Raw genomic sequence first — 57671 nt, forward strand, 5'->3', positions numbered from 1 at the left:
AATAGCTGTTTATTTGCGCCCGGGGCCTTCAGGAAAACACGCCAGTTCGCTGCTCGGCTCGAACCAGCAGGCGCGGTAGTCGAAGAATATATTGCGACGCGGCCGGACTCCCGGATCATCATCCAGCGAGCCTGCCGGAATGGCAATATTGTTGGCACCTTTAACCTCCCAGGGCAGCGATGAACCACAGCGGCTACAGAAGCATGATGCATAAAACTGAGCGTCAGGGACTTCATAGCGGGTCACCAGCTCCGCTCCGCTAAGCCAGCTGAACTGCTCTGGTGCGACAAACATGAAGGCACCGTGAGCACTGCCAGATGCTTTCTGGCAGCGGGAGCAGTGGCAGTATTGAAAGCCCCGGGGGGCGCCGCTGAACTGGTAACTCACGGCACCGCACAGGCAACTGCCGTGGATGGTCGGCTCGGTTGTGTCTGTCATACTCATAGCTGTTCCATTCTGTGATTGTGTTAATTGTTATTATGCTGCAGAGGGGTGTTTATACTTAGAATAATTTGGGTTCTTCCTCAGGCCGGGGTGTTTTCAGCGTCACCTCCCGTTGTGGGAATGGAATCTCCACTCCGGCCTCTCTGAATGCCTGGTAGACTGCGCCGTTGATCTGAAACTGTAACTCGAACTGCTGTTTGGTTGGCACCCAGTAGCGATAGGCAATATTCACGGATGAGTCACCGAAGCTGGCGATACCCACCTGAGGAGCCGGGTCTTTGACGATTGAGGGATGGTTAAGCAGTTGCTGACGGGTCAGTTCGATCGCTCGGTCGGGGCTGGCGGAGTAACTGATCCCTATGGCACCTTCCACAAGGGTGTTTTCGAATGAGTTGATCAGTACTTCGCCGACTATGTGCTTGTTGGGGATAGTGATAATTTCACCATCCTCAGTTGACAGCTGGGTATAGGCCAGGCGGATCTCTTCAACAACACCGCAGACATCGTTACAGCGGATCGTGTTGCCCACAACAAACGGGCGGGTGAGGATAATGGTAAAACCTGCTCCATAGTTGGAGAAAACCCCCTGTAGCGCCAGACCAATACTGAGGGAGACCGCGCCGATAGCGGCGATAAAGGGGGCGACACTGATGCCAAACTTGCCCAGACAGATCACGGCAACCATCGCGATCAGCAGCAGTTTAACGGTACTGCTGATGAAATTACTGAGGGTGACGTCAACATTGTGACGCAGGCAAACCCTGAGCGTCAGTTTGCCAACCCAGCGGGCGATGATCAGGCCTATGATCAGAATGATAATCGCCCCGATCACCTGAAAGCTGTAGTTAACGAAGAAATCGATAATCAGGGTATAAAATTGTGTCAGAGTAGCCAGCTCGTCCTTGATCATGGACGGGTCTCCTATATTGGTAGCCTCTGCTTCAGAGGCAACTAGCTGGCGCGGCGTTGGGTATCGGGCTCGCAGCCATCCAGCAACTCAATAAATTCGATCAACTGATCGAGCTGTCTCTCATTGTAGACCGGAAATCCGTTTCGCATAAGTTCATCAGCCGTTGCGCCGGAACCTGCTTTCAGCGTGCCGGTGAAGTTGCCATCGTAAACTTCGAGATTACCGCATGAAGGGCTGCGGGATTTAAGCAAAGCGCAGCAGCAGCCTTCCCGCTGAGCTATCTCCAGCGTTTTTTCAGCGCCTGAGAGAAACTGTGGAGTGACATCTTCACCATCAGTACTGGTAATTCGCAGGGGAAATTTATCCTGAATTTCTGCGGCAGCACGTGGGGTTGGAAGTCCGCCTTCCTGTTCCGGGCAGACCGGTATAAGACGTCCTTGCTGCTGTAAGTGGCGGATGAAATCGTTATCTATCAGGTTGTCTCTGCCGTCGTAACGGACCTTGCAACCTAACAGACACGCACTGATTAGTATTTTATTTTTCTTATTCATCATTCAGATTGCGCATTGCTTATGTGTGACAGTGTATGACGGAGCGGATTCTAACAGTTAAAACGCTTATGACAATTAAACTAACGCTTAAAGGTGACAATTGTATGATCTGAGGCAGTCTCACCGGTTCAATTCAGAGATTTAAAGCGGATTTTTTTTCAATTTACTGTTTACGAATTGGATGTGTTTAGGGTATATACTTAGGGGAAATCCCTTATTTGAGCCCTGTTGTGAATATTCAGGGCGGGGCACTGATAGTTAAAACCAGGAATACCCGATGGATCTGAATCTTACCGAAGAGCAGCAGATGATTCAGGATGCCGCGCGCCGCTTTGCGGAAAGTGAGCTGGCACCTGTTGCTGAGCAGCTGGATCAAACCAAAGATCGAAATATTCTCACCGCTCACTGTAAACAACTGGCTGAACTTGGCTTTATGGGGCTGAATATCGATGCTCAATTTGGAGGCACTGACGCGGGAGCGGTGGCTTTCAGTATTGCCGTAACTGAGATCGCCAGGGCCTGCGCATCAACGGCGGTAACCATGTCGGTAACCAATATGGTTGCTGAGGTGATACAGGTGGTCGGTAGTGAAGAGCAGAAACAGCATTATCTGCCGAAAATATGCAGTGGCGAATATCTGAGCGGTAGCTTTTGTCTTACTGAAGCCGGGGCTGGATCGGATCCAGCTGCGATGCGCACCAAAGCGGTGAAAACCGAGAATGGCTGGGCAATCAGCGGTACTAAACAGTGGATCACCAGTGCTGAATTTGCCGGCGTATATGTGGTCTGGGCAGTGACCGATCCTGATGCCCGGAAGGGTAAGGGGATTACCTGCTTTCTGGTGCCTGCCGATGCCGCCGGTATCACTGTCGGTCCGGCAGAGAAAAAGATGGGACAGCACGGTTCAGCGACCAATGAAGTGCATTTTGATCAGTGCGAAGTACCGGATAGTGCCATTCTGGGCAAACTCAATGATGGCTTTCGCATCGCCGTGGCTGAACTGGCCGGAGGACGTATTGGTATCGGTTCTCTGGCACTGGGTGTGGGGCTGGCGGCGATGGAGTACGCAATAGCCTATACCAGAGAGCGGCAGCAGTTTGGTAAGCCGATCGCTGACTTTCAGGGGCTGCAATGGATGATTGCTGACCGGATGACCGAACTTGAAGCCGCCCGGTTACTGCTGATGAGTGCCGCCGACCGTAAACAGCGGGGCATGAGTTTTGCCAAAGAGGCCTCCATGGCAAAACTGTTTGCCAGTGAAAAAGCGAATCAGGCCTGTTACACAGCCCTGCAGCTGTTGGGCGGGTATGGTTACATGCAGGAGTACCCACTGGAGCGAATGAGCCGGGATGTCCGGATCACCTCAATTTATGAGGGCACCAGTGAGATTCAGCGTGTCATTATCGCCCGTGAAATTCTTCAGGCTGCAGGTTGAGATCGGTTTGAAAACGCCATTGAAAGGTCTGAAGGTGCTTGACCTGTCAACGCTGTTGCCGGGGCCCTATGCCAGTATGTTACTGGCGGATCTGGGCGCTGATATTCTGCGGGTTGAGTCAGCATCGCGACATGATCTGGTGCGCGGTATGCCGCCACAGATTGATGGTCAGTCAGCAGCCTTCGGTTATCTTAACCGGGGTAAACAGTCGCTGGCGCTGAACCTTAAACACCCCGAAGCTGTGAAAGTAATAAGTGAGTTGGTGGGCGAATACGATATTCTCATCGAACAGTTTCGCCCTGGGGTGATGGCGCGGCTGGGGCTGGATTATGAAACCCTCAGACAGGTCAATCCGCAACTGATCTATTGCTCCATTACCGGCTATGGTCAGACGGGACCTTATCGCGACCGGGCAGGTCACGATATTAACTATCTGGCGTTGTCAGGGGCTGCCAGCCATATGGGACGCAAATCTCAGGGGCCCGCTCCGATGGGGTTGCAGGTGGCAGATGTCGCTGCCGGCTCACACCCCGCGGTGATTTCGATACTGGCCGCGGTGATCGGTCGTCAGAGCAGTGGAGAGGGATGTTATCTGGATATCTCTATGGCTGACAATACCCTGGCGTTACAGGCGCTGATGGTGCCCGCTGCGCTGAATGGCGGTAAAGACCCGGAACCGGAAGGTAACTTTCTCAACGGTGCTGGCGTCTATGACTACTATCGCACCGCCGATGATCGCTACATATCGGTCGGCAGTCTCGAACCTCAGTTTCGTCAGCGGCTGGCACAGGCGATGAATATCCAGGATAACCCACCTTTGGAAGAGCGCCAGTTCAAGACGCTGTTGCAACAGAAATTTATTCATCGTGATCTCAACAGCTGGTGCGAGCAACTGGCGGCACTGGATATCTGCGTGGAGCCGGTGTTAACCGTTTCTGAAGCGGCACAGCACCCCCAGTTTATTGCCCGGCAGATGATTGTCACCCGAGATAATGGCGAGCGGCAGCTCGGCTCGGCTTTAGGGTTTGAGCGTCAACCGATCAGATCGGCGCCCCGGTGTGGTGAACAGGCAGAACAGATAATGATACAGCTGGGATATAGCCCGGGCGAAATTGAAACCCTCAGAGAGAGCGGTTTGTTTGATTAGACAGAAATGATTTCAGAGTGCAAATAAAGGGAAGAACCTGCGACATGAGGTCGGTTGTACTACACCTCCGCAGGGCCTTAATAAACATAATAACGAGGCAGATAATGACTATTGCTAACTATCAGGAATTCTACGATTCCTTTACTCCGTCCATGATTGAAGCACAGCTGATCGGTGATCTGAAACAGGGATTTAATGTCTGTGAAGAGATCTGTGATCGCTGGGCAGAAGACCCGTCCCGGGTGGCGCTAAACTACGAAGGGGCCAGTCGGCCCGCCTCCAGTCATACCTTCGCTGAGCTTCAGCGAAGGGCTGCACAGTTTGCTAATCTGCTGGCGTCCAGAGGGATAGGCAAGGGTGATCGGGTAGCCTGCCTTATGCCAAGAACACCTGAACTACTGGTCGTTGTATTAGGCGTCCTGCGGGCCGGAGCCGTTTATCAGCCGCTGTTTACCGCCTTTGGCAGTGGCGCGATAGAGTACCGTGTCAGCCAGGCAGACACCAAGCTGTTAGTGACTGATCCCGATAATATTGGCAAGCTTGATGCGGTTAATGGCTGTCCACCGATTCTGCTGTTCAATCGTGATGGCGCAGAGGCAAAGTATGCTGAACTTGCCGACTTTGAAACTGAGCTTAACGAGCAGGAATCTGTTTTTGAACCTGTGCGAATTGGCGCTGATGATCCATTTTTGCAGATGTTTACCTCGGGTACTGTGGGCAAAGCCAAAGGGGTGGCCGTGCCTGCCCGGGCGCTGTTGTCGTTTTATGTCTATATGCGTTATGCCATCGGCCTGCATCCTGAAGACCGTTACTGGAATGTAGCCGATCCGGGTTGGGCCTACGGCTTGTACTATGCGGTCGTCGGTCCTTTATTGCTGGGCAACACCACCCACTTCAATGAAAACGCCTTCACGCCGGAAACCACTTACGCCATGCTGCGTAAATACAGAATAACCAATCTTGCGGCGGCACCAACGGCGTACCGTCTGTTGATGGCAAACGATAGTCTGCTGACCGCCGATGACCGTTTTGAGCTGCGCCTGGCCAGCAGTGCCGGCGAACCGCTTAACCCGGAAGTTATCGGCTGGGTGGAGCGGCGTCTGGGTTGTCCGGTGATGGATCATTATGGTCAGACTGAAACCGGCATGACCGCCTGCAACCACCATGATCTTGAACAGCGGATTGTGAGAGTGGGCTCAATGGGCTTCTCTATGCCGGGGCATCGGGTGGTTGCGCTGGATAATGATCTGAATGAGCTGGGCGAGGGGCAGATCGGTGAGCTGGCGGTGGATATGGAGAAGTCTCCGCTGTTCTTCTTTCCGGGATACACCTGGGGAGAGAAAAATCCATTCCGGGGCAAATACTATCTCACCGGTGATGTTGTCATCAGCCACGGCGATGGCAGTTACTCTTTCAATGGCCGGGATGACGATATCATCACTACGGCGGGCTACCGTGTCGGGCCTTCGGATGTCGAGAGCACCCTGCTGGAGCATGAGGCTGTTGCTGAAAGTGGCGTGATCGGTAAACCGGATCAGGAGCGGGGCGCGATTATCAAAGCCTATGTGGTGCTCAAATCACAGTATGATCCCAGTGATGAGCTGGCCACAGAGTTAAAGAACCATGTTCGCAGTCGCTTATCGACCCACGCGTTCCCGCGGGAGATCGAATTTATGGCGGAACTGCCAAAAACGCCAAGCGGCAAGATTCAGCGGTTTATTCTGCGCAACCGGGCCAAAGATGAAGCGGATGGTTTATAACAATGACGGTTGAGCGTCACGCTCTGCCGACGGAGTACCGGGTAAGAAACCCGGGCTTTGCGGCGGAGGTAGAGCGGGTCTTTTACCAGGCGCCCTTTGTCAGGGAACTCGGCTTTAAACTGGTGAGTTTTGAAGCGGGGCGCTGTGAAACTGAACTGCTACTGCAGGAAAAACATCTGCAGCAGGACGGCTATGTACATGCCGGGGTGCAAGCAACTCTGGCGGATCACTCCGCCGGTACAGCCGGGGCAACGTTACTGGCGGCGGGCCAGATTGTGCTGACCGCTGAGTTTAAAATAAACCTGTTACGGGCCGCCAGGGGAGAACGATTAAGCTGCCGCGCCTGGGTATTGAAGCCCGGGGGCAGTCTGATCATCGCAGAATCTGAAATATACTCTCACGCGGGCGAACGGGCAGAGCTGGTATCAAAAGCCACTGTGACGCTGGCGGTAGTGGAGACTGCGAAACAAACATAAAACAATAATAACAAGGGGATTTTTTCTATGCCGGTAATGACCATTGAGCAGATGAACCGCTTTCTGGCTGAGCACTTTCCTCAGGGTGAAAAGTTTGGTGTGCTAACCGGGTTGGGGGATAGCTGGGCGGAGATGAAACTGCCGGTGGCTGATGATCATCTGCGTCCCGGTGGCACGGTGTCCGGCCCCTCGATGATGGCGCTGGCAGATGTCTGTATGTATGCCGCACTGCTGGGGCAGATCGGTCCTGTGGCACTGGCAGTCACCACCAATCTGAATATCAATTTCATGAGCAAACCTGAGGCCGGTCGCGATCTTCTGGCCCGTTGTAGCCTGATGAAGGTCGGTAAACGACTGGCGGTAGGTGAGGTGTGGATTCGCTCTGAAGGTTGCGACGAGTTAGTCGCCCATACCACGCTGACCTACTCCATACCTGCGGAGCGTTGATCATGGATGAGATCCGATGGCAGGAACGGCTGCTGACCCTCAATGATGGAACCGAGATCTTTGCCCTGCATGGCCAGCATCACCATAACGAAGGCTGGGACAGGCCTACACTGGTGCTGTTGCATGAGGCGCTGGGCCATATCGATATGTGGAAGGATTTTCCGCAGCAGCTGGCCGATGAAACCGGTCTCGATATTTTTGTTTATGAACGTCGGGGTTATGGTCGTTCATCACCGATTACGCTCCCCCGGCCAGATGACTATCTTGAGCAGGAGGGGCGGGATTGGCTTAAACCGGTGCTGGATGCTGCCGGACTGGATCAGGTGGTGCTGGTGGGACACAGTGACGGCGGATCCATTGCACTGATAGGTGCGGCTTGTCTGCAGGACAGGGTGGTCGCCATTATCACTGAAGCGGCCCATATCCGTATCGACCCGCTCACGACGGCGGGCATCCATGAAGCCGTTGAACTGTACAACAGTACCGATCTGCCGACGCGGTTAGCCCGTTATCATGGTGATCGCACCGATCTGCTGTTTCGCGCCTGGCATGAAACCTGGCTACGGCCGCGGTTCAAGCCACTGGATCTGACCGGCTGGCTGAAAGAGATTCACTGCCCGGCGCTGATTATGCAGGGAGAGGATGATCAATACGGCGAACGGTCGCAAGTGGAAGATATTGTCAGTGGTATAGGGGAGAGCGCCGAAGCGCTGTTTCTGCCGAACTGCGGCCATGTGCCCCATCTGCAGGCACAACAAGCTACATTGAAATCGATGCAGCGGTTTATTGAAGCGCTGAAGATATAGGCCAGATCGAGATCGTTGAAGCGCTAAAGCCTATTAATCCTCTAAAGCTTACTAACACTGTAAAGCTTACTAAGACTGTAAAGCTTACTAAGACTGTAAAGCTGCGCCCGCTGCTGGGGCGCTTCACGACATATGTGACCTCCCACTGTTTTTTACAAACCCTATTCCATAACGTTATTTTCTGTGTGAGTATTGGGGTATAAGGAATTAAGCAAAACAGAACCAGGGATTAAGAACAAGAATGAATCTTATTAACGGTCACTCTGTCGTCTTTCTGCACATATACGACAAACTGTCGTGTTTTTACAAAGTAGAACCTTTATTGAATTCAATAGCATTCAGAGGGTTATCTGGTTTTTCTAATCTGATTCGCAACGGTCATATACGACAACTTGTCGTATTTCCCCGAACGCACTGTCGTATATTTAGCTGTTAGCTTCATAAGAGATAAAAATGACGAATCAATTACTGCCCCCACAGGATTGGGATGAATTTGAACAGCTTTGTCATGGGTTATGGATAGAGCTGTTGTCAGATCCAGAAGCAAAAATGCATGGTCGTAGAGGTCAATCTCAAAACGGTGTTGATGTCTATGGCTATGATCATAGAAATGGAAGTCGAGAATTGGTAGGGATTCAATGCAAAGGAAAAGATAATTACCTTGAGAGAAATGTCTCGGAGGCTGAGCTGAGAGAAGAAATTGCGAAAGCCATTTCATTTAAGCCAGCCATCAGTAAATTTATTTTGGCTACAACAGGAAATAGAGACGCAAATATACAAGCATTTACTCGAGCTATTAATGCTGAAAACGTTAACGCAGGTGGGTTTACTGTTTCGACTTGGAGCTGGCCTGACATATCTGAAAAAGTTCAAGATTATCCTGCTTTACTCAGGAAATTTTATCCTGAAATTTTTGTTAGCCCAAACTTATATAGAACACACGATTCGCTCAACTTTACCATTCCATTAAGTAATGATCACGAACAAAAGATCGCGGCACTGTTTGAAGTTGATGATATGCGTGGGGAAATGTTACCTGAATTCAGGCATGAGGTTCGGGATTTTGTATTGGAGGTTGCTTCAAATTCCTTTAGGCATGGTCAAGCAAGGAAGCTTGAGATTAAAATATTCTCAAAATCTATTCAAATAAAAGAAAATGGAGAAAAGTTTAATCCTATTGCTGAGTCAGGAAATATAAATACGGGAATTGATATGCAAGGTTTGAAGTACATAAGCTACTTCATAAACCAATATAAAGATGAATTAGATGCATCTTATGAATTTAATGTTGTTCATTCAAACAATGTGATTTCATTAAATTTCAATAATCCAATTATTCGAGTTAAGCCTGATCCCTGTCTGATTTCTTTTTCGGATTTTCAGTTCATAGGAAGAGCAGAAGCTGAAACAGCGGGAGAATCGCAGCAGTTTCACAGCGAATGTAAAGTCTATACACTTCATATATCTCGGAAGGATTTCATGATGAGCTCTTTATATATGTATCTCAGTAAAGTGGTTTCTAGGTTACCTCATGGGAAGAAGCTAAGATTGATTCTTCCTAATAAACATCACAAAGAGATGGTCGAAAGCTGGTTTGACCCACAAATTGTCGTGGTGGTTGCGAGTTAAAGAGCTAACAATCCAATGCACGCGGAGCCAGCTACGTTGCGCTATTTTTGTGGTGTCGCTACGCTCCCTTGTACCACAAAAATAACTCCACTCCGCTGGCCCGGTGATTGGGGCGTTATACGTAAACAAGAGTTAAGGTTATGGAGTCAATTTTAGAGTTAATGAAATCAATACCAGCAACTGCGTGGAGTGCTTTAGCTACTGCTATAGTTACTTCTGGAATTGCATATATTGGCGTTTCGTATACAAATAGAGAAAACATGAGACGTCTGACTGCACAACATGAACATGACCGTAGGTTACGCCAAGATGAAATTGAACGTGAAAGAGCAGAAGAACTTTATGTAAGCATCAAGAAGTTTTGTAGTCGAATGATTTCAGATCACTTTCCATATCTTAGGGTCATGAAAGGACAGTTCGAGTACGAGAAGGCTTTGGATATGACTTTAGAATCCAGCGAAAAGAGGGATTACGACCCGGAAAGAATTCATATGATTGCAGATATGTATTTTCCTGAACTTTCAGTACACATTAAAGACATTGTTGAAGAGAATGGAAAAGTTCTGGACGTTAGAGAGGTATTCAAACACAAATACCAATCAGGTATTACTCAAGATGAAGAAATGGCTTCTTTGTATCTGGAGAAAATAGAAAATCTAATTATCTCAGCTAGAGATCTTGAGAAAAAAGTTATTAGCGTGGTTAAAAACGTATAACAATGGCGTTAAACGTAAAAAGCTAAAGGGGTTAAAGCACTTTAATTACTCTGATCAGAACGAGGGGAGATGCGAGACAGGGAAATTGGGGTAGGCCTTGCATTTTGCAGGTTAAGAAAATTGGATTAACTCTCGTGCAAAACTTAAGACCCGCCCCCGGGATTTTTGATTGTCAGCGGTGATATACGACAACTTGTCGTATTTCCCCGAACGCACTGTCGTATATTTGGTGTTATACATAAATTGAACAAAACCTATGAAACTACTAACTGAAGTTATAGATGTGAATGAACTTCATTCACTGAGAATATTACTTGAATCCAATGGAATTGCGTTCCACGTGGGTAACGAAGATTCAGCTAGAAACTTCGGTTTTATCTATCCTGCTAGAAAATACAATATATTTATATTGTATGAGAAACAATATGACGAAGCGATGAAACTGTTAGAAAATGAAGATCACGTTGTGACCGCTTCAATAAATCTAGATCAACACCGAAGATTTATGGTAGAAGAAAAAACTAGATCAATGAACCAAATATACAAAGTTGTAATGTATTCATTCGTTGTGATCGTCATAATTTTTGCCTGTTTCGTTTGGTACATGGAGGCAACCCATTAATGAAAGCTAAACGGGTCAAAGCCTGTGGTATCCCCACGAATAACGTCTAACGGCGCCCAGAGAGAACCAAACAATCGCCCAGCGTTACAGCTGAGCTGACTGATTTACCAGTTCCGGCAGGCTTTCTGCCCGCATTTTACTCATCACCCGGGAGCGGTGCACTTCAACGGTTTTTGGACTGATGCCCAGCTCTTCGGCGATCTCGCGGTTGGCTTTGCCGCTGACAACCAGCGCCATCACCTCCCGTTCACGGCGGCTCAGGCTGTCATAAAGTTTTCGAACCTGCTCCTGCTGCTGCCGGTCGGCGAACATCTCATCGGCTTTTTTCAGCGCATTCTGCACCAGTGGGATCAGCACTTCATCGTCGAACGGTTTTTCCAGGAAATCGATGGCACCGTTTTTCATCGCGGTGACCGCCATCGGAATATCACCATGGCCGCTGAGTACGACGATAGGCAGGCGGATATCCCGTTCCAGCATGATCTGCTGGAGTGCCAGACCATTGATTTCAGGCATACGGACATCCAATAGCATGCAGCCCTTATCGCCTTTGTAATTGCTGAGAAAGTCCCGGGCTGAGGAGAAGCTCTGAACCGGCAGATCGTCACTTTCCAATAACCATTGCATCGAATCGCGAAAGTCATCATCGTCATCAACAATAAAAACGGTACCGTTGTGTCTGCTCATGTTTACCCACTAGCCCTTCGCTGGAAGTTTAATATAGAACTGAGTGCCTGTCTGACCGTCACTTTCTGCCCACAGCTGACCGCCGTGTGCCTCGATGATCGTTCTCGAAATCGATAGTCCCATGCCAAGTCCGGTCGATTTTGAGGTGAAGAACGGTTCAAACAGTTTGCTTAATATCTCTGCGCTAATGCCATTGGCATGATCTGCAACTGAAATATAGATGTAATCTTTTGCCTTACGGGTGCTTATGATAACGGGCCGATGAGTTTTTTCACAGTCGTTATACGCTTCGATTGCGTTGCGAATCAGATTGACCAGAACCTGTTCGATCTGAATTTTATCCGCCAGAATCGGCAGCTCTCCATGTTCCAGTTCAAATTGAAACGTTGTGTTGTGGTCCAGCGCTTCCTGTTTGAGGAATTCGGCGATCTCCTGGCAGCTTTCATTGAGCGAGAACTCCATTCGCTGGTATTCGGTTTTTTTAACAAAACTGCGCATCCGCTTAACGATCTCTGCTGCCCGTTTGGCCTGTCGGGTGATCAGTTCCATCGATTTGCCAATCTCTTCGACGGTGGTGATTCGCCCCTCATCAATACGGCGCATCGAGCCCCGGCAATAATTGAGGATAGCGGCCAGCGGCTGGTTGATCTCATGGGCCAGTCCTGACGCCATCTCACCCACGGAGAGCAGGCGGGCGATATGAGCCATCTCCAGCTGATTGCGTTTCATCTCCTCTTCGGCTTTGCGGCGCAGGGTGATATCCCGACCTATGATCGAGTAATACTCCACCTGCATATCATCGTTAAGATTGCGGTGGGCGATAACCTCGCGGATCTCTGCGGTGCGGTCCCGTCCGGACGGCAGTTGCATTTTGATACTGCCATACCAGGTGCCATGAGCCGCAGCATGACTCAGGGCGTCCTGCACCAGCGTGGCAAAGATCCTCGGTTCAAACATCTGCTCCAGATAGAACACCATCGGGTTCTCTTTTTCGGTACCGAGGGTGATGTAGGTGGCCTCGTTCATGTAGGTCAGTTGCATGGTTTTATGGTTGCAGAACATGATCATATCGGAGGACGCTTCTACCACCCGTGCCAGCCGGCGGGTCGCTTGCTGCGCTAGCGTCTGTTCTGTGACATCACGGGAGACACAAACCACTTCGATCGGTTTGCCATCAGCGTCACGCAGGGTGCGGCTGGTGGTTTCCAGCCAGATATAGTGACCATTCTTATGTTTATAACGGAACACATTGGTATACATCCCTTTACGGTAACGTACTGAGTCTGAGCGTTTGATCAGGTTATCAGCATCTTCCGGGTGAAACAGATCATAGCCTGCGGTGCCGATCATCTCTTCGACGGTGTAGCCGAGCATTCGCTCAACCGCCGGGCTGACATCGAGAAATGTCCATTCCGGTGTTGGCGTGTGGCGGGAGATCATATCGGTGGACTGCTCTACCAGAAAGCGGGAGCGCTCTCCCTCATCCATTTCACTGATCGCTTTCAGTTCTTGTTCTATACTCATTGTTGCTCGCTGATAAGGGATAAACCCCTAAAAAAATATTATCCGCTGTTGAGTCTGCTCTGCTTTTGACTTAAGACTAACTTGTTTAGTCAGGGTAATTACGTATTATATCCGATGCAATCAGGGTAAACCCTAGGCTGTGAGTATTTCGTAGCGGTTTTAAAAAATTATAATACTGCGCCTGCTGGCTGAACGTGACGCGGTATTCTTCAGGGCTAATGACTATGTCGACACATTCTAATCCGTATCAGTTCGGGCTGGACAAAAACAGCGCCAATTTCTCAGCGATGAGTCCGTTAAGTTTTCTTGAACGCTCCGCCTGGGTCTATCCAAATCACCTGGCGGTGGTGCATCAGCAAACCCGCCGCACCTGGGCAGAAACCTATAGCCGTTGCCGTCAGCTTGCCAGTGCGCTGAGTCAGAAGGGGATAGGTGAGGGGGATACCGTGGCGGTAATGGCGCCCAATCTGCCGGAACTGTTCGAAGCCCATTTCGGGGTGCCGATGTGTGGCGCAGTGCTGAATGCACTGAATGTACGTTTAGATGCTGAAGCGCTCGCTTTTATCCTGCAACACGGTGAAGCTAAGGTCGTGATGGTTGATCGTGAGTTCTCTGAGGTCATCAGTAAAGCTCTGAAAATGATCCCCCATAAACCATTAGTGATCGATATCGATGATCCCTATTATGAGGGTGGAACGCTGATCGGTAGTTGTGACTATGAAGCCTTTATCGCGACCGGGGACCCTGCATTTGACTGGCAGATGCCGGATGATGAATGGAACGCCATTAGTCTGAACTACACCTCTGGAACCACCGGCAATCCGAAAGGGGTGGTTTACCATCATCGTGGTGCCTATCTTAATGCGATGAGTAATATTGTCTGCTGGGATATGGGGCATCATCCGGTTTACCTCTGGACCCTGCCGATGTTCCATTGTAATGGCTGGTGTTTTCCCTGGAGCCTGGCGGCATCTGCCGGAGTCAGTGTCTGCCTGCGACATGTGCGCGCCGATGACATCTACGCCGCGATCAAACAGGAGAAGGTGAATCATTTCTGTGGTGCACCGATTGTGCTGAATATGCTGAATAACGCGCCGGATGAGATGAAAGCGGGAATCAGTCACGCGGTTAAAGTGATGACGGCGGGGGCAGCACCGCCGGCTGCGGTGATACAGGGGATGGAGAAGATGGGCTTTACGGTTACCCATGTCTATGGGCTGACAGAGACCTATGGCCCGTCGGTGGTGTGTGAATGGCATCAGGAGTGGAATGATCGTACCGATGATGAGATCGCCCGTTTGAAATCCCGACAGGGGGTTCGTGCCCCGATGCTGGATGGTCTGATGGTTGCCGATCCGGTGACGCTGGAGCCGGTGCCTCAGGATGGTCTGACCATGGGCGAGATCTTTATGCGCGGGAATCTGGTGATGAAAGGTTATCTGAAAAATCCCTCCACTACGGAAGAGAGCTTTGCCGGCGGCTGGTTCCATTCCGGCGACCTGGCGGTGTGGCATCCCGATGGGTATATCGAGATTAAAGACCGTTCCAAGGATATTATTATTTCCGGTGGCGAGAATATCTCCTCCATTGAGGTGGAGGATGTTCTGTACCGTAACAGCAGTGTGATGGAAGCGGCGGTCGTTGCCCGTGACGATGAAAAGTGGGGGGAGGTGCCCTGTGCCTTTGTCAGTCTGAAGGAGGGGGCTGAAGTGTCAGAACAGGAGATTATCGATTTCTGTCGTGAAAATATGGCCAATTTCAAAGCACCGAAAAAAGTTGTTTTTGGTCCGCTCCCTAAAACCTCAACCGGTAAAATTCAGAAGTTTGTCTTGCGTGATAAAGCCAACTCTGATGAGTAGTAATATCACCGTTGCTGTTGCATAAAGCTAATAACGTTTAAAGAGACCTTCGGGTCTCTATTTCATTTCTGCGCCAACAGGGTGATCAACTCCAGACACTTAGCGGAGGGTCATTCGCGACCGCTGAAACGATGCTCCTGGCGGTGACAATGCCAATGGTTGTGCCATAGTTGTCGACTACCGGAAGTGTTTCAAGATCATAATGATCCATCACCTGGGCCGCCCGGCGGATACTGGTGACAGGCTCTGCCGTGATCACATCGCCAGAGAGATAGTCTCTGACAGTGGAAATTTTCAGTAATCCCAGTGCTTCGCCCGTCTCGATCAGATGACCGATGATTGAGTCGTAGGAGATCATCCCGATAATACAGTTCTGAGCATTGACTACGGGTAACTCATTAAAAGGACTTTGCTGTATCGCCAGAAGTGCCTGATAGGCGGGTTGCTCTGCAGGCAGGTTTGTAAATGCATCGCTCATCACCTCATAGAGGTGGTGCAGTTCATCTTTCGGTTGAGCATGGATCAGTTGCCGATAAGCATCCAGAGCTTTAGGTGTGATCCTGTGAGCAGTGTCGCTTTGCCGCTTGAGTTGTTCATCTGTACTGCGGTTCTGCGTTCCGGATCTGGCCCGGTACAGCGCTTCCAGCGTATCGTGGAAGGCCCGCCCGTTGGGGCTGTATACTGAGAACATAGGATTCCTCTACCACCAACTCTGATTATCTAACCGGGTTTACGGGGTGCAACCTGGTTCAGATCAGTCAGTGCAGGTTCACAGCGAGTTTTTAATCTGATCCCTTATCGCTTCAGCTTCTTTTTTACGCTGTTCAAGCCGGGCGATATCACTGCTGGTCAGTTCTTTCTCCCGCAGGGCAAAGTCTATCTGCCGTAGCGCTTTATCGGTTGCGCCGGTGAGCAGAAAATATTCTATACGGGCTTCGTGCACTCCCAGAGTATAGCCGGCCAGTCCCTGAGTCTCAGCCAGTTCATACCAGATATAGCTGTTGGTGGGGTATTTCTGGCTCAGGTCAGTGAGAATCCGGGCTGATTTTTTAAACTGATTATTGGCCCTGAGTGCTTTGGCGTACAGCTGACGAACCGGATAGCTGTCGGGGTAGAGTTTGTTTAATAGCTCCAGTCGTTGTAAAGCTTTCTCGTGCTCCCCTGCTGCCAGTTCCAGTTCCGCATAACTCAGACGGATATAAAGGTGTTGTCCTATAGAGTCCGGGAGGCCGTCGAGGGCTTGTTGCGCCTGTTTATAGTCCCTGTTCTTTAACAGTGCCAGTGCCAGACCGTATCGGCTCATTGGGTTACTGCTGGCACTCTCCTGATAGGTCTTGATCAGTTGCCGGAGGTCGCTGGCATAATGCACCTCAACACGTTTTTTGATCAGTTGAAAATCGTAGCGCTGAGGCTTGAAAGCTGGGCTTGGAAGCTGGCTGGCTCGGTTTTCGGCATCCGCTATACGTGATTCTGTGACCGGATGGGTGAGCAGAAACTCCGGGGGTTTCTGGCCCAGGAAGCGGCTTGAGCGCTGAATCCGGGAAAACATACGCGGCATCGCGTGGGGATCATAACCTGCGTTAACCAGGTTGAGCATGCCGATACGGTCAGCTTCCTGCTCGTTGCGGCGGGTAAAGTTTATACCGGCCTGCTGGCCTGCGGCCATCGATGAGGTGATGCCCGCCATACCTGCCTGCGGGTCAGCCGAGGCAACCAGAATACTGGCCAGAATACCTGCCAGCATCAAGGGCGTATTACGCCGGCTCTCCTCAAGCTGCTGGGCATAGTGCCGCTGTGACAGGTGAGCCAGCTCATGCGCAATAACCGATGCCAGCTCCTCCTCATCTTTTGCTCCAAGGAGTAACCCTGCATTGATACCGACGACGCCCCCGGGTACCGCAAAGGCGTTGAGAACCGGACTATCCAGGACGATCAGTTCGAGCCGGTGATCCTGTAGCTGACTGTTGGCTGCAATCTGCCACAACAGGCTGTCAATATAGTTTACGATCAGCGGGTCGCCATATTCCGGAGCCCTGCCGCGCAGTAGGCGTGCCCAGGTACGGCCCAGCTGGAACTCCTGCTCGAGGGATATGGTGCCGGAGCTGCTGGCGATAACGGGCAGGTCATCGGCCTGCACGGGGGTGACCGGATTGAGTGCCAGGATACCTGCCAGCAGATAACATGAAAGTCCAGTTCGCAAATCGTTGATCCTTATACTAAGTTTCCACTGCAGCAAAAGCAGTTAAACGTAATTGTGGATTATAATAACCCGTTTTTTGGTATATATTGCAGGCCTCTTATCTGTATCAGGAATAATTCCATGACTGAGACCCATTGGGATGAGCAACTCGATGCCCGCGGCCTGAATTGCCCGCTACCGCTGTTAAAAGCGAAGCAGGCGTTACATAAGCTGGAGCCGGGTAAAGTCCTCAAAGTGGTCGCGACCGATGCCGGATCTCAGCGGGATTTCAAGGCGTTTGTCGATCAGTCAGACCACCGGATGCTGGAATCGTTCAGCAATGACGGTCAGTATACCTATATTATTCAGCGCGGCTAACAGGGAGCAGAGTGTGAGAAAAATTTTCAGCAAATGGATCGACAATTACTTCTCTAATGAGGAGGTAATGCTGTTGTTGGTGCTGCTGGCAGGAGCACTGGGAATCATTCTCTATCTGGGGCAGGCACTGACACCGGTGTTTACCAGTATTATCCTGGCTTTTCTGATGCAGGGGATGATTGTCTGGTTGAAAGAGCATAATGTTCCCCATCTGGCATCGGTGCTGCTGGTGTTCACTCTGTTTATCAGTGTGCTGCTGTCGTTGCTGCTGTTTATTATGCCGCTGGCCTGGAAACAGTCGGTAAACCTGTTCAATGAACTGCCGGGGATGGTAACGCAGGCTAAGAAGGTGTTGTTACTGTTACCACAGCAATATCCGGATGTTTTTTCAGAACAGCAAATTACCCAGATTATCGATCTGGCAACCACCGAGCTGAGAAAAGTGGGCCAGATGGTGGTGACTTACTCGCTTAACTCCATTACCGGATTGATTGCGCTGCTGATCTATGTCGTTCTGGTGCCGATACTGGTGTTTTTCTTTCTTAAAGATGGCAGCAGCCTGGTGCGCTGGTGGGTCTCTTTTCTGCCACAGAAGAAAGAGATGCTGACTCAGGTATGGACGGAAATGGATCAACAGATCGCCAACTATGTCCGGGGTAAAGTGATTGAAATCGTGATTGTCGGCTCGGTGACCTATGTGGCGTTTGCCTTTCTGGGAATCAACTATGCGGCTTTGCTGGGAATTATGGTCGGTCTGTCGGTGCTGATCCCCTATATCGGTGCGGCACTGGTGACGCTGCCGGTGGCGCTGATCGGTTTTTTTCAGTGGGGCTGGACCAATGAGTTCTGGTACCTGATGCTGGCCTACGGCATTATTCAGGCCCTCGATGGCAACGTATTAGTGCCACTGCTGTTCTCTGAAGCGGTGAACCTACACCCTGTTTCGATTATTATCGCGGTGCTGGTGTTTGGCAGTATCTGGGGGTTCTGGGGGGTGTTTTTTGCCATCCCGCTGGCTACCCTGATCAAAGCTATCCTCAATGCCTGGCCTAATAGCCACTCTTTTATTCAGGATGCCGGACGGGATTCGTAATATAACAAAGCCGGCTGCAGGCCGGCTTATTTAATTGAACAGGAGGCGGAGCAGGGTCAGAGTGCTTTAGCTGCTTCCAGTACCTCTGCGACATGCCCCTTCACCTTAACTTTACGCCACTCGTTTCGCAGTACTCCGTCAGCATCGATGAGGAAAGTGCTGCGTTCGATACCCATATGCTCCTTGCCATACAGTTTTTTCAGTTTGATCACATCAAACAGTTTGCAGAGCGTTTCATCGGGGTCACTGATCAGTTCAAAGGGAAACGATTGTTTGGCTTTGAAATTTTCATGGGCGCGCAGACTATCGCGGGAAACACCGAAAATTCGGGTGTTAGCCGCCTCAAACTGATTGTACAGATCACGGAAATCCTGGCCTTCGGTGGTGCAGCCAGGGGTGCTGTCCTTCGGATAGAAGTAGATGACCACGTTGGAACCTTTCAGTTCAGACAGCGTCACAGAGGTGTCGCTGGTGGCTGTCGCGGTGAAGTCGGTTACGGGTTGATCAATCGTTGGCTGGCTCATACTTTTTCCTTAAAAAACTGTCTTAAAAACTACGCTTATCTGACCGAGATCAGTTAGAATAATACGCTTTTTATACGATAACAGATTACACAGTTTTGGCAGCCCCTGAAAACATCGTTTTTCGAATATTCAGATTACGCTAACGTATTGAGCTTAAATGGGTTGAGCCGCTAATCTCAGGCAAGTACCATAGGCCATTCTGTATACCTCTTGATGGAGACCATGATGATTACTGGCAGCATTGTTGCTCTTGTTACCCCGATGAACTCTAACGGTGATGTCGACTGGGGCGCACTGGATAAACTGGTCGATTTTCATCTGGAAAAGGGTACTGATTCGATAGTCGCTGTCGGTACCAGCGGCGAATCTGCCACACTCAGTTGTGATGAGCACTGTCAGGTTATCAAACGGGTGGTTGAGCGTGTTGGCGGGGCTATACCTGTTATCGCCGGTACGGGTGCAAACTCCACCCGCGAAGCGATTGAGCTGACCGAAGCGGCTAAAGGGGTTGGCGCGGATGCTTGTCTGCTGGTGACTCCATATTACAATAAACCCACTCAGGAAGGCCTGTATCAGCATTACAAAACTATTGCTGAAGCGGTTGATATTCCACAGATTCTTTATAACGTACCGGGGCGTACCGCCTGTGACATGCTGCCCGAAACGGTTCTGCGTCTGGCGGAAATACCCAACATTATTGGTATAAAGGAAGCAACGGGGAATCTTGAGCGTGCCAAAGCGCTGATAGACGCCGCGCCAAAAGAGTTTGCGATCTATTCCGGTGATGATGAAACGGCGGTTGAACTGATGTTGCTGGGCGGGGATGGCAATATCTCCGTAACGGCCAATGTTGCACCTGCCCAGATGGGAGAGCTATGTCGACTGGCGATAGCCGGTGAGGCTGAGGCTGCACGCGCCATTCAGGCTTCGCTGATGCCGCTGCATAAGGCGATGTTTGTTGAAGCTAACCCGATTCCGGTGAAATGGGCTGTCGCTGAGATGGGGCTGATGGGGTTGGGGATTCGCTTACCACTGACTGTTCTGTCTGATCACTATCACAATCAGGTGCGTGATGCCCTGAAAGCCTGCGAAATTATCTGAAACTAACGGACGAGCATAATGAGAATAATTGCCTTGTTGCCTCTGGCGGCAGCTGTGTTAAGTGTTGCTGGATGTGGTTCATACTCAAATCCAATATATGGCGAGCATGGGCTCATCAACGATCGCAGCCAGAACTACGAAGAGGCTAAGGCAACCCAGCGGCTGGAACTGCCTCCGGCGATCCAGAGCCGCTCCAAAGCGATGCAGGATGTTCTGGAAATTCCGAGTGCTGGCCAGACGGCTTCCCAGCGAACGACAGATTTTGTTGTGCCCCGTCCTGAGTTTTTCTATGCAGATGCCGGCAATGGCACCGTTAACCTTAAGCGTCAGGGGGATGAAAAAGTTCTGATTGTGGATGAGCCTGTTGGCGATGTCTGGATTCAGTTACAGGACTTCTGGCGTTTCAACAATGTCGCTCTGGCAAAATCTGCGCCTCGGGAAGGTGTCATGGAGACCGACTGGATCGATACTGCAGGTGAGGAGTTAAGCTTCGTCGACAGTATGATCAAACATCTGACGTTCCAGGATATCGAGGGGCCTGTCAGTGACAAGCTGCGGGTATCAGTGCGTCCGGTGGCTGACAATTTTGACCGGACGACTATTTCGATGCAACATATACGGGTTGCTCAGGAACAGAAAGACCAGCCGGTTAACTGGACAGAAGATGCCACCGACGTTGGCTATAAAACCGATATGATGTTTGAAATGCTGCGTTACCTGAGCAAATCAACCAGTAATGCCGGAAACAGTCTCAGCTTGCTTGAAATGAAACGGCAGCGTAACGATCTGCCGCAGATGGGACGCGACTCCAAGGGGTTCCCGGCACTGAAAATTACTGTGCCGGTTGATCAGGCCTGGGCGCAGATCAACAGGGCGATCGATAAAACCACTCTGGATGTGGGTACCCGGGATCAGCAGACCGGTGTGATCTACCTGACCTACACCACCTCGACGCCGTTTGAAGATACCGAAAAGATGGGCTTCTTTGAGTGGTTGCACTCTGATCGTAAAGCGATCACCTTTGATACTGGTAGCGTTGGCGAGGTGTTTGGCATTGGAAGCAGTAAAAATACTGATGTCCCTTCATACAGTTCAAAACAGTACAGTAAAGATGAAACTACCGATGTTGGTCAGCAATATAATATTGATGATACAACGGACTTGGCGAGCCGTAAGGGATTCAAAATATGGTTTGCTGGTAAGGTGATCTATATCTTCGGTGATGATCAGGATGGCGTCTATAATAATGAATCAGGGAAGTATGAACATGTTGGTCAGTATCAGCTGCATATGAACCGGACCTCTAACGGTGTGTTCCTGACCGTTAAAACGCCGGATGGTTACTCAGCGCCTGCGGTGATTGCTGATGAGATACTCTGGGAGATCAAAGAACAGATCTGAAAAATAAAGCCAGGTGATGAGCCTGGCTTTCAGAGCGACATAACAGGGGCCTTCTGAATAGCAGGCCCCTTTTTTATTTAATTTTTTGTGTTATTGAGAGTTTTAGTGTTGTTAATCAGCATTTTTCTCGAAACGATATAGGTGAATAGCTATGAAGGCAGTATTTCTTGATCTGCAAAGCCTGGATTGCGATGACCTGGATCTGGCCGCGCTGAAAGCGGAGTTCAGCCATTTTCATCCCTATCCGGCAACGGCACCGCAGCAGATTGCCAAACGGGTTGCCGGTGCTGATGTAGTGATTGTGAATAAAGTTGTTCTGGACAGGGAGACACTATCTGCTGCCACTCAGCTTAAGCATATCTGTATCGCCGCCACTGGCACGAATAATGTTGATCTTCAGGCGGCATCAGAGCTGGGAATCACAGTGTCCAACTGCCAGGCGTATGGTACTGCTTCGGTGTCACAGCATGTTATGGCGTTGATGCTAGCGTTACACACTAATCTGATAGCCTATAATCAGGCTGCCCGTGATGGTCGATGGGGCCGGGCGGAACAGTTTTGTTTGCTGGATTACCCGATACAGGAACTCAGCGGTAAAACACTGGGCATCGTGGGATATGGCAATCTGGGTGCCGGGGTAGCGCAACTGGCGGGCGCATTTGGTATGAATGTCGTGGTCGCCCAGCGTATCGGAGGTGATACGGTCGGTGGTCGTTTGGCGATGGAAGAGTTGCTGCCTCAGGTTGATGTCCTGAGTTTACACTGCCCGCTGACCGAGCAGACCCGCGACCTGATCGATGCTGATGCGATCGAACAGATGAAAACCGGCGCTTTTCTGATCAACGCGTCCCGTGGCGGCATTGTGAATGAAACCGATCTGGCTGATGCTTTGCGTCGCGGTAAGCTTGCCGGGGCGGCAACCGATGTACTGAGTGAGGAGCCGCCGGTGAATGGTAACCCCTTACTGGCCGATGATATCCCCAATCTGATTATTACCCCTCACAGTGCCTGGGGCAGTATCCAGGCTCGCCAGCGGATAGTCGATCAGATGACCGAAACCATTGTGGGCCTGAAAGCCGGAGAACCGATCCGGGTGGTTAATTAGCCGGGGACGCTCAGAAGGGCATTGGCGAGCTGAATGACAGCGGCTCACCGCTCACCGGATGGCTGAAGCTGAGTGAGTGTGCATGTAGCAACAGCCGTTCTGATCGCTCAATCTGCCGGGGCGTGGCATAGAAGCGATCTCCCAGAATCGGGTGCCCGAGAAACTGCATATGCACCCGCAGCTGGTGCGAACGACCGGTAATCGGTGTCAGCTCGACCCGGCTGGCATCGTCCAGCTGTTCGATTAAACGCCAATGGGTTTGTGCGGATTTACCCTGCTGGTGATCGATGATCTGCAGGGGGCGGTTTTCCCAGTCGCAACGTAACGGTTGATTAACGGTGCCGCTGTTTTTAGCTAACCGTCCCGCCACTATTGCCTGATAGGACTTGTCGGTTTTGCGCTCCTGAAACTGAATACTCAGATGTCGATGGCTGGTCGCGCTGAGAGCTAACACCATCACACCTGACGTTGCATAATCCAGTCGGTGGACGATTCGGGCAGTAGGGTAGTGTTGCTGAACCCTGCGCCACAGGCAGTCCTGTTTATCCGCTCCGCGTCCCGGCACCGATAACAGGTCGGCCGCCTTATTAACAACGACGATCTCATCATCGGCGAAGAGAATATCGTGCTCTGCCATTAATGCTGACATCTCAGCGGCTGATCCCTTTGCCGGCAAACAGTTTCTTTTTCCGGGTTTTCTTTTTGCCCCGCACGAACAGTGCCATCGATTCGATATGATGGGTTTGTGGGAACATATCCATTACCAGGCAGTGCTTCATCTGATATCCCTCCTGGCCCAGCAATTCACTGTCACGCGCCAGCGCGCCAGGGTTGCAGGAGATATAGAGAATTAACTCCGGTCTGAGACTACAGACCTGCGGTATCAGCGAAGCCGCTCCGGTGCGGGGTGGGTCAAGAATGACCTTGTTATAGCTCTGCCTGAACCACTGCAACCCCTTCAGATCATCGGCCAGGTTGGCGCAGAAGAACTGGCAGTTCTGCAACTGATTATGCAGTGCATTGCGCTGCGCCTGCTCTACCATTGTCAGGCTGCCCTCAACTCCTGTCACTGAGGCTCCTGCGGCGGCTACCGGCAGGGAGAAGTTGCCCAGACCACAAAACAGATCGAGTACCTTATCGTCGGGCTTCAGTTGCAGTAGCTGGCAGGCTTTATTAACCATCTGCTGATTGATTTCGGCGTTCACCTGAATAAAATCACCGGGGCGGAACGTCAGCTCCAATTGATCCAGTGCGTAACCGGTTAAGCAGGTGTCGTCCACTTGCGGATCTGAGCCGATAACTTGCAGCTGCAGGCTCAGTTCATAATGTTCTGCTAGCGCAGTGAAAATCTGCAGATGCTGATCATTCAGTGGTTTTTTCAGTCTTAAGGACAGATAGCCACCCTGATCCCCCAGGTCAACATCAATCTGGGTTATATGTTTGATATCCCCCGTGTCTCTGAGCGCCTCTCTGACCCGGCTAAAAAGATCGCTTACCCGTTTATCCAGCACCATGCAGCTATCGATCTGAGTCAGCAGATGACTGCTTTTGCGGCGAAAACCGACGATGGGCTCACCGTCAAAGAGCTGATTGATGCCGATGCGGGCGCTGCGACGATAATGCCAGTGGTTAGCCGTTAGTGGCGGATCGATATGCTCAGGCTTAGTGCTGCCTATACGTTCCAGTTGTTCCAGCACCTGAGTCTGCTTCAGGGCAAGCTGTTCGCTGTTTTCCAGGTGTTGCAGATCGCAACCACCGCACTGATCATAATGAGGGCAGGCAGGTTCTGTTCGATGGCTGGAAGCGGTGATAATCGAGTCGGTATGGCCCGTATAAAACTTAGCTTTCTCTTCAGTGAGTCGCGCCAGAACCTGTTCTCCAGGCAGAGCGTTGGCAATAAAGGCCGTTTTACCCTGATAACGCCCAATCCCCTGGCCATCATGGCTCAGAGCGTTAATGGTCAGCTCTACCGGTTCTGAGGGTAGCGGCTGTGATGGCTTACGAGCCGGGGGCTGTTTTATGGTGCGGGAACTGTTCAGTTTCATGTGCTTCTCCTGACGAAGCGCGGATTCTACCAGTGCAGGGGGATTAAAGCATCCTGACCAGGGAAAGGAGTCGACTCTTTACTGCGGTTTGGCTGCAGGTCGCCTCAGGGAAAAATAGTTTTTCGGAGTAATTGCTTCATCCGATGGCTGTTCAGGGTATAAAATTATTTAACTTCTATCTATTGGTCAGAGCAGTTTTATGTCACAGGAACATCCGTTTGCCCCCTTTGTACGTATTTTGGGAAAAGGAAAGCAGGGCTCCCGCTCGCTGAGTCAGATCGAGGCCCGGGAAGCGATGGAGATGATTTTAGACGGTCAGGTTGAGCCCGAACAACTGGGTGCCTTTCTGATGTTATTGCGGGTGAAAGAGGAATCCCCTGAAGAGTTGGCGGGATTTATCGAGGCGGTGAGGGGGCGATCTGGCGCTCCGCAACAGCTAACAGTCGATCTGGACTGGTCAACCTATGCGGGTAAAAAACGTCAACTGCCCTGGTTTATTCTGGTGGCGCTGATATTAGCGGAAAATGGTACCCGGATTTTTATGCATGGTGCCCGTGGCCACACACCTGACCGCATCTACACCGAAGACTGCCTGCAGCTGTTTGGTATAACGGCCTGTCGCGACTGGAACGAAGTGACCGAATCGCTAAATGCTTCACGGTTTGCTTTTATGTCGATCAATACGCTGAGCCCCGAGATGGGCAGAATCATCAATCTGCGTCCGGTGCTGGGACTCAGATCACCGGTACACACGCTGTGTCGACTGATCAATCCGCTGCATGCCCTGCACACAGTGGACGGTGTTTTTCACCCGGCTTACGGTCCGATGCATCAGAAAACCGCGCAGCTTTTGGGGGTTGCCAATGGTCTGACCATCAAGGGTGATGGCGGTGAAGCAGAAGTGAAGCCTGACACAGAGTGTGACCTGCAATGGACCCGTGGCGGTGACTATAGTACCTCCCAGTGGTCCCGTTACTATCCGCGCCGGCTGGTTAAGCAAGAGCTGGATACTGCTGACCTGTTATCAGTGTGGCGGGGTGAGATAACAGATGAATACGGTGAAGGAGCGGTGCTTTCTACACTGGCGCTGATTCTGAAACTGCTCAATAAAGCGGCAGATGATGCTGGTTGTTTCACACTGGCTGAACAGATGTGGCAGGGAAGGGATAGGGAACGCTTCTGAGATCGGAAAGCCAGCTTTCCTGGCCAGACGTCACTGTGTGACTTGTTAGTTGCCAGACGCGGCAGAGCCGCTTGCTAGAAGAAACAAAATCTAATTGTCTTCTTGCTTTTTCTCGCAACCAGCAGGAGCCGCAGGCGCCGTTCTAGATAAGCAACGGAGTTGCGTCTTGCGGCTGGTTTTGCCGCCTCAATCCCTTCTGAGCTTATCCGATACCGCGATGGGGCTTGGGAAGTTGAATATCACTATGTAGGTTGATAGCAGGAAGGTCAGGATGGCGGTTGCCTGTATAACGTGGGAGGCTTCCTGTCCAATCATCGCCGCGCTGGTGGCCATGTAAGCGATCAGCAGTGAGAATTCACTGATCTGGCCCAGACGGAAGCCCACTTCCCAGGCAAGCTTGTTACTTTCGCTGATGCTTTGCAGCAGAAAGCGAAACACGATGGGTTTGATGGCCAGCACCAGCGCCGCGAGAATCAGTGCGGGGATAATTATCTGTCCAAGCAGTCCCAGATTAAAGCTGGCACCGATAGAAAAGAAGAACAGTATCAGGAAAAAATCACGCAACGGACGTAAACTGGTGGCGATGTACTGAGAGATTGGGCTGGTTGCAAGGCTGACTCCCGCTATAAACGCGCCGATTTCTGCTGACAGGCCTACCGCGTGGGCCAGCTCGGCAAGGCCCAGGCACCAGCCGATGGCTACCAGAAAGATATATTCATGAAAACGGTCAAACTTCTGAATCAGCGGCAAAAGTATGTAGCGCACAAACAGCAGTGCTGCACCGATAATCAGCGGTAACGCCACCGCTGTTTTCAGGAAGGTTGTCACTTGGCTGGTGCCGCCATCTCCGCTGTTAAGGAACAGTAGCACCAGAATCGCGATGACATCCTGAAGCAGCAGAAGGCCCACCACCAGCTCCCCGGTATGCTTGTGATGTAGCACTGTGGTTGGCAGTAGTTTGATACCGATGATGGTGCTGGAAAACATCAGCGCCACACCGATAATAATCGCTTCTGTCCGGGTAAAGCCGAACGCGACCCCCACGCCATAGCCGATGGCCATAAATATCACCGCGCTGAAAATCGCCACCAGAGTTGCTTTTCTAAGCATATGTACCAGGTGACTGGGTTGCATATCGAGCCCGAGGAGGAACAGCAGAAATATGATGCCGACATGGGATATGTCCGATAACAGGGCGGTATCCTGGATGAAGCTGTAACCATAGGGTCCCAGCGCTGCTCCCAGCACTATGTATGCAACCAGCAGGGGCTGTCGGGTATAGAGCGCGATAGACGCCAGTATCGCAGCCCCGGTGAAGATAAGAAAAAAAGAGAAAACCAGGCTTTGTTGCAACATAAATAAGCAGATATCCTGTAAATTCAGGCTGGGTTGGTGGTCCGATCCGATCCGGATTACCTGTTCAGTCTACCCAATCTATATGCGGATATGAACCCAGTTGCGGCGCTTCCAGATATAAATAAAGATCAGCGAAGAACCTGCCCGGTGAAATGTCTGTAATAACCAGATACCGGTTAGTCCGTAACCCAGGCAGGGGCCGATCAGCCAGGCTAGTGGCAGATAAAAAAACCATTGCCCCAGGCTGCTGATCAGCATCACTACCCGGTTTGCTCCAGCCCCCAGCAGCGCCTGGGTTAAAACGATAGCCGCGGCATCCAGGCAGATCGCCAACCCGGTTAACATCAGCGGGGTATGGGCTTTATTGATCGCTTCAGCGGTGGCCAGAAAGAGCCCTAGCAGCGAATCGGGGTATAGCCACATCGGCAAACTGAGCAGCAGCATGATCAGTATAGCCGTGAGAATAACATCCCAGCCCCAGCGACTGGCCATGTTGGGATCATTTTGTCCCAGTGCATGACTGACCAGTGTTGTGCACGCAACACCCAACCCTACGCCTGGCAGAATCAGCAGCAGAGCCAGATTTATCAGCACATGTCCGATCGCCTGTTCGGTGGTGCCCAATAGCCCGATTATCCAGAACAGGACCAGCATGGACGCGGCAAAGAGAAACTGTTGAATAGAGTGGGGAACCGCGAGGCGCAGTAGCGACTTCAGTTGATTCAGATTGCTGCGTTGCAGGTTGAGCATCCCTTTGTTGATCGCAGTTGGCAATGTCACCAGTGCTAGCAATACTGCACCCAGATAGAGCGAGATAGTTGTTCCCAGCCCCGCACCGGCTGCGCCCATGGCGGGAAGACCAAAATAACCAAAGATCAGGGTGTAGCTGATCAACACATTGAGAAACTGTACCATCAGCAGGATTCGCAGATAAACGACCGGCCTGTTGGTGCCGTTCCAGTAACCACGAAAACTGAGATTCAGACCGACCGCCAGCAGAGCCAGCACACGATAACTAAAATAGTTGGCTGCGATCTCTTCTACCTGAATATCATCACTCAGCAGCGTTATCAGCCACTCGGCGTTAATCAAAAACAGGAGAGTCAGGGGCAGGGCGATGGCAAAGGCAACGATAATGCCCCAGCCCAACGGAGTTGCTGTTTCTGCGTCAAGGCTCTGCCCTCTGCGACGCGCCACCAGTGCCTGAACGCCAGACGAAAGCCCCAGTATCAGACTGACCGCGAGGAAGTTTATATAGCCTCCGACGCCGATGCCTGCCAGTGCTGTTTCGCCCAGACGACCTACCATGGCGGCATCCACCAGATTCAGAACACTTTGTGATAACATGCCGCCAACAATGGGCAATCCCAGCGTGAGAATAGTTTTAATGCGTTGCAGGCGTTTCAAAAATCCGGTTTCCCTATTGCCGAAATGGGCGGGTGATGGCCCGTGAGAATATTGTGAAGTCTGCCACAAAGGTGTAAAACGGGGCAGTTTAACAGAATAGTATTAACGATGTTCTGGTTAATAACTGAGCAATTTACTCGGGTTTAGAAAACGTGTATCCTGTCAACCATATGAGACAGTGATTTAACAGGAATTTTAATGAATATTACAGTGACCGAATCAGCGGAAACCTACCTTGCTGAGCTGCTAGAAAAACAGAATGTTGAAGGTATTGCTGTACGGATGTTTGTGACTCAGCCGGGAACACCTTACGCTGAGACCTGCCTGGCTTACTGCCGTCCAGATGAGGTTGTCGAAGATGATGAAGTTATGGAGATGGAAAAGGTCAGGTTCTATTTTGAAAAAAATAGTCTGCCCTACCTGGAGGAAGCCACGGTTGATTTCGCCACTGACAGAATGGGTGGCCAGTTAACCATTAAGGCTCCAAACGCCAAAGTACCCAAAGTCTCTGATGACAGCCCAATGGAAGAGCAGATTAACTACATTCTCTACTCTGATATTAACCCCGGTCTCTCTTCCCATGGTGGTGAAGTTAAACTGATTGAGCTGGTAGAGGAAGAGATCGGTCACATTGCTATTCTGCAGTTTGGTGGTGGTTGCCAGGGGTGTAGTGCTGTAGATATGACCCTTAAGGATGGTGTTGAGAAAACACTGGTAGAACGCATAAGTGGGCTTGCAGGTGTCCGGGATGTAACTGACCATTCTGTGACGGATAACGCTTACTATAAGTAAGACATATTCTGCCCTGAAGCCCGGCTTGTCCGGGCTTTTTTGATGTTAAAACCTCTGCCAGCCCTCCTACCTACCATTTTGGTACGTTGTTCGCTTTCGGGTGAACTGATATAACGCTGATATTGATTATTGCTTTTTTATGTAAGTTTTACTGGGATATGGTTGTTTTTTGCCGTCCAAGCCCCATTAACCAGTAAGAACGATATGTCATACAGTCCGTAACTGCTGTCTTCCCGCAGTTTCTTTCGAAAAAGGAGTAAGGTCCATTATGGCACCACTCGAGAATGATAAAGAGATCACTACCACCACGTTGCCGGTTTTACCGCTGCGTGATGTTGTTATATATCCTCATATGGTGATCCCCCTGTTTGTTGGCCGGGAAAAATCAATTCAGGCCCTTGAAGCTGCGATGCTGCAGGACAAAGAGATCCTGCTGATAGCTCAGAAAAATGCCTCAGACGATGAGCCTGTCGGTGGCGATCTGTTTTCAATCGGTACAGTAGCAAGCGTGCTACAGATGCTGAAGCTGCCCGATGGTACCGTTAAAGTGCTGGTGGAAGGTGATTATCGAGCGCGTATAGAAACCCTGCATACCAGCGATAGCCATTTCACTGCCGATGTTACGGTTCTGCCGGTCAGCGAGGTTAGCGACAGCGAAGCAGAGATCTATAAACGTACCGCTCTGGATCAGTTTGAACGTTTTGTGCAGGTGAATAAAAAGATCCCGGCTGAAGTGCTTACTTCGCTGGGGTCGATCGATGAGATCGGCCGTTTGGCGGATACCATTGCCGCACATATGTCCCTCAAGCTGGATGAAAAACAGAAAATTTTAGAAATTCTGGACGATAAACTGCGTCTGGAACATCTGATGGCGTTGATGGAGTCTGAGATCGACCTGGTTGAGGTTGAGAAACGGATTCGTGGGCGCGTTAAAAAACAGATGGAGAAAAGCCAGCGAGAGTACTATCTGAATGAGCAGATGAAAGCGATTCAGAAAGAGATGGGCGACCTGGATGAAAACGGCAATACCGATATCGAAGAGTTGAAAAAACGGATCGATGAGGCCGGTATGCCGAAGGAAGCGCTGGATAAAACGCTGAACGAATACAACAAGCTGAAGATGATGTCTCCAATGTCTGCTGAAGCCACTGTTGTTCGGGGTTATATCGACTGGATGCTTCAGATCCCCTGGTCGAAACGCTCTAAATTGCGCCATGATATGAAGCGGGCAGAGGTGATTCTCAACGAAGATCACTACGGCCTTGAAGAGGTTAAAGACCGCATTCTTGAATATCTGGCAGTGCAGCGACGTGTGCGTAAGCTGAAAGGGCCTATTCTCTGTCTGGTAGGGCCTCCGGGTGTGGGTAAAACCTCTCTGGGACAGTCCATTGCACGGGCTACCAACCGTGAATATGTTCGGATGGCACTGGGTGGCGTTCGCGATGAAGCGGAGATTCGGGGACACCGGCGTACCTACATTGGTTCGATGCCGGGTAAGCTGATACAGAAGATGTCTAAGGTTGGGGTGAAAAACCCACTGTTTCTGCTTGATGAGATCGACAAAATGGGTATGGATCAGCGCGGCGATCCCGCTTCAGCGCTGCTGGAAGTGCTTGATCCGGAGCAGAACAGTACCTTCAACGACCACTACCTCGAAGTCGATTACGATCTCTCCGATGTGATGTTTGTCTGTACCTCTAACTCGATGAATATCCCCGGCCCATTGCTGGACCGTATGGAGATTATTCGCATTCCGGGTTATACCGAAGATGAGAAATTAAATATCGCTCGTAAGTATCTGATACCTAAGCAGACTAAAATGAATGGTCTGAAGAAGGGTGAGCTGATCATTGAGGATGAGGCGGTTACTGATCTGATCCGTTACTACACCCGTGAAGCGGGTGTACGGGGTCTTGAGAGAGAGATTGCCAAGATCTGCCGTAAGGTGATTAAAGAGATTGCGCTGGGTGACGATAAGAACGCTTCGGTGGTCGCAAACAGCGAAAACCTGGAGCACTATTCCGGTGTGCGTAAGTGCAATTTCGGTGTTGCTGAAGAGCAGGACCGTATCGGCCATGTAACCGGTCTGGCATGGACCTCTGTCGGCGGGGATATCCTGACGATTGAATCCGCAGTTGTGCCGGGTAAAGGGCGTCAGATTCGTACCGGTTCCCTCGGTGAGGTGATGCAGGAGTCGATTCAGGCGGCGATGACCGTAGTGCGTAGCCGGGCAGAATCGCTGGGTATAAATCCGGATTTCCATGAGGAAAACGATATTCATATCCATGTACCGGAAGGTGCGACACCAAAAGATGGTCCAAGTGCTGGTATCGGGATGTGTACTGCATTAGTATCTGTCCTGACAAATATTCCGGTTCGCTCCGATGTAGCGATGACCGGTGAGATCACCTTGCGTGGGCAGGTATTGCCTATCGGTGGCTTGAAAGAGAAGTTGCTGGCAGCGCATCGCGGTGGTATCAAAACAGTTATTATTCCGGATGAGAACAAGCGTGATCTGAAGGAAATTCCTGAAAACATCAAAGCAGACCTTGAAATCTGTCCGGTAAAATGGATAGACGAGGTATTGCAAATTGCTCTGAAGTTCAGTCCTGAACCGCTGACGGAGGAGCAAAAAGCAAGCTTTTCTGAAAAGAAAAAGCAAGCAAAAAATGAGCAGGGACAAATAAAACCGCATTAACACAAAATAGTGGCAAAACAGGCTGCAACCCGCTTGACACCTGATTTGCAGGCTTGGTATAAATTGTCCGTCAACTTGCTGGGCATGGGCTACAGAATATAAAAACGATTCATATAAGGGGAACAATGTGAATAAATCTGAACTAATCGACGCAATCGCAGCTTCTGCGGATATTCCAAAAGCTGCTGCTGGCCGCGCACTGGATGCTACACTGGAATCAATTTCCGGCGCTCTGCAAAAGGGTGATTCTGTTGCACTGGTAGGCTTCGGTACTTTCGGTGTGAAGGAGCGTGCTGCACGTACTGGTCGTAACCCTCAGACTGGTCAGCCAATTCAGATCGCTGCGGCGACTCTGCCTACTTTCAAGCCTGGTAAGGCTCTGAAAGACGCTGTCAATAAGTAAGAATAGCTAGCGCCTGATCCGAAAGGATCGCTGGCATCCGGAGCGGTAGTTCAGTTGGTTAGAATACCTGCCTGTCACGCAGGTGGTCGCGGGTTCGAGTCCCGTCCGTTCCGCCAAATGTGAGATCGCTGATTATACTGTCAGTGTTTCTCTGGGTAGCGGAAACCATTAAAACCGGTTCCGTACTGCCAAACATATCAAAGGCGCATCCTGTCAGGATGCGCCTTTTTTTCTATTTGTACACTACCTTAGAGGCCAAGAGGCATCATGCTTCAGAATATCCGAGATAACTCCCAGGGAATCGTCGCCAAGATCATTGTTGGTCTGATCGTCGTTACCTTTGCACTATTCGGGGTGGAGTCCCTGGTCAGTCTGACCTCAGGTTCAAACGCCCCCGCGACCGTCAACGGTGTCGACATTAGTGAGCGGGATGTGTTGCAGGGTGCTGACCTGCAACGTCGTCAGCTATTGGCGCAGATGGGTGAGAATGCTGATCCAACCCTGCTGGATGATAATCTTATCCGTAAGGCGACCCTGGATAACCTGATTCAACAGGAGATCCTGGTTCAGTCTGCGACGAATCAGGATATGGCCATCTCTGATCAGGTGCTGGATCAGATGATTGTTAATACCCAGGATTTCAAAGTCGATGGTGTTTTTAACCCTGACCGTTATCAGGCGGTACTGCGCAATGCAGGGCTGACACCGATGATGTATAAGAATCTGCTGCGTAAAGAGAGCCTGATTGGCTATGAACGTTCGGGTTATATGGGCTCTGCATTTGTCCTGAACAGCGAAGCTGACAAGATTATTACTCTGGACCGGCAAACCCGTGATCTGGCGTATCTTAAGGTAGGGCTGCAGGATTACATGAAAGATGTGTCTCTGACGCAAGATGACCTGACCGTTTACTACGATGCGCATCAGCAGGACTTTATGACCGATGAGCAGGTGGCCATTCAATATCTGCTGATCAATAAAGCGGACCTTCTGAAAGAAGTTAAGGTTGATGATGCTGAGCTGCAAGGGCAGTTTGAGCAACTGAAAGCGGCGTTTAAATCTGAAGAGCAGCGCACCGTTTCTCATATCATGATCGAAGTGTCAGACAGTGTTGATGATGCTGCTGCACTGGCCAAGGCTCAGGATCTCGAGAAAAAACTCGCTGCAGGTGAAGATTTTGCCGAGCTGGCAAAAACTGAGTCTGATGACCCTGGCTCTGCCTCTGATGGTGGTAATCTGGGTGTCTATCAGAAAGGGATGCTGGATGGACCGTTCGAGCAGGCGGTTTATTCACTGAAAGCCGGTGAGGTGTCTGAACCTGTACGCACGGCATTTGGTTATCACATCATTAAACTTACCGATCTGTCTGAGAGTAAGGCTCCGGTATTTGAAGAGGTTAAAGATCAACTGATCGCTGAGCAGCTGGACAACAAGGTTGAGCAGATCTACGTTGAGCGGGTTGGGCAACTGACCGATCTGGCATTCTCATCCGGTGATCTGCAGGAGCCGGCAGCGGAGCTCAACCTAAAGATAGTTGAAGCGGCTCCTTTCAGTCGTAAAGGCGGCAATGATGATGTCACCTCGAATCAGCGGGTTGTTCGCGCAGCGTTCAACGAAGAGCTGATTCGTGATGGCTTCAACAGTGATCCGATCGAACTGGACTCAGGACGCACTCTGGTACTGCGGGTTAAGGAGCATATCCGTCCGCGTCAGCTGAGTGAAGAGGAGGTCAGGCCACAGATCACTGAAATTCTGACTCTGCAGAAGGCAGGCGAAGCGTTGCAGGCCTCTCTGGAAGGGGAGCTTGAAAAACTGCAACAGGGGGCTGAGCGCAAACCGGTTAATGGTGCTGAGTGGCAGGTTGCGGATGCGGTGGGACGTGCTGATCGGAAACAGCCCGCTGAGGTTATGGCCGCTGCATTTAAGCTGCCTAAGCCAGAACAGGGTGCTTCTTACTCTCTGATTACACTCAAGGATGGAGCCCAGGCAATTGTTGCCGTCACGGCGCTACATGAGCCGGATCTGTCAGCGGTCTCTGCCGATGAGAAAAAAGCGATGCGAAATATTCTCAGCCAGCGTTCTGGTCAGTTTGATTATCAGGCGGTGATGGAAGCACGTAAAAACGCAGCTGAAATCGAAAGGCTCTGAAATCGCCGGACTCAATGAAACCTGAAAAAGGCTGCTGATGCAGCCTTTTTTATTGCCTGTTATCGGGCGGTTGAATCCTGGCGTTACAACCCAGACTTAATTGTGTAATATTCAGTCTGTGCCAGGGAGATCAGATGGCAACCACAGGCTATGGAAGGTGTTTTTAAGTCCTGTAGTATTTAATCATTTAGCTCGACCCAGAGGAGCTCGGTTGTGGTCACCGGTGCGGGTGATTCTGTGCTAGCCGTCACTGGCTTATTGAAGCCGGCTGTATGCGCACAGATAAGATCTCATTCTGGTCTGGAGATTACCGTCATAAACCGCTTTTATACAGGGAGTATTTCAAGCAAATGGACACCATTAACGGCATTCCATCGGATACAAGCACAGCGCTGAACAGTGTGGCAAGTCGCACTGCACTGGTATTAGAAACCAATAACCTGCGCGGTGGTGCAGATATTGAACGAGTTCTCTCCAGCCTTAAACGGGTTGTCGGGTTGCTGGCAAATCAGAGCCTGCCACTAACCTCGTTGGCACAGATAGTCATAACACACGACGGACTGGATGAATCCTCTTTTAAGGAGGTGGAGGATATCGCCGGGCATCCTGTTGATTTTGTAAAGATTGATCCCTCTACGGGCTACTACCACGCAAAGAATGCGGGATTTGCCGCAACAGATCCTGAGCGCTGCCGATGGGTTGTTTTTGCCGACGCAGATTGCGTGCCAGCAGCAGACTGGTTAGCTCAGCTACTGTATCCATTTATCCGGGATGACACACTTGCCGCAGTGGCGGGACGCACCAGTTATGCACCTGACCTGGCGGGAACAGCGCTGACAACCCTCGATTTCATGTACTTTCCCGGGGTTCTGGCAGACGGAGCAACGCGTAACTTTTATGCCAATAACGTTGTTTTTCGTCGGGATGTTTTCGCTGAATATCATTACCAGGACCTGGAGAGTGTCTATCGAGCCCACTGTCAGGTGCTCGGTTTACAACTGCAATCGCAGGGGATTCCTCTGCATTATGCTGCCAGAGCGCACACCGTTCATCGCTTTCCTGATAGTTTAAAGGACATCATCAAATTGAGGTGGCTGCGTGGGCAGGATACCTGCGGGCTGACGCCATTTCTGGTGCGAAGCTATATGCCCGCGCGATGGCAGTGGCTGGCAAGAAGTGGACCTATTGGGCCTTTATGTGTGTTGATTGCCCGATTGGGCTTCAGTGTGCGAGCCCTTAATAAGCAGGATCTGCCGCCATTATATCGGCTTCGCTGGTTAGCGGCTATTACCCTGATTATCGGTTTCTCAGCGCTGGATATGAGTGGCGCCCTGATGCGCGGTTTAGGTGTGCGCTATCCTCGCGGTAAAGAGGGCGGTGACGTCCAGGCGTTGTCCTACCATGGCTCATCCAAATGATGATCAGGCAAAGCACCGTAACTGACAGTGTCACTTTAAACAGGGATATCCGGAGAGAAGCTTATGTCTGCTGATTCAGCACCCTTTGTACAGGACTGTTGTGATCCGCCTGTGTTGTATGGATGGTTACGTTTACAGGCGCAATGGGTGAACGCTATCAAACGAGCGGCGTTACGACAACTTCATGCAAGTCATGCCGGTGAGCGGTTATTGTTACGCATCTATCTTATAGGTGAAGACGCCACAGAGATTGCGTTGCAACAAGAGCTATTGAGCGAACCACCAGACTGGATAGTGCGCCAGATGGAACAGCACTTAAACGAAGAACGGCAACATGTCCGGGCCTTTGCTGCGGCTTTGGAGGAGCGCGGTGAAACGACGGTTGCTCAAAGTACTGCACAGCCAGACTGGTTAAGCCGTCGTAAAATTGCCCAGTGGCACGCGATAGCACACCGATATGAGTCGTCTTTTAAGAGCCGATTACTGGTACCCGCATTTGCCATTGGCTTGTGTGCGGAACAGATGGCCACGCGGGTGCTGGAACGTCATATCCGGTTGCTCCAACAGATCTCTCCGTCACACCCTCTGCTGCCTCTGCTGGTACGAGTGCTCTCAGACGAAGGCAGGCACGTGCAGATGTGCAGCGGTGCCTTAATCCGTCTGGTAGAACCCCATGAGCAGGGGACATTACAAAAGATGCTGGCAGAGATCCGGGCTGTCGACCGTTCCTGGTCCGTTACCGGTGCCCTCGGGTTACTCTCTGTGGGTCTGCTGCTTCGCCTCTTGCCAGACCGGAGTTAAGTGTATGCGCATTGCTTATCTGGCAACAGCGGATGCCAGAGGTCATCTGATGCGGGCACAGTTGCTCACGCATGCATTGCAAGCCCGGGGAGTTAAGGTGCAACTCATTACCACCTCCGATGAGGGGCAGCGATTCTTAGCGGGCTTTGGGCTGGCAGCAACAGTTTTGTCGCGTCATTACTCGGTGCAGTTTGATACTCAGCAGAACATGTTGCGTGGAGCAACGGATGCTAATGTTGCGGGCTATATTTTTCACCCTAAGCGCATGGCCCGGGATATCTGGAAACTACGCCAGGTGTTTCGTGACAATGATCTTGTACTCAATGATTCGTTTCACCCGGCACTGTTATTCATGGGGTGTTTGCCTGTCTGGCGACACAAGGTGGTGCATATTTACGGGGCCAGCCTGCGCCAGGCGTTGGAAACAAACTTCAATGGCCGCATTCCGGTGGCTGTGGCGAGGTTATACAGCGCTGTTGTTGCATGGCAGATCAGTCGTGCCGGAGCACGTCTGGAACATCATTTTGCCTACCCCTCTATGGCTGAGCACAACGGTGACTGCTTTCGCCTGCCTACCCCTGTTGCTGTGGTAAAGCCGGGCAGGGACCAGCCTGATCAGGGCAGGATGCACATAGCAGGGTATCTTAATCCACACTTTTGTGATTCCGCACTCGCTGCGGCGTTAGAGCAGGGGATTTCTGATGCAGGTGGGATAGCACATCTGGTTGGCGAGGGGATGGCACACCGTCCAGGCTGGTTAGCCCGGGACACCGATTGGGTCAGCCAGGCTGCCCGCAGCTCGCTGATCATCTCTGCACCGGGGATGGCGGCACTATCGATTGCCCGGGTCTATGACAAGCCCATTATACTGGTGCTCACCGATCAACCCGAACAGCAGCGTAATGCGGCACGGGCGGCTGAGCTTGGCTTACGGCATCGGATAGTCGTCTGGGATGGTGATTCTCAGGCATTCGCAGACAGCATTGATCAGGCATGCAGAGCGTTAAGTAGCGCTACAGAGCTTACCCCCTCTCATCTATCCGCTGCACATGGCTATGACCGGGCAATTGATCGCCTGGAGATCTGGCTGGAACTGCTGACGTCACTGGTTAAACCTGCTTCGCCGTAGGTCAGGGTGCTCAATTAGCGCGAAGGGAAACATTTAAACTGCAGGCGGGCTGGGTCTCTGAAATCTTAAAACTGTCGTTTTAATACTATACTGATCAACATCTGTGAGATTTTAAAGGCTACTAACGGCTGTTTTCATTCCCACCTCAGGTTTTACAACCATTAAACTGCTTGTCTGAGGGCGTGATGAAATCGTAATAATAAAAACGCTAATCTCAGGAGGTCCGTATGAAAATCAGACCTGTTTCTTTTGCTGTGTGTGTTGTTGCCATCATTTTCATCACCGGGTGTCAGCATAATCCGACCCGGATGAGTGGTGGTAAAAGCTTCGTTATTATCGGTGAATCGATGGCCACGGGTGCTGAAGCGGCACAGGAGCTGCAGCTCGCTATTAACCGTAGTCAGACGGTTGGCTGTGAAGCCATTTCGGTCGGTGGTTATGGCGCTGCTGGTGAGGGGATGGTTCTGGGGCTTGCCGCGTTGATCCGGTGCCCGGACGGCGTGCATATTATACCAACAGGATTCCCTTATGATGCCACAACTGGTATGAAAATTCCGGTGGATCCGGCTGCTGTCGTGCCTCCGCCACTGTCGCCACCAGCACCCTGAGGGCGATATTCAACCTGCGGCAAAGGCGGCCTCCAGTAAACGGCGGGTATAGCTTTGGCCAGGGTTGCTGAATATATCAGCAGCGGAGCCCTGTTCAACCACGTCACCCTGTTGCATCACCAGCAGATCATGGCTGAGGGCTTTGACGACAGCCAGGTCGTGACTGATGAAGATGTAGCTGAGTTTGTACCGCTGCTGTAGTTCGCGTAGCAGATCGATTATCTGTGCCTGTACGGTGCGATCCAGGGCTGAGGTTGGTTCATCCAGGATGATCAGTTCCGGTTTGAGAATTACTGCCCGGGCGATCGCAATGCGCTGGCGCTGGCCGCCGGAAAACTCATGGGGGTAGCGGTGCCGGTCATCGGGTTCCAGTCCTACCTCTTTGAGAGCATCAATAATCAGCTGCTCACGTTCCCCGGGTAAACCGATATTATGGATCTCCAGACCTTCGCTGAGCGATTCAGCTACAGACATTCTCGGGCTGAGGCTGCCATAGGGGTCCTGAAATACGATCTGCATTTTGCGTCGCAGAGGTTTGATTTCGCTTTGGTTCAGACTTTCAATCGCCTTGCCATCAAACTGTATGCCTCCCTCCGAGCGGATCAGACGGAGTATTGCCAGCCCCAGAGTGGTTTTCCCTGAACCACTCTCTCCAACAACCCCCAGAGTGCGGCCAGTGTGTAGTTTAATGCTGCAGGGGTTTACCGCTTTAATATGGTCCACGGTGCGTTTCAGCAAGCCCCGTTTAACGGGAAACCATACTTTAAGCTTGTCAGTCTGTAATATCGGTGAACCGGTTTCTGCGACCGGCTGAGGCAGTCCTGAGGGTTCTGCATTGAGAAGTTTCAGGGTATAGGGGTGTTGCGGGTCGGCAAACAGATCTGCTGTGCGGTTTTGCTCGACAATCGATCCCTGATACATCACACAGACTGCATCACTGTAACGGCGGACAATATTCAGATCATGAGTGATCAGCAGCACCGACATCCCCAGTTTTCGCTGCAGTGAGCGGAGCAACTCCAGTATCTGTTCCTGGATTGTGACATCCAGTGCGGTCGTCGGTTCATCAGCGATCAGCAGTTCCGGATCATTGGCCAGTGCCATGGCGATCATCACCCGTTGCCGCTGCCCCCCAGAGAGCTCGTGTGGATAGCTGTTAAGACGTTTTTCCGGATCCTTGATGCCGACAAGGCTGAGTAGCTCCAGCGTCCGCTCGCGAGCCTGAAGGCCTGTCAGCCCCTTATGCAGCAGCAGTGTCTCACCGATCTGGCGGGATATGTTGTGTAACGGATTGAGCGAGGTCATCGGCTCCTGAAAAATAACACTGATGCGGTCACCGCGCAGCGACCGCATCTGCGCTTCAGTGTTCTGTAGCAGATTTTTACCCCGGTATAAAATTTCTCCACCTGGGTGGCTGGCCTTAGGATATGGCAGCAGCTTAAGGATCGACATCGCGGTCACCGATTTACCCGAACCGGATTCGCCCACCAAGGCCATCGTCTGTCCCGACATAATATCGAAACTGACGTTGTTAACGGCATTGACCGCTGAGTGGTTCTGGCCAAAGCGGACTGACAGGTTGCGTACCGAGAGCAGGGGTTCAGTCATTCATCACCTTCCGGGGGTCAAAAGCATCACGAACAGCTTCGCCAATAAAGATCAGCAGTGTCAGCATGACGGACAGAGAGATAAAGGCGGTCAAGCCCAGCCAGGGCGCATGCAGATTCGCTTTACCCTGAGCCACTAACTCCCCCAGTGAGGCTGAACCTGGCGGTAAACCGAAACCGAGGAAGTCCAGCGCCGTGAGGGTGACCAGCGAGCCGTTGAAGATAAACGGCATAAATGTCAGTGTCGCTACCATCGCATTGGGGAGGATATGGCGAAACATAATCAGCCGGTTACTCAGGCCCAGCGCGCGGGCTGCCCGGACATACTCAAGATTACGTCCACGCAGAAATTCGGCACGCACGACATCAACCAGTTGCATCCAGGAAAACAGTAGCATGATACCCAGCAACCACCAGAAGTTGGGCTGCACAATACTGGCCAGAATAATCAGCAGGAACAGTACCGGCATTCCCGACCAGATCTCGATAAAACGCTGGAAGAACAGGTCGATTTTACCACCGTAAAAACCCTGAACCGCGCCGGCGGCAACGCCGATGACCGAGCTGATCAGCGTCAGGGTGATAGCAAACAATACTGAAATTCTGAAACCGTAGATAACCCGGGCCAGGACATCTCGCCCCTGATCATCGGTGCCCAGCAGGTTGTCCGTGCTTGGAGGAGAGGGGGCAGGGACAGGCAGATCATGATTGATCGTCTGATAACTGAAACGTATAGGTGGCCAGAGAATCCAGCCGCCTTTACTGGTGATCAGTTCCTGAATATAGGGGTCTTTGTAATCAGCGAATGTGTCGAACTCACCGCCAAACTCCAGTTCGGAATAGTCGATCGCCACTGGAAAATACAGGCTGTTTTGATAGCCGATCAGGAGCGGTTTATCGTTGGCAATCAGCTCCGCAAACAGGCTGAGAATAAAGAGCGTCAGAAAGATCCAGAGCGCCCAGTAACCACGCCGGTTATTACGGAAGTTCTGCAGTCTACGCTGGTTGACAGGGCTTATTTTCAGGGATTTGAACCGCTTTAGCATACTGCTCAGTTCTCTCTGCTTTCAAAATCGATTCGTGGGTCAACCGCAACATAGGTAAGATCGCTGACCAGTTTAAGTAACAGACCGATCAGTGTGAAGATATACAGGGTGCCAAAGATAACCGGGTAGTCCCGTTTAATGACGGCTTCATAGCCCAGCAGGCCAATTCCATCGAGTGAGAAGATCACTTCAATCAGCATCGATCCGGTGAAGAAGATACCGATCAGCGCCGCAGGCATGCCGGCAATAATCAGCAGCATCGCATTACGGAAAACATGGCCATAGAGCACCTGGTTTTCAGTTAATCCTTTGGCCCGGGCGGTTATCACATACTGCTTGTTAATCTCATCAAGAAAAGAGTTTTTGGTGAGCATCGACAGGGTTGCAAAACTGCCAATCACCGATACCAGCACCGGCAGGGTGATATGCCAGAAATAATCTTTAATCTGTCCCCACATGCTCAGCTGATCGAAATCCGGAGAGGTCAGTCCCCTGAGCGGAAACCAGCTGAAGTATGTGCCGCCAGCGAACAGTACGATCAACAGGATGGCAAACAGAAAGTTGGGTATCGCGTAGCCCACGATAATCATTGAGCTGGTCCAGACATCGAAAGGGGTGCCATCACGTACCGCTTTCTTAATTCCCAGTGGCACGGCCACCAGATAGGTGATCAGGGTTGTCCAGAGTCCGAGGGAGATAGATACCGGCAGTTTCTCGATGATCAGATCTGTCACTTTTTTGCCGCTGAACAGGCTCTCGCCGAAATCGAAGACCAGGTAGTTCTTCAGCATCTGAAAGAAACGTTCATGGGCTGGTTTATCGAACCCAAACTGAGCTTCAATCTGCTTCACCAACTGCGGATCAAGTCCCCGTGCTCCCCGGTAGGTGCTGCTGTTGCCTGTTGCGGATGATGAGCCTGAGCTACTCAGATCGGACTGAGCTGAACCGTCGAAACGGGATGTTGAACTGGTGTTCAGGCCCTGCAGGTTGGCGATAGTCTGCTCAACCGGGCCGCCGGGAGCGGCCTGTACGATCAGGAAGTTGATGGTCAGAATACCCAGCAGAGTAGGGATAATCAGCAGCAGACGCCGCAGGATATAAGCTGCCATTCAGATTACTGCCCTGTCTTTTCCGGTTTGACCCACCAGGTATCGAACCCCAGCGAGTATTTGGGATGGACTTTGGGGAAATCAAACTTATCCCAGTAAGCCACGCGATAGCTGTTGATATGGTATTGCGGAATAACATAGTGATTCCACTGCAGCACCCGGTCCAGGGCGCGGGTTCTCAGTACCAACTGTTCCCGGTCTGGCGCCTGGATAATCTGGTCGACCAGATAGTCGACAGCCGGATTTTTAATACCAATCAGGTTACGACTGCCTGGCTGATCGGCCGTTGAAGAGTGCCAGAACTCCCGCTGTTCATTGCCGGGAGAGATAGACTGACCAAAGCCGCTGACGATGACATCAAAATCAAAACTGCGCACCCGGTTGATATACTGTGACGCATCGATAATACGGATTGAGGGCTTGATACCCATCCGTTCCAGGTTGCGGGCAAAGGGGGCTACCACTCGTTCAAATGTGGGTTGAACCAGCAAAATTTCAAATGACATCTGTTTGCCGTCAGGCCCCAGCAGTAAGCCATCCTTTAACTCCCAGCCAGCACTTTTCAGCAACCTCAGGGCAGTGCGTAACTGTCCGCGAATATTGCCATCTCCATTGGTTGTGGGCGCTTTGTAGACCTGAGTAAATACTTCGGGGGGCACCTGGTCACGGATCGGCTCAAGAATTTTTAACTCTTTTTCAGTGGGCAGCTCTGTGGCGGCCATCTCCGAGTTAGAGAAATAGCTGTTGGTGCGGGTATAGGCGTTATAGAAGATATTCTTGTTGGTCCATTTGAAGTCAAAGGCGTAGGCCAGCGCTTCTCTGACCCGGGCATCTGAGAAGTAGGATTTACGGGTATTAAGAATGAAGGCCTGCATACCCGTTGGGTTTTCATGCACCTGGGTACGGGTGATGATCTTTCCTTCATCAAACACAGTGCCGGTATATCCGGTAGCCCACTGCTTGGATGAGAACTCCTGGCGAAAATCGTATTCGCCCCCTTTAAACGCTTCAAGGGCAACATTGCCATCTTTGTAATAGTCGTAGCGGATTGTGTCAAAGTTGAAGCGGCCGCGGTTAACTGGCAGATCCTTACCCCAATAGTTTGGGTTTCTGCGATAGGTGATGGTGCGTCCGGCATCGAAACTGTCAATCAGGTAGGGGCCAGAGCCCACCGGAATCTCCAGACCGGGCTTACTGAAATCACGCCCCTCCCAGTAGTGCTTGGGTAAAATACTGACTTCTCCGACAATTAATGCCAGCTCGCGATTTTGGCTGGCGTTAAATGTGAATTTAACCCGCTGGCTGGAGAGCGCCTCAATATTAGCGATATCGTGGTAGTAGGAACGGTAAAACGGGGCTCCCTGTTCACGCAGCAGTTTAAAGGTGTACACCACATCTTCTGCAGTGACGGGCTGGCCGTCGCTGAATTTTGCATCGGGGTTGAGATTAAATATGACCCAGCTGCGGTCATCTGCGACTTCCAGTGACTCAGCCAGCAGCCCATAGAGAGAGAAGGGTTCGTCCTGAGCTTTGGTCAGCAGAGAATCATAGATCAGTCCAATGCCATCGGCGGCAGCACCCTTAATGATAAAACCATTAAAACTGTCGAAAGTGCCCAGTGCATCTTCAGAGACATCACCGCCTTTTGGGGCGTCAGGATTGACGTAATCAAAATGTTTAAACCCGGGAGGGTATTTGAGGTCGCCATACATAGAGATGCCGTGCTGCGGTGCAGCAGCGTGTAGCGGGGAGGTGAGTGTGCAGATCAGAGTTGCAGATAACAGACAAAGCGTTGATATCTGCTTAGATAACTGTTTGAAATTCATCCGTAATTATCCAGCCAGATTGGTAACCTGTTAATTTATAACAGGGGGGATCGGTTATAGCTAGTTATATGAGTACGGATCAGCGGTTTTGTTCAAATTCATCGGCAAGTTCGGTCAGACGCTGGTGCTGTAATTTGCGCTTAACCTTGTCGTTTTTCAGTTGGTTGAGCTGTTCGGTGAGAAAGCGTTGCTTATCACTGTTACCGGCTGACAGCCCGGAGATCAGATCTTTATCCATCCAGTTACAGATCTTATGATAGAGAATAAATTTGAACAGCAGTGCGGTCACCGTTGCGAAGATAATGATGCCGATACTAAGTGCGTCCATGTCCTGTCTCCTGGGTGGCGGATTTGAAAAACCGGGTGATCAAGTCGCTATTTTACCGCGCTTCAGTGATATCAACATAGAGGGTCAGGTGTTGCCCCGGCTGGAGATACTTGCTCTTTTCCAGCTTGTTCCAGCGTTGGATATCATTGATAGAAACCCGAAAACGGTCAGCAATGGTATACAGTGAATCGCCGCTACGAACGGAATAACCGATGCGGCGAATCAGCTGTTGATCACTGCGGCTGAGGCCCTGATGTGCATCGGCTTTCCAGATTGCCAGAGTTTGACCGACTCTGAGGGGATCTCCAGGCGCCATTTGATTCCATGAGGCCAGTTCTCGCACGCTGACATTGTTGTTTTTGGCTATTTTCCAGAAGCTATCGCCCTGTTTTACCTCGTAGGTGACCCGATTGCGGTCACTCTGAGCCAGTTGATTCTGCTTACGACTGAAGCGTTGGGACTGGCTCAGTGAGTATTCGCTGGACTCATGCTTGGCGCTGGGGATCAGCAGATACTTGCCGGCACGGATATTACTGCCGCTGAGCTTGTTGGCTTCACGGATGACCGCGGAGGTGGTGTTATAGTGTCGGGCAATGGTGCTGATGGTTTCGCCTTTGCTGATTTTGTGGCGCGCCCAGTTAACCCGTTGTTCAGCCGGAAGCTGAGCCAGCTGAGTACGGAACTGTTCTGCTGTGTCAGCCGGAATGAGCAAGCGATGCGGACCATCGGGATCAGTGGCCCAGCGATTAAAGCCGGGGTTGAGCTGATACAGTTCCTGCGTTGAAATAGAACTGAGTTTAGCTGCCTGTGCCAGATCGATCTGACTGTCCAGTTCGACCTGTTCAAATACGGGCTTGTTCGGCAATGGCTGCAGGGTGAGATTATTGTCTTCAGCGTCACGAATCAGTTTTGAAACCGCCAGCAGTTTAGGTACATATACCCGGGTTTCTTTGGGCAGGTCCAGCGACCAGAAATCTGTCGCCAACCCCTTTTTCTTATTGCGGCGAATCGCTTTTGAAACATTCCCTCCACCACAGTTGTAGGCAGCCAGGGCCAGCTCCCAGCTATCAAAGCGGTCATGCAGTTGCTGCAGATAGGTCAGCGCAGCATCCGTTGAGGCGACAATGTCACGACGTCCGTCATACCACCAACTGCTTTTTAAACCAAAATGTTTCGCTGTGCCGGGAATGAATTGCCAGGGCCCGGCGGCGCGGCCATGTGAGTATGCAAAGGGGTCGTAAGCACTTTCGACAATCGGCAGCAGCGCAACCTCAGCAGGCATATCCCGTTTCAGTACTTCACCGAGAATATAATAGTAATAACGGCTGGCACGGGTCGCGACCCGTTGCATATATTGCGGATGTTTTTGATACCACTCGAACTGCGCCTGTAAGCGTGGATCATCATGATCCAGATCAAGCTGCATATGCTGTCGGGTCAGTTGCCAGAGATCGGTGCTGGTTTGAGGCTGCTGTTGCGTGTCAGAAGAGAGTGTCGGATTCAGTACCTGACGCTGTGCCTGTGGCTGCTCATCAGGGCCGCTGACAGGCGCCGGTTGCTGACTGATAACCTGATTGGTCTGACAGCCGGCAAGAATCAGCCCGGCAGCGGTGAGTACAACAAATTTTCTGACCAGCTGCATTGCCCAAGGCACCCTGTAAAATATAAAAGGGTGCATTTTATGGGGCCAGTTGCAGAGGGTCAACTGTTATTGATCCCAGGCTGAGCTACATCAACTTTACAACGCTTAACAAGGAAGCAGGGGAGGAGTCAGAACTGATTTTTCCATTCCCGGATCATAGCGAAAATGGCCACTTCTGAGGTCAAAGGTCCGCCAGCAAACAGCTCTGCAGATTGTCTCACGGGGGCTTCGCTATAGCGAAGAAAGGGGTTGATCTGTTTCTCGGTGGCGATATCTGTAGGCAGGGTCGGCTGATCGGATTCGCGCAGTTGGGTGCAGTGTTCGATCGCCGCTTTAATACGGTTGTTTGCGGGTTCAACCGCTGCAGCAAATGCAAGGTTGGCAAGAGAATACTCATGGGTGCAGTAGATCTGGGTTGCATCAGGCAGCTGTCGGAAATATTCCATCGCCCGGTGCATCTGTTCTGCACTGCCTTCAAACAATCGGCCACAACCGGCCAGAAACAGCGTATCACCGCAGAACAGCTGCGGCTCACTTCCTGGGAGATAGTAGCTGATATGATCTAATGTGTGGCCCGGTACTTCACGGATAGTCAGCGTCTGCTCCATCAGACTGATCTGATCACCATCGCTCAGCTTATGAGTGATGCCGTCAAATGGGGAGTTGGCCGGACCATAAACAGTGACAGTGTTATCCTGGCATAGTTGAGCGACACCACCGGTGTGGTCATGATGGTGGTGAGTGATCAGGATGGTGGTTAACAGCAGGTTATTTTCGTTCAGATAGTGTTCGACCACGTCAGCATCACCGGGGTCGACGACGGCCACTTCAGTACTGCCGGGTACAGTCAGAGCCCAAATATAGTTATCATTAAAAGCAGGTATCGGCATGACATTGAACATTTTAGGCCTCGGCTGTATTGGATTTGTCAGATATAGTAGTACATATTGAGCAGAGTAAGGAGATTGAGTGCACCCGTTAACTACAAGGTTAACCTATTCAAACCGGAGCGTTAAGGGCTAATAATGTATGGGTTTTAAACAACAGCCACCGCTCGCAGAGTGGTTACCGGCGTTACGTAGTTGGTTTGATACAGAGCTGGGGCAGCAGTTGCTGGCTTCAGAGCGAGAGTTGCTGGACCGGCTGTTACCGACCATGTTTGGCTATCATCTGCTGCAGATCAGTTTTGATAACCGGCTTGATCTGGCCCGGGAGAGTCCGGTGCGCCATCAGATACCGGTAAATCCGGTTGCCGAATTGGGATTGCCAGACAGTGCGGTGATCGCCCGCAATGAAGAGTTACCGTTCGAGCATAACAGTATCGATGTGGTGCTGTTGCACCATGGACTCGATTTTGCCCAAAGCCCCCATCAGGTGCTGCGTGAATCTGCCCGGGTTCTGCGCCCGGGGGGGTATCTGCTGAATATCGGTTTTAATCCGGTCAGTTGGTGGGGCGTTTATCGTACCCTGAAACTGAATAAAGAAACGGTGCCCTGGCAGGGGCACTTTATCGGCTCGCAACGTATGCATGACTGGTTAGCGTTGCTCGAATTAACGGTGGTCAGGGAGCTGTCCGATTACTATCGCCTGCCCTTCGAGAAAGAGTCCTGGCGTCAGCGTGGGCGGCTGATCGATGCGATAACCCGACGCTGTTCGTCTCATTGCGGAGCCTTTGTGCTGCATGTTGCCCGCAAGGATGTCGGCGGGATGACCCCGATTGAACCGGTCTGGAAGAAGCGTAAGCTGATTAATCTGCCGCTGGTTGAACCAACAACCCGTGGTGCCCGAGGAAGAGTGAGTGAAGAAAAAAATTAATATTTATACTGATGGTGCCTGTAAAGGAAATCCGGGACCGGGGGGCTGGGGAGCCGTTCTGGAATATGGTGAACATCGCAAAAAACTGTTTGGTGGAGAGATGAATACCACCAATAACCGGATGGAGCTGATGGCCGCGATTGAAGCGCTGAGTGTTCTGAAGGAGTCCTGCGAAATTGTTTTGACGACCGATTCTCAGTATGTACGTAAAGGCATTACGGAATGGCTGGCAGGCTGGAAACGCAATGGCTGGAAAACCTCAGCCAGGAAACCAGTAAAAAATGCCGATCTGTGGCAGCAGCTTGAAGAGCAGACTGCACGGCACCAGATTCAGTGGAAATGGGTGAAAGGTCATAGTGGTCATCCGGGTAATGAACTGGCCGACCAGTTGGCTAACAAAGGGGTTGAGCAAGCCCTGCAACAGGCGTAAGTGAACAGATAAGTTATGAGACAGATAGTACTGGATACGGAAACCACGGGTATCGACCCGAAAGAGGGGCATCGGATCATTGAGATCGGTTGTGTTGAGATGATGAACCGCCGACTGACAGGTCGTACCTATCATCGTTATCTTAAGCCGGACCGTGTGATCGATGATGAAGCGATTCAGGTACACGGTATCACCAATGAGTTTCTCGATGATAAACCTCGCTTTGAAGAGATCCAGGATGAGTTTTTGCACTTTATCCGAGGCGCCGATCTGGTTATCCATAACGCTGCGTTTGACGTAGGTTTTATCGATAATGAGTTAAGCCTGAATAACCATCAGGAGCGGGTCCATGATTTTTGTCAGGTGACCGATACGCTGGCGATTGCACGCAAGAAGCATCCGGGGCAGAAAAATAACCTTGATGCGCTATGTCGCCGTTACGGTATTGATAACAGCCATCGTGAGCTGCACGGCGCGTTACTTGATTCTGAGATTCTGGCCGATGTTTATCTGATGCTGACGGGCGGTCAGAAGAATCTGATGCTGGCAGGCGAGGAGGATGGTGACGACGGTGTTGATCAGGTTCGGCGTCTTGATACTTCAGCTATGACCCTGAAGGTGGTGCAGGCTGAAGGGGATGAACTGGATGCTCACCGCAGTTATATCGAACGTCTGGATAGTAAAGCGGGCAGCATCTGGAGTCAGCTTGGTGAGCAGCCAGGTGAAACGGGCTGAAGCAAATCTTTAATGAGAACGAAAAAAAGCAGGCTGTGAAGCCTGCTTTTTTGATTTTCAGAGGTCTGTTTTGCAGCTATGAAGCGATTCCCTGTTTACAGGAAGTGTGTTACCGCCAGATAGCCAGTGACGCTCATGACCACGGTGTAGGGCAGTGCCATCCACACCATAGTGCCGTATGAGAGACGAATCAGGGGTGCCAGGGCAGATGTCAACAGAAACAGGAATGCAGCCTGGCCGTTGGGGGTTGCTACACTCGGGATGTTGGTGCCAGTGTTGATAGCGATCGCCAGCAGGTCAAAATGCTCCCGGGTGATTGAGCCCTCTTTGAGAGCTGCCAGTACTTCATTGATATACACCGTTGCGACAAAGACGTTATCAGAGATAGCCGATAGCAGGCCGTTGGCAATAAAAAAGATACCCGGCTGAACCTGAGTGTCCATGGCCAGTACTGAAGCGATAATGGGCTGGAACAGGTGTTGTTCGTGAATCACCGATACAATGGAGAAAAATACCACCAGCAGCGCGGTAAATGGCAGTGCCTCCTCAAATGCTTTACCTATCTGATGTTCCTCGACTATACCGTTGAACGCGGTCAGCAGAATAATCACTGTGAGACCGATCAGACCAACGGCCGCGAGATGGAATGCCAGGGCCAGAACCAGAAAGACCGCCACCAGAATCTGAACAAACAGGGCCAGCTTGTCCGACTTGGTTAGCTTCTTATCCTGTTCGGCAGCAAAATCTTCGAGAATAGTGCGTACCGATTGAGGGATATCGGCGCCATAACCAAACCACTTGAGTTTTTCCAGCAGGATGCAGGTTGCCAGACCCGCAAACAGAACCGGCATCGTTACCGGGGCCATCAGAACAAAGAACTCGACAAAATCCCAGCCCGCCTTTTGCGCGATCAGCAGGTTTTGTGGTTCTCCCACCAGGGTGCAGACACCGCCCAGCGCGGTGCCCACAGAGCCGTGCATCAGCAGACTGCGCAGAAATGCCCGGAACTGCGCCAGCGCTTCATGGTGGTCGACATGAACTGTTTCATCATCGCCATGATCGTGTGCTTCATGGTGGAACTGTTTGCCGGAGGCTACTTTGTGATACACCGCATAGAAGCCGACACCGACGCTGATCAGTACTGCCGTCACTGTCAGGGCATCGAGAAAGGCCGATAGCAGTGCTGCAAACAGTGAGAACATCAGCGACAGTGCAACTTTGGAGCGGATTTTCAGCAGCAGTTTGGTAAATACCCAGAGCAGCATGTTCTTCATAAAGTAGATGCCTGCTACCATGAACATCAGTAGCAGAATCACTTCCAGGTTGGCTTCCACTTCATGGTAAACCGTCTCAGTGCTTGCCAGGCCGATAATAATCGCTTCCAGAGCGAGTAAGCCGCCCGGTTGAAGCGGATAACATTTTAGTGCCAGAGCCAGAGTGAAGATAAATTCAAAGATCAGCATCCAGCCTGTTACTACAGGTCCAACGGTGAACAGAAGAATCGGGTTAAGTATCAGAAAAAGTACAATGGCCTGTTTATACCAGATAGGTGAGTTGCCAAGGAAGTTCTTAATAAGCGCCTGGGTTGTGGTCATCGATACGGGGTCCTGTGCCAATTCGGGCCTGTGGAAAGTTTCTGTGCATCATGCTAAATGTAGTGATTACAGTCTTTCCAATGTAAGTTAAGTAGTGAATGTTATTATGATTTTGACGTAGATTAGCAGGAGTTTTGTTAAATCAAAAGTCTGCTTAACCTGTTAAGAGTACCCTAGTTTTCAGGTGACATATATGCCTGAAATCACTGTTTATTGGTCTGTTTTTGCTTAGGTTCAACAAATATTATGGAAATTGAATATATTTATTCATCGGGACACCGGGTTTGGTCTGATCTGCAGGGGCGTTGGATTTTTACTCAGCCCTGTTGCGACCACAACCTCGCTCTGGAAGAGTATGATCTGACTTTATTGCCGCAACAGCAGGTAAAACTGCTTATCATGCCTGAGGAAGTGTTGCCCCATGAAACCCCGGGTTTACAGCTGCGGCAACTGCTGTCCCGCTCAGAAGAGTCGATGTTTCCACTGCTATCGCGAGCAGCCCAGGTGACAACCTGGAGTCGCGATCACAACTTCTGCCCCCGTTGCGGAGATGCATTGCGTCATCACCATCAGGACCTGGCCAAGCAGTGTGATGGTTGTGGCCTGACTCAGTATCCCAGACTCTCCCCCTGCATTATCACGCTGGTGACCCGCGGTGAGTATTGCATACTGGCGCAGGGAGTTCGATTCACTGAGCCCAGATTCAGCACCCTGGCGGGGTTTATTGAAGCGGGGGAAAGTGCTGAAGATGCCCTGGCTCGAGAGGTCAGAGAGGAGGTGGGTGTGGAGGTTTCCAATATCCGCTATCACTGCAGTCAGTCCTGGCCCTTTCCTCATTCGCTGATGCTGGGCTTTTTTGCCGATTATGTATCCGGGGAGATCGTGCCAGAGCCGGGAGAGATAGTCGATGCGCGCTGGTTCCACTACAGTGAGCTGGATGAGGCACCTATTCCTCCGCCGTTTACCATATCCCGCCAGTTGATTGATGAGTTCGTAAAGCGCTGCAGAGCAGGGGATTAACCGCGTTTATCTTTACTGAAGTACTTACCCAGCTGTGTTGCCAGCATCACATTGCCTTCGGCCCTGAGTTTGCCGGTGAGGTAGGCGCTCATGCCATCCTTCTCACCCGTGACCACACGGATAAAGGTGTCACTATTGGTGATCAGGGTGATATCAGGGTCGTGATGCTCGCCAAGGGCAACCGTCAGTTGCTGGTCAGCGATAGTGAAATAGAAGTCGTCCGCATCACTCAGTATAAATTGGAATGTGGCCGACACTGCGGAGGTGTTTTCCGGAATAAAGCGACTGGAAAGCTTTTCTATAACCCGGGTGACAGTGATTGCTTCAGACATATTTGATTCAGCTCTCCAATTTTGTATTCAGTGATATTGCCTCGGTGGGTTGTATGGTACATTACCCGACCATAAATCAATATATTGAATTGCCCCCAAGGGCTTAAAGATCTGGAGTGTTAGGTGGTCGATTTTCTGGCAAGTTACGGATTGTTTCTGGCAAAAGCGCTGACAGTGGTCGGTGCTATTATTCTGGTTATTGTTGCCATAGGCGCTGTGGCATCACGGAATAAGCGAGACAGTAAAGAGGGATATCTCAGTATCCACAGCATGAATGAAACGCTGGAGGATATGGAGCACGCACTGAAAGAGGTCGTGCTGGATTCTGAAGTTTATAAGCAGCAACTGAAAGCGGAAGAGAAGCAGGAAAAGCAGGAAGCTAAGGCGCGTAAAAAAGCGCTGAAGAAAACTAAATCCCAGCCTGATGCTGAGCCGGAACGTAAACGGGTTTTCGTACTGGATTTCGATGGTGATATTAAAGCCTCAGAGCTTGAGCCGATGCGTGAAGAGATCACCGCTGTGCTGACCATGGCGACCGAGAAAGATGAAGTGGTTATCCGTCTGGAAAGTCCCGGTGGGATGGTGCACAGCTATGGTCTGGCGTCCTCTCAGCTGGAGCGGATTAAGCAGCGGGGAGTCCCGCTGACAGTGTGTGTCGATAAAGTCGCGGCCAGCGGTGGTTATATGATGGCTTGCCTGGCGGACAAGATTGTAGCAGCGCCGTTCTCGATACTCGGATCGATTGGTGTGGTGGCACAATTGCCCAATTTTCACCGTTTATTAAAAAAGCATGATATTGACTATGAAGTGCTGACGGCGGGTGAGTATAAACGCACCCTGACGGTGATGGGGGAGAATACTGAAAAGGGCCGGCAGAAATTTATTGAAGATCTGGAAGATACCCATAGTCTGTTCAAAGAGTTTGTTGGCGAGTTCCGGCCTCAGGTTGATCTTGAAAAAGTAGCAACCGGTGAAGTTTGGTTTGGACGGCGAGCGCTGGAAGTCAATCTGATTGATGAGATCTCTACCAGCGATGAATATCTGACCCAGGCGTGTGAAGACGCCGATGTCTATACGGTCCGGTATGAGTATAAGAAGACCCTGCAAGATCGTCTCTCTGATATGTCGATTAAAACAACTGACACCCTTTTTACGAAATGGGCAGGACGTATTCTAAACTCCCATTTATTAGCTAAGTAACCAAAATGGTAAGGGAAATGCCAGCATTTATCTGATTGTCGCTTATAATCATATTGTAAAAGTTTCAAACATATGAAGCGGATTTTGTCAGGATGATTCTGATGGGATTCGCGACCCGGCTAAGGGAGCGTTAATGCGACAGTCTGCAACCGCAAGGAAAATATTGTTATCCGCCGAAGCGCTGTTTGCTGAACAGGGGTTTGCTGAAACGACAATGCGGGAGATTACCAGTGCTGCAAAAGTTAATCTGGCAGCGGTAAATTACCATTTCGGTTCTAAAAAAGGTCTGATTACAGCGGTCGCTGAAAAATATCTGACCCCGCTGGTGTCAAATCTTCAGGATTCACTCAGTGAACGTCAGGCGGATATAAAAGGTGGCACCATTACAGCGCAAGAGCTTTTAGAGATACTGATGCGCACACTGCTGCAACTGGGTAAGTCCAGGCAGTTTGCGTTACCGGTCTTTATGCGCCTGCTGGAGCTGATCTATATGAAAAACCAGCAAGAGCTGCGCGATGCTATGCTGGCCCGTCACCGGGATTCCTTTTCAGTTTTTATTGAGTTGTTGCGTAAAGATGCAGCGGTCATGGAGGATGAAGAGTTTTTCTGGCGCTTGCACTTCCTGATGGGGTCGATCATTTTTACTTTGTCTAATTTTCAGACTCTGGTGGCGATAGAGATGCGCGAATTCGAGCGCAGTGCTGAGGTCGAACGTACTCTGCATCGCATGATTCCCGTGCTGGTGGCTGGCCTGCAAGCACGTGCGGAGCATACCCCGTTCACCCGTATCTAGGGATGTAAGCCGGTTTATGTTTATCCGGATTTCAATAATTCATCAGCGTCTGGAAGTGTGGCAGGACGCTGAGTGTGTGGTGGACTATCCGGTCTCAACCGCTCTGAACGGCCCCGGTGAGCAAAAAAACAGTGGCTGCACGCCCCGTGGTAAACACTTGGTACGCGCCAAAATTGGTGCAGGAAAACCACTTAATACTGTTTTTGTCGGTCGTCGTGATACGGGGGAAACTTACTCGGCCGATTTAGCTCGTCGCTATCCCCAGCGGGACTGGATTCTGACCCGCATTCTCTGGTTGTCTGGCTGTGAAATAGGTCGCAATCGGTTGTCCAGCGTTGATACAATGCAGCGCTATATATACATTCACGGTACACCTGACAGTGAACCCATGGGACAGCCTCTGTCTCATGGGTGTATCCGTATGCGTAATAACGATATAGCGGAGCTGTTTGAGCGTGTCAGTGTCGGTACCCTGGTTTTCATAGAGTAGTTCTAACAGAAGAGAAAAAAGCAATGTCTGGAGCATTGATGCTGGACATCGCCGGTCTGAGTCTGACAGAGGATGATAAAAGCCTTTTGAAGAACCCTCAGGTGGGCGGTCTTATCCTGTTTAGCCGGAATTATCACTCCCCGCAGCAATTATCTGATCTGATTCAGGAAGTTCGCCTTTGTGCGCCGCAGCTGCTGATCGCTGTTGATCAGGAAGGGGGACGGGTGCAGCGCTTTCGCGATGGTTTTACCCGGTTGCCGCCAATGTCTGTTCTGGGAACACTATACAGTCAGGACCGGGATAATGCAGTGACAGTGGCGACGGAACTGGGCTGGCTGATGGCTGCCGAGTTGATCAGCTATGGTATCGATATCAGTTTTGCGCCGGTACTGGATCTTGATTTTGGCGTTAGCCAGGTGATTGGAGACCGGGCGTTCTCCGGCAGTCCTGAAACCGTCACGGCGTTAGCAGGAGCCTTCATTGACGGTATGCGCCAGGCAGGCATGGCATCCACAGGTAAACACTTTCCCGGGCATGGCTGGGTGGTTGCGGATTCTCATCTCGACGTTCCCGTTGATGAGCGTAGTCTGGAGGAGATTGAAGCGCAGGATCTGATCCCCTTTACCCGGTTAATACAGCAGGGACTGGATGCAGTGATGCCCGCTCATGTGATCTATCGCCAGGTGGATGATCGGCCGGCGGGTTTTTCATCCTACTGGATTGGTCAGCGGCTGCGCGCCGGGATGCAGTTTGATGGGGTTGTTTTCAGTGATGATCTGACCATGGAAGGTGCCAGTGTTGCCGGCAGTTTTGAGGCTCGTGCAGCGCAGGCGCTGGATGCGGGTTGCGACATGCTGCTGGTATGTAATAATCGTTCTGCTGCGCTGCAGGTGCTGGGCTATCTGGAGCAACTGGAGCATCCGGGGTCAAAGCGTATTAAGCGCATGAAAGCAGTACACAGTTATTGTTTTGATGATATTCGCAGCACTGCGCGCTGGCAGCGCGCCACAGGTTTAGCTAATCAGTTAGTCAATATTCATTAGATCTATTGGAGCGATGTCATGCAGGAGCAGCTTGCGCAAATTTTCACACAGCTGGGATTAACCGGCTATGCTGAGGCCTGGGTTTTGCAGGTGTTTGTCGTGGTTTTCCTCACCATGTTGGCAAATTTCATCTCCAATCGCCTGTTTCGGCGGTTAGAAGCTCAGCTGCAAAAAACCCGTAATATCTGGGATGACATTTTACTCTATGCCGCGCGTCGTCCCATTGCGCTGTTAATCTGGGTGTTGGGCCTGAGCCTGGCATTTGAGCTGGCAGATCCCGGTGCTGATTCCGTATTGGTCGGGCTGGTCGATCCGCTGCGCAGAGTGATGGTGATAGTGATGATCGCCTGGTTCCTGATCCGCTTTATCAGTCAGGCAGAAGGGGTGTTGGTGTCGGATGATAAAGTAAAGAATCCGATGGATGAGACCACCGTGAGCGCGCTGGGTAAACTATTGCGGCTGTCGATTATTATTACTGCGGTTTTAGTGGTGCTACAGAGCTTCGGTTACAGCATTTCTGGTGTATTGGCGTTCGGTGGTATCGGTGGTATTGCGGTGGGTTTTGCTGCCAAGGATCTGCTGGCAAATTTCTTTGGCGGCCTGATGATCTATCTCGACCGGCCCTTCAAAGTGGGTGATTGGGTGCGTTCGCCAGATAAAGAGATCGAAGGTACGGTGGAAGATATCGGCTGGCGGCTGACCTGTATCCGTACCTTTGATAAACGGCCGCTGTATGTGCCTAATGGCACCTTTGCAAGTATCTCGCTGGAGAACCCTTCACGCATGACTAACCGCCGTATCTATGAAAAGATCGGTCTGCGTTATGAGGATTCAGCTCGCATAGAGGGGGTGATTAATGATGTCAGGGAGATGCTGATTAATCATCCGGAGATCGATGATAGTCAGACTCTGATTGTTAATCTCAATAGTTTTGCCCCCTATTCGCTGGAGTTTTTTATCTATACCTTTACCAAAACGACCAATTGGGTGCACTTTCATCAGGTTAAGCAGGATGTGATGGGGCAGATTATTCGCATCGTGCATGAGCACGACGCAGACTTTGCGTTTCCAACACAAACCATTCATCTGGAGAATGAAGAGCCTCAGCCTGATCCGGTTTAATCATTGTGACAGAGGCACCTCTGGTGTCTCTTTTTTTGCCCGGCAGGGTGATGGAGAAAGATAAGTGGCTTTAGAACAGAGTGAGTTAGACCGGGTTGCAGGATTGGATGCGGAGCAGCGCTTCGACTATATGATCCACCGCGTAGTTGAAACCGGAGAGGTCTGGATTCTCACAGACGCCCACGGCAGCGTGATGCTGAATACTGATGATGAGGATTGTGTGCCGGTTTGGCCGGATCTGGAATATGCTGAGCAGTGGGCAACCGGCGAGTGGTCTGATTGTGAGGCGATGCCCATTACCCTTAAGCAGTGGAACCATCGCTGGACACCGGGTCTGGAAGAGGATGGTTTTGCTGTGGTGGTGTTTCCGCTCCCGGGTAGCGGAGGGGAAGAGGACGGTCTGGTGGTCTGGCCTGAAGAGCTTGATATGATGCTGACCCGGGAAGTAAAACGGTCGCGCAAACGATAATCTGATTCAGTCAGCCGGAGTATCGTTTCCGGCTGTTGTGATGTAAAAACGGAGCGAACGCTCCGTTTTTTTATTTAACTGGCGATATCTTCACCAGCATGCCGAACAGGGGGTGGTCAATATAGTGCAGCTCATTGCTGCGCATCCGTCGGGCGCTCTCCATCTCCACCGTGAGAAAGTCTGGGATAGTGGTTTGTGTCAGGTAACGATTGCCATTGGCGCTGGTGCCTTCAGGCTGATCTGTCGGCGTTTCAGTCATAGACGCATCACTCAGCGGTGTCTCATCT

The 57671-nt window shown here is 51.0% G+C and carries 55 protein-coding genes and 1 tRNA gene (1 of these 56 cut by a window edge); 34 read left to right on the forward strand and 22 right to left on the reverse strand.

Translation table 11 applies throughout. The features are described 5' to 3' along the window. Nucleotides 1–9: 9 nt before the first annotated feature. From BMY09_RS11515 to BMY09_RS11525, 3 genes are read right to left on the reverse strand one after another with little or no spacing between them, the layout of a single operon-like run. Complete coding sequence (locus tag BMY09_RS11515; RefSeq protein ID WP_091358180.1) at nt 10–444, reverse strand: GFA family protein; 435 nt, start codon at nt 442–444, stop codon at nt 10–12. Between the two features lie 58 nt (nt 445–502). Beyond that, nucleotides 503–1354, reverse strand: coding sequence for a mechanosensitive ion channel family protein (locus BMY09_RS11520; RefSeq protein WP_091358182.1), 852 nt, complete (start codon nt 1352–1354; stop codon nt 503–505). Nucleotides 1355–1395: 41 nt separating this feature from the next. Beyond that, nucleotides 1396–1908 carry a 2-thiouracil desulfurase family protein gene (locus BMY09_RS11525; protein ID WP_245756565.1) on the reverse strand — a complete coding sequence of 171 codons (513 nt, stop codon included), beginning with the start codon at nt 1906–1908 and terminating at the stop codon, nt 1396–1398. Nucleotides 1909–2182: 274 nt separating this feature from the next. Between BMY09_RS11525 and BMY09_RS11530 the strand changes: the two genes are divergently transcribed. From BMY09_RS11530 to BMY09_RS11565, 8 genes are all read left to right on the forward strand, one after another. Continuing rightward, the gene (locus tag BMY09_RS11530; RefSeq protein ID WP_091358184.1) at nt 2183–3340 is read left to right on the forward strand and encodes an acyl-CoA dehydrogenase family protein; all 1158 of its coding nucleotides are present in this window, start codon (nt 2183–2185) and stop codon (nt 3338–3340) included. After that, a complete protein-coding gene (locus BMY09_RS11535; protein ID WP_245756566.1) occupies nt 3300–4487 on the forward strand; it encodes a CaiB/BaiF CoA transferase family protein in 1188 nt (395 codons plus the stop codon). Before BMY09_RS11530 ends, BMY09_RS11535 begins: the two co-directional genes overlap by 41 nt. Before the next feature lie 104 nt (nt 4488–4591). After that, nucleotides 4592–6247, forward strand: a complete 1656-nt coding sequence (locus BMY09_RS11540; RefSeq protein ID WP_091358187.1) for an AMP-binding protein — start codon at nt 4592–4594, stop codon at nt 6245–6247. Nucleotides 6248–6249: 2 nt separating this feature from the next. Further along, on the forward strand, nt 6250–6723 hold the full coding sequence (locus BMY09_RS11545; protein WP_091358190.1) for a PaaI family thioesterase: 474 nt from the start codon (nt 6250–6252) through the stop codon (nt 6721–6723). Nucleotides 6724–6750: 27 nt separating this feature from the next. Then, on the forward strand, nt 6751–7170 hold the full coding sequence (locus tag BMY09_RS11550) for a PaaI family thioesterase (RefSeq protein ID WP_091358192.1): 420 nt from the start codon (nt 6751–6753) through the stop codon (nt 7168–7170). Nucleotides 7171–7172: 2 nt separating this feature from the next. After that, nucleotides 7173–7976 (forward strand): alpha/beta fold hydrolase, encoded by an 804-nt coding sequence (locus BMY09_RS11555; protein ID WP_091358194.1) that lies wholly within the window; start codon nt 7173–7175, stop codon nt 7974–7976. Between the two features lie 453 nt (nt 7977–8429). Next, nucleotides 8430–9605, forward strand: a complete 1176-nt coding sequence (locus BMY09_RS11560; protein ID WP_091358197.1) for a restriction endonuclease — start codon at nt 8430–8432, stop codon at nt 9603–9605. Between the two features lie 140 nt (nt 9606–9745). Then, a complete protein-coding gene (locus BMY09_RS11565; protein WP_091358198.1) occupies nt 9746–10321 on the forward strand; it encodes a hypothetical protein in 576 nt (191 codons plus the stop codon). A 706-nt stretch (nt 10322–11027) separates the two neighbouring features. Here BMY09_RS11565 and BMY09_RS11575 read toward each other — a convergent pair. Beyond that, nucleotides 11028–11630, reverse strand: a complete 603-nt coding sequence (locus BMY09_RS11575; protein ID WP_091358202.1) for a response regulator transcription factor — start codon at nt 11628–11630, stop codon at nt 11028–11030. Between the two features lie 9 nt (nt 11631–11639). Next, the gene (locus BMY09_RS11580; RefSeq protein WP_091358205.1) at nt 11640–13154 is read right to left on the reverse strand and encodes a PAS domain-containing sensor histidine kinase; all 1515 of its coding nucleotides are present in this window, start codon (nt 13152–13154) and stop codon (nt 11640–11642) included. 224 nt (nt 13155–13378) lie between these two features. Here BMY09_RS11580 and BMY09_RS11585 point away from each other — a divergent pair, with 224 nt between their 5' ends. Next, nucleotides 13379–15013, forward strand: a complete 1635-nt coding sequence (locus BMY09_RS11585) for an acyl-CoA synthetase (protein WP_091358207.1) — start codon at nt 13379–13381, stop codon at nt 15011–15013. Nucleotides 15014–15098: 85 nt separating this feature from the next. Here the strand turns inward: BMY09_RS11585 and BMY09_RS11590 are convergent, their stop codons facing one another. Both BMY09_RS11590 and BMY09_RS11595 read right to left on the reverse strand, forming a co-directional pair. Then, nucleotides 15099–15704: a CBS domain-containing protein gene (locus tag BMY09_RS11590; RefSeq protein WP_091358209.1), complete on the reverse strand. Its 606-nt coding sequence runs from the start codon at nt 15702–15704 to the stop codon at nt 15099–15101. Between the two features lie 78 nt (nt 15705–15782). Further along, complete coding sequence (locus BMY09_RS11595; RefSeq protein WP_091358211.1) at nt 15783–17213, reverse strand: M48 family metalloprotease; 1431 nt, start codon at nt 17211–17213, stop codon at nt 15783–15785. 120 nt (nt 17214–17333) lie between these two features. Between BMY09_RS11595 and BMY09_RS11600 the strand changes: the two genes are divergently transcribed. Together BMY09_RS11600 and BMY09_RS11605 are read left to right on the forward strand one after the other, a co-directional pair. Then, entirely contained in the window at nt 17334–17570 is a 237-nt protein-coding gene (locus tag BMY09_RS11600) for a sulfurtransferase TusA family protein (RefSeq protein ID WP_091358213.1), read from the forward strand. Nucleotides 17571–17583: 13 nt separating this feature from the next. After that, nucleotides 17584–18663, forward strand: coding sequence for an AI-2E family transporter (locus tag BMY09_RS11605; RefSeq protein WP_091358216.1), 1080 nt, complete (start codon nt 17584–17586; stop codon nt 18661–18663). A gap of 56 nt (nt 18664–18719) precedes the next feature. On the opposite strand, the gene BMY09_RS11610 is transcribed toward BMY09_RS11605, so the two are convergent. Continuing rightward, entirely contained in the window at nt 18720–19187 is a 468-nt protein-coding gene (locus BMY09_RS11610) for a peroxiredoxin (RefSeq protein WP_091358218.1), read from the reverse strand. 225 nt (nt 19188–19412) lie between these two features. On the opposite strand from BMY09_RS11610, the gene dapA reads away from it, so the two are divergent. From dapA to BMY09_RS11625, 3 genes are all read left to right on the forward strand, one after another. After that, entirely contained in the window at nt 19413–20288 is an 876-nt protein-coding gene (gene dapA, locus BMY09_RS11615; protein ID WP_091358605.1) for a 4-hydroxy-tetrahydrodipicolinate synthase, read from the forward strand. 18 nt (nt 20289–20306) lie between these two features. Continuing rightward, the gene (gene bamC, locus BMY09_RS11620; protein WP_091358221.1) at nt 20307–21689 is read left to right on the forward strand and encodes an outer membrane protein assembly factor BamC; all 1383 of its coding nucleotides are present in this window, start codon (nt 20307–20309) and stop codon (nt 21687–21689) included. A 151-nt stretch (nt 21690–21840) separates the two neighbouring features. Further along, nucleotides 21841–22794 (forward strand): 2-hydroxyacid dehydrogenase, encoded by a 954-nt coding sequence (locus BMY09_RS11625; RefSeq protein ID WP_091358224.1) that lies wholly within the window; start codon nt 21841–21843, stop codon nt 22792–22794. A 10-nt stretch (nt 22795–22804) separates the two neighbouring features. Here the strand turns inward: BMY09_RS11625 and BMY09_RS11630 are convergent, their stop codons facing one another. Together BMY09_RS11630 and rlmD are read right to left on the reverse strand one after the other, a co-directional pair. Beyond that, nucleotides 22805–23443, reverse strand: a complete 639-nt coding sequence (locus BMY09_RS11630; RefSeq protein ID WP_091358227.1) for an RluA family pseudouridine synthase — start codon at nt 23441–23443, stop codon at nt 22805–22807. Nucleotide 23444: 1 nt separating this feature from the next. Next, complete coding sequence (rlmD, locus tag BMY09_RS11635; protein ID WP_091358229.1) at nt 23445–24839, reverse strand: 23S rRNA (uracil(1939)-C(5))-methyltransferase RlmD; 1395 nt, start codon at nt 24837–24839, stop codon at nt 23445–23447. A 199-nt stretch (nt 24840–25038) separates the two neighbouring features. Between rlmD and BMY09_RS11640 the strand changes: the two genes are divergently transcribed. Then, nucleotides 25039–26022: a glycosyl transferase family protein gene (locus BMY09_RS11640; RefSeq protein WP_091358232.1), complete on the forward strand. Its 984-nt coding sequence runs from the start codon at nt 25039–25041 to the stop codon at nt 26020–26022. A 186-nt stretch (nt 26023–26208) separates the two neighbouring features. Here the strand turns inward: BMY09_RS11640 and BMY09_RS11645 are convergent, their stop codons facing one another. Next, nucleotides 26209–27378 carry a cation:proton antiporter gene (locus BMY09_RS11645; protein ID WP_091358235.1) on the reverse strand — a complete coding sequence of 390 codons (1170 nt, stop codon included), beginning with the start codon at nt 27376–27378 and terminating at the stop codon, nt 26209–26211. A gap of 78 nt (nt 27379–27456) precedes the next feature. Next, a complete protein-coding gene (locus tag BMY09_RS11650; RefSeq protein WP_245756567.1) occupies nt 27457–28785 on the reverse strand; it encodes an MATE family efflux transporter in 1329 nt (442 codons plus the stop codon). A 198-nt stretch (nt 28786–28983) separates the two neighbouring features. On the opposite strand from BMY09_RS11650, the gene nfuA reads away from it, so the two are divergent. The 9 genes from nfuA (at nt 28984) to BMY09_RS11695 (ending at nt 38782) form a co-directional block, all read left to right on the forward strand. Then, nucleotides 28984–29577, forward strand: coding sequence for a Fe-S biogenesis protein NfuA (gene nfuA, locus BMY09_RS11655; protein WP_091358240.1), 594 nt, complete (start codon nt 28984–28986; stop codon nt 29575–29577). 268 nt (nt 29578–29845) lie between these two features. After that, the gene (gene lon, locus BMY09_RS11660) at nt 29846–32275 is read left to right on the forward strand and encodes an endopeptidase La (protein ID WP_091358243.1); all 2430 of its coding nucleotides are present in this window, start codon (nt 29846–29848) and stop codon (nt 32273–32275) included. A gap of 127 nt (nt 32276–32402) precedes the next feature. Continuing rightward, entirely contained in the window at nt 32403–32678 is a 276-nt protein-coding gene (locus BMY09_RS11665) for an HU family DNA-binding protein (RefSeq protein ID WP_091358245.1), read from the forward strand. Between the two features lie 39 nt (nt 32679–32717). Next, a tRNA-Asp gene (locus tag BMY09_RS11670) sits at nt 32718–32794 on the forward strand. A 151-nt stretch (nt 32795–32945) separates the two neighbouring features. Then, nucleotides 32946–34826, forward strand: a complete 1881-nt coding sequence (locus BMY09_RS11675) for a SurA N-terminal domain-containing protein (RefSeq protein ID WP_091358248.1) — start codon at nt 32946–32948, stop codon at nt 34824–34826. A 350-nt stretch (nt 34827–35176) separates the two neighbouring features. Next, a complete protein-coding gene (locus tag BMY09_RS11680; RefSeq protein ID WP_091358250.1) occupies nt 35177–36244 on the forward strand; it encodes a glycosyltransferase family 2 protein in 1068 nt (355 codons plus the stop codon). 63 nt (nt 36245–36307) lie between these two features. Further along, on the forward strand, nt 36308–37045 hold the full coding sequence (locus tag BMY09_RS11685; RefSeq protein ID WP_091358252.1) for a hypothetical protein: 738 nt from the start codon (nt 36308–36310) through the stop codon (nt 37043–37045). A 4-nt stretch (nt 37046–37049) separates the two neighbouring features. Continuing rightward, on the forward strand, nt 37050–38174 hold the full coding sequence (locus BMY09_RS11690) for a glycosyltransferase family protein (protein WP_091358255.1): 1125 nt from the start codon (nt 37050–37052) through the stop codon (nt 38172–38174). A 227-nt stretch (nt 38175–38401) separates the two neighbouring features. Next, the gene (locus BMY09_RS11695) at nt 38402–38782 is read left to right on the forward strand and encodes a hypothetical protein (RefSeq protein ID WP_091358258.1); all 381 of its coding nucleotides are present in this window, start codon (nt 38402–38404) and stop codon (nt 38780–38782) included. Between the two features lie 9 nt (nt 38783–38791). Here BMY09_RS11695 and BMY09_RS11700 read toward each other — a convergent pair whose 3' ends face one another. From BMY09_RS11700 to gloB, 7 genes are all read right to left on the reverse strand, one after another. Continuing rightward, nucleotides 38792–40390, reverse strand: coding sequence for an ABC transporter ATP-binding protein (locus BMY09_RS11700; protein ID WP_091358261.1), 1599 nt, complete (start codon nt 40388–40390; stop codon nt 38792–38794). Next, a complete protein-coding gene (locus tag BMY09_RS11705; protein ID WP_091358264.1) occupies nt 40383–41435 on the reverse strand; it encodes an ABC transporter permease in 1053 nt (350 codons plus the stop codon). The genes BMY09_RS11700 and BMY09_RS11705 overlap by 8 nt, the downstream gene beginning before the upstream one ends. Before the next feature lie 5 nt (nt 41436–41440). Next, complete coding sequence (locus BMY09_RS11710; protein ID WP_091358268.1) at nt 41441–42544, reverse strand: microcin C ABC transporter permease YejB; 1104 nt, start codon at nt 42542–42544, stop codon at nt 41441–41443. Between the two features lie 5 nt (nt 42545–42549). After that, nucleotides 42550–44370, reverse strand: a complete 1821-nt coding sequence (locus tag BMY09_RS11715; protein WP_091358271.1) for an extracellular solute-binding protein — start codon at nt 44368–44370, stop codon at nt 42550–42552. A gap of 79 nt (nt 44371–44449) precedes the next feature. After that, nucleotides 44450–44698, reverse strand: a complete 249-nt coding sequence (locus BMY09_RS11720) for a hypothetical protein (protein WP_091358273.1) — start codon at nt 44696–44698, stop codon at nt 44450–44452. Between the two features lie 52 nt (nt 44699–44750). After that, entirely contained in the window at nt 44751–46340 is a 1590-nt protein-coding gene (locus BMY09_RS11725) for a lytic transglycosylase (protein ID WP_091358276.1), read from the reverse strand. A 128-nt stretch (nt 46341–46468) separates the two neighbouring features. Beyond that, nucleotides 46469–47242 carry a hydroxyacylglutathione hydrolase gene (gene gloB / locus BMY09_RS11730; RefSeq protein ID WP_091358279.1) on the reverse strand — a complete coding sequence of 258 codons (774 nt, stop codon included), beginning with the start codon at nt 47240–47242 and terminating at the stop codon, nt 46469–46471. A gap of 127 nt (nt 47243–47369) precedes the next feature. Here gloB and BMY09_RS11735 point away from each other — a divergent pair, with 127 nt between their 5' ends. Genes BMY09_RS11735 through dnaQ form a run of 3 tightly spaced genes read left to right on the forward strand, consistent with a single transcriptional unit; the run spans nt 47370 to nt 49320 of the window. Further along, nucleotides 47370–48155 (forward strand): class I SAM-dependent methyltransferase, encoded by a 786-nt coding sequence (locus BMY09_RS11735; RefSeq protein WP_091358281.1) that lies wholly within the window; start codon nt 47370–47372, stop codon nt 48153–48155. Beyond that, the gene (gene rnhA / locus BMY09_RS11740) at nt 48139–48585 is read left to right on the forward strand and encodes a ribonuclease HI (RefSeq protein WP_091358283.1); all 447 of its coding nucleotides are present in this window, start codon (nt 48139–48141) and stop codon (nt 48583–48585) included. Before BMY09_RS11735 ends, rnhA begins: the two co-directional genes overlap by 17 nt. Nucleotides 48586–48600: 15 nt before the next feature. Then, a complete protein-coding gene (gene dnaQ / locus BMY09_RS11745; protein WP_091358286.1) occupies nt 48601–49320 on the forward strand; it encodes a DNA polymerase III subunit epsilon in 720 nt (239 codons plus the stop codon). A 95-nt stretch (nt 49321–49415) separates the two neighbouring features. On the opposite strand, the gene nhaB is transcribed toward dnaQ, so the two are convergent. Next, on the reverse strand, nt 49416–50915 hold the full coding sequence (gene nhaB, locus BMY09_RS11750) for a sodium/proton antiporter NhaB (RefSeq protein WP_091358287.1): 1500 nt from the start codon (nt 50913–50915) through the stop codon (nt 49416–49418). 246 nt (nt 50916–51161) lie between these two features. On the opposite strand from nhaB, the gene nudC reads away from it, so the two are divergent. Continuing rightward, nucleotides 51162–51935 carry an NAD(+) diphosphatase gene (gene nudC / locus BMY09_RS11755; RefSeq protein WP_091358290.1) on the forward strand — a complete coding sequence of 258 codons (774 nt, stop codon included), beginning with the start codon at nt 51162–51164 and terminating at the stop codon, nt 51933–51935. Here nudC and BMY09_RS11760 read toward each other — a convergent pair. Next, complete coding sequence (locus BMY09_RS11760) at nt 51932–52267, reverse strand: SCP2 sterol-binding domain-containing protein (protein ID WP_091358291.1); 336 nt, start codon at nt 52265–52267, stop codon at nt 51932–51934. The genes nudC and BMY09_RS11760 overlap by 4 nt on opposite strands. Before the next feature lie 123 nt (nt 52268–52390). On the opposite strand from BMY09_RS11760, the gene sohB reads away from it, so the two are divergent. The 6 genes from sohB to BMY09_RS11790 all read left to right on the forward strand — a co-directional run bounded on the left by sohB (nt 52391) and on the right by BMY09_RS11790 (nt 57384). After that, the gene (gene sohB / locus BMY09_RS11765; RefSeq protein WP_091358294.1) at nt 52391–53467 is read left to right on the forward strand and encodes a protease SohB; all 1077 of its coding nucleotides are present in this window, start codon (nt 52391–52393) and stop codon (nt 53465–53467) included. A gap of 133 nt (nt 53468–53600) precedes the next feature. Then, on the forward strand, nt 53601–54260 hold the full coding sequence (locus BMY09_RS11770) for a TetR/AcrR family transcriptional regulator (RefSeq protein ID WP_091358296.1): 660 nt from the start codon (nt 53601–53603) through the stop codon (nt 54258–54260). Nucleotides 54261–54276: 16 nt separating this feature from the next. After that, nucleotides 54277–54750 carry a L,D-transpeptidase gene (locus BMY09_RS11775; RefSeq protein ID WP_091358298.1) on the forward strand — a complete coding sequence of 158 codons (474 nt, stop codon included), beginning with the start codon at nt 54277–54279 and terminating at the stop codon, nt 54748–54750. A gap of 23 nt (nt 54751–54773) precedes the next feature. Beyond that, entirely contained in the window at nt 54774–55793 is a 1020-nt protein-coding gene (nagZ, locus tag BMY09_RS11780) for a beta-N-acetylhexosaminidase (RefSeq protein ID WP_245756568.1), read from the forward strand. 18 nt (nt 55794–55811) lie between these two features. Further along, entirely contained in the window at nt 55812–56915 is a 1104-nt protein-coding gene (locus BMY09_RS11785; RefSeq protein ID WP_091358302.1) for a mechanosensitive ion channel family protein, read from the forward strand. A gap of 64 nt (nt 56916–56979) precedes the next feature. Beyond that, nucleotides 56980–57384 (forward strand): DUF2750 domain-containing protein, encoded by a 405-nt coding sequence (locus BMY09_RS11790; protein ID WP_091358305.1) that lies wholly within the window; start codon nt 56980–56982, stop codon nt 57382–57384. A gap of 70 nt (nt 57385–57454) precedes the next feature. Here BMY09_RS11790 and BMY09_RS11795 read toward each other — a convergent pair whose 3' ends face one another. After that, on the reverse strand, nt 57455–57671 hold the end of the coding sequence (locus BMY09_RS11795) for a CsiV family protein (RefSeq protein ID WP_091358308.1). 527 nt of this gene lie beyond the right edge of the window; 217 of the gene's 744 nt are visible here — the last part of the coding sequence; its start codon lies beyond the right edge, outside the window; the stop codon is at nt 57455–57457.

The sequence above is a fragment of the Amphritea atlantica genome, assembly GCF_900111095.1.
In the GTDB taxonomy this organism is placed as follows: domain Bacteria; phylum Pseudomonadota; class Gammaproteobacteria; order Pseudomonadales; family Balneatricaceae; genus Amphritea; species Amphritea atlantica.

Coding starts and splice junctions, on each gene's coding strand:
- BMY09_RS11585 (WP_091358207.1), top strand. CDS start 13,379: ATGTCGACACATTCTAATCCGTATCAGTTCGGGCTGGACAAAAACAGC.
- dnaQ (WP_091358286.1), top strand. CDS start 48,601: ATGAGACAGATAGTACTGGATACGGAAACCACGGGTATCGACCCGAAA.
- BMY09_RS11610 (WP_091358218.1), bottom strand. CDS start 19,187: ATGAGCCAGCCAACGATTGATCAACCCGTAACCGACTTCACCGCGACA.
- BMY09_RS11560 (WP_091358197.1), top strand. CDS start 8,430: ATGACGAATCAATTACTGCCCCCACAGGATTGGGATGAATTTGAACAG.
- BMY09_RS11600 (WP_091358213.1), top strand. CDS start 17,334: ATGACTGAGACCCATTGGGATGAGCAACTCGATGCCCGCGGCCTGAAT.
- BMY09_RS11550 (WP_091358192.1), top strand. CDS start 6,751: ATGCCGGTAATGACCATTGAGCAGATGAACCGCTTTCTGGCTGAGCAC.
- BMY09_RS11530 (WP_091358184.1), top strand. CDS start 2,183: ATGGATCTGAATCTTACCGAAGAGCAGCAGATGATTCAGGATGCCGCG.
- BMY09_RS11515 (WP_091358180.1), bottom strand. CDS start 444: ATGAGTATGACAGACACAACCGAGCCGACCATCCACGGCAGTTGCCTG.
- BMY09_RS11710 (WP_091358268.1), bottom strand. CDS start 42,544: ATGGCAGCTTATATCCTGCGGCGTCTGCTGCTGATTATCCCTACTCTG.
- BMY09_RS11520 (WP_091358182.1), bottom strand. CDS start 1,354: ATGATCAAGGACGAGCTGGCTACTCTGACACAATTTTATACCCTGATT.
- BMY09_RS11630 (WP_091358227.1), bottom strand. CDS start 23,443: ATGTCAGCATTAATGGCAGAGCACGATATTCTCTTCGCCGATGATGAG.
- nfuA (WP_091358240.1), top strand. CDS start 28,984: ATGAATATTACAGTGACCGAATCAGCGGAAACCTACCTTGCTGAGCTG.
- nagZ (WP_245756568.1), top strand. CDS start 54,774: ATGTCTGGAGCATTGATGCTGGACATCGCCGGTCTGAGTCTGACAGAG.
- BMY09_RS11580 (WP_091358205.1), bottom strand. CDS start 13,154: ATGAGTATAGAACAAGAACTGAAAGCGATCAGTGAAATGGATGAGGGA.
- BMY09_RS11590 (WP_091358209.1), bottom strand. CDS start 15,704: ATGTTCTCAGTATACAGCCCCAACGGGCGGGCCTTCCACGATACGCTG.
- BMY09_RS11525 (WP_245756565.1), bottom strand. CDS start 1,908: ATGATGAATAAGAAAAATAAAATACTAATCAGTGCGTGTCTGTTAGGT.
- nhaB (WP_091358287.1), bottom strand. CDS start 50,915: ATGACCACAACCCAGGCGCTTATTAAGAACTTCCTTGGCAACTCACCT.
- BMY09_RS11715 (WP_091358271.1), bottom strand. CDS start 44,370: ATGAATTTCAAACAGTTATCTAAGCAGATATCAACGCTTTGTCTGTTA.
- BMY09_RS11770 (WP_091358296.1), top strand. CDS start 53,601: ATGCGACAGTCTGCAACCGCAAGGAAAATATTGTTATCCGCCGAAGCG.
- BMY09_RS11690 (WP_091358255.1), top strand. CDS start 37,050: ATGCGCATTGCTTATCTGGCAACAGCGGATGCCAGAGGTCATCTGATG.
- rlmD (WP_091358229.1), bottom strand. CDS start 24,839: ATGAAACTGAACAGTTCCCGCACCATAAAACAGCCCCCGGCTCGTAAG.
- BMY09_RS11785 (WP_091358302.1), top strand. CDS start 55,812: ATGCAGGAGCAGCTTGCGCAAATTTTCACACAGCTGGGATTAACCGGC.
- BMY09_RS11625 (WP_091358224.1), top strand. CDS start 21,841: ATGAAGGCAGTATTTCTTGATCTGCAAAGCCTGGATTGCGATGACCTG.
- BMY09_RS11565 (WP_091358198.1), top strand. CDS start 9,746: ATGGAGTCAATTTTAGAGTTAATGAAATCAATACCAGCAACTGCGTGG.
- BMY09_RS11640 (WP_091358232.1), top strand. CDS start 25,039: ATGTCACAGGAACATCCGTTTGCCCCCTTTGTACGTATTTTGGGAAAA.
- BMY09_RS11540 (WP_091358187.1), top strand. CDS start 4,592: ATGACTATTGCTAACTATCAGGAATTCTACGATTCCTTTACTCCGTCC.
- BMY09_RS11725 (WP_091358276.1), bottom strand. CDS start 46,340: ATGCAGCTGGTCAGAAAATTTGTTGTACTCACCGCTGCCGGGCTGATT.
- BMY09_RS11645 (WP_091358235.1), bottom strand. CDS start 27,378: ATGTTGCAACAAAGCCTGGTTTTCTCTTTTTTTCTTATCTTCACCGGG.
- dapA (WP_091358605.1), top strand. CDS start 19,413: ATGATTACTGGCAGCATTGTTGCTCTTGTTACCCCGATGAACTCTAAC.
- BMY09_RS11700 (WP_091358261.1), bottom strand. CDS start 40,390: ATGACTGAACCCCTGCTCTCGGTACGCAACCTGTCAGTCCGCTTTGGC.
- BMY09_RS11680 (WP_091358250.1), top strand. CDS start 35,177: ATGGACACCATTAACGGCATTCCATCGGATACAAGCACAGCGCTGAAC.
- BMY09_RS11545 (WP_091358190.1), top strand. CDS start 6,250: ATGACGGTTGAGCGTCACGCTCTGCCGACGGAGTACCGGGTAAGAAAC.
- BMY09_RS11735 (WP_091358281.1), top strand. CDS start 47,370: ATGGGTTTTAAACAACAGCCACCGCTCGCAGAGTGGTTACCGGCGTTA.
- BMY09_RS11760 (WP_091358291.1), bottom strand. CDS start 52,267: ATGTCTGAAGCAATCACTGTCACCCGGGTTATAGAAAAGCTTTCCAGT.
- BMY09_RS11720 (WP_091358273.1), bottom strand. CDS start 44,698: ATGGACGCACTTAGTATCGGCATCATTATCTTCGCAACGGTGACCGCA.
- BMY09_RS11675 (WP_091358248.1), top strand. CDS start 32,946: ATGCTTCAGAATATCCGAGATAACTCCCAGGGAATCGTCGCCAAGATC.
- nudC (WP_091358290.1), top strand. CDS start 51,162: ATGGAAATTGAATATATTTATTCATCGGGACACCGGGTTTGGTCTGAT.
- BMY09_RS11575 (WP_091358202.1), bottom strand. CDS start 11,630: ATGAGCAGACACAACGGTACCGTTTTTATTGTTGATGACGATGATGAC.
- BMY09_RS11555 (WP_091358194.1), top strand. CDS start 7,173: ATGGATGAGATCCGATGGCAGGAACGGCTGCTGACCCTCAATGATGGA.
- gloB (WP_091358279.1), bottom strand. CDS start 47,242: ATGTTCAATGTCATGCCGATACCTGCTTTTAATGATAACTATATTTGG.
- bamC (WP_091358221.1), top strand. CDS start 20,307: ATGAGAATAATTGCCTTGTTGCCTCTGGCGGCAGCTGTGTTAAGTGTT.
- lon (WP_091358243.1), top strand. CDS start 29,846: ATGGCACCACTCGAGAATGATAAAGAGATCACTACCACCACGTTGCCG.
- BMY09_RS11695 (WP_091358258.1), top strand. CDS start 38,402: ATGAAAATCAGACCTGTTTCTTTTGCTGTGTGTGTTGTTGCCATCATT.
- BMY09_RS11685 (WP_091358252.1), top strand. CDS start 36,308: ATGTCTGCTGATTCAGCACCCTTTGTACAGGACTGTTGTGATCCGCCT.
- BMY09_RS11705 (WP_091358264.1), bottom strand. CDS start 41,435: ATGCTAAAGCGGTTCAAATCCCTGAAAATAAGCCCTGTCAACCAGCGT.
- BMY09_RS11775 (WP_091358298.1), top strand. CDS start 54,277: ATGTTTATCCGGATTTCAATAATTCATCAGCGTCTGGAAGTGTGGCAG.